Here is a 57,671-nt window from a genome sequence, read left to right on the forward strand (position 1 = left end):
GCCCATGGACGGTCGCGAGCGCGGGTCGGCGATGCTCCTCGCCCGCCGAGAGCGCGCCGAGCAGCCCGGCGGCGAGGGCGGCGGGCGGCAGCGGCAGCACGGCGGGCCAGCCCGCGAGCGCCAGTGGGAGCGGGGTCGTCCGGGACCGGGCCAGCAGCAGACAGAGCGCCAGTGACCCCAGCACCGCCGCCGCCATCACCAGCACCGCCGTCCTCACCCCGAACATCCGCAGCAGCTCGTACCGCAGGGGGCGCACGGGCCCGCGCACCAGCGGCCCCGGCCCCCGCGACCCCACCGAGGCACGCCCCCGGCGCACCGCCCCACCGACCCCTGGCCCCCGGCCCCGTCCACCTTCCGCCCGGCCGGTCCCGGTGCGGCCGGGGACGGCCCCCTCGGGCCCCAGGGGGTCGGGAGGCCCAGGGGAATCGGGAGCATCAGGGGGATCCGGGGAATCGGGGGGAAGCGGAGGCTCGGAGGCCTCGGACGGACCCGAGGACCCGGGCAGGGACGGCGGCCGGTCCTGCGGTACGGGCGGCACGGACGCGGGCGCCTCGGGCGGGGCGGGCTCCGGATCCGGCGCTTCGGGCGGGGCAGTGCCGCCCGGCCGTACGGTTGGCGCGGCTGGCGCGGGCGCTTCGGGGGGCGTGGTGTCCTCCGGCCGTACGGGCGGCGCGGGCGCGGCCTGCGGCGGGGCCGGAAGGGGTGCGGCCGCCCCGGTCTCGTCGGCGAGACGGTGCAGCAGGACCCGGTGCCGGAAGGCGGTCTCGCCGACCTCGGCACAGCTGCTGCCGTAGACGGAGAGCGCTCCGCCGGACTCGGCGACCGCCCGCACGGGCCGCCGCCGGGCGCGGGCCTCCCGGTGGAGCAGTTCGGCGAGCCGGGCGGCATGGGGGGTGCGGACCGCGACCCGGGGTCCCAGCCGGGTGCGGGCGAACGCTCCCGCCTCCTCGTCCGCGATCAGTCTGCCCGCCTCGACCACCAGGATCCGGTCGGCGAACCGGGCCGCCTCCCGTGCGTCGGCGGTGGTGCACAGCACCGTCCCGCCGCGGTCGGCATGGGCTCTCAGCAGCGTGTACCACCAGGCGCGCTCCTCGTGCGGAAGCCCGTCGGTCACCTCGTCGAGAACCAGGGTCACCGGGTCGGCGAGGAGGGCGCAGCCGAGGCCGAGCCGCCGGTCCGTGCCGAGGCCGAGGGAGTCCAGCCGCCGGTCGGCGTGGAGGGTCAGGCCCAGGGTGGCCAGGATCGCCTCGGCGCGGGCGGGCGGGGCGCCGACCGCCGCGCAGACCATGCGGAGCTGTCCCCGGACCGTCCGGGCGGGGTGGCCGGGGACATCGCCGAGGAGGGCGCCCACCTCGCGGGCGGGATGGCCGATCCGGTGGAGGGGTCTGCCCCGGAAGAGGGTGGTGCCCCGGCCCGGCTCCAGCCCGAGAAGCAGCCGCAGCGCGGTGGACTTGCCCGCTCCTCCGGCCCCCAGCAGGGTGGTGATCCGTCCCGGCCGGGCGTGGAAGGACAGATCACTGACGGTGGGCGGCAGGTCGCGCCGGGGGCGGCTGGACAGTCCGATGGCCTGGAGCATCGCTTTTCTCCCCGAAGCGCGGACGGGAGACCGCACGGCGGCGGGCGGGCGTCTGCACGATAACCCGATTTTCCGGATTTTTACCGTAAGGGCGCATGCCCCGGGTGTCACGCCATCGGATCCCGCTCCGGCCACCCCGGCGGAAAGGCCGGTGCAGGGCGGCCGGGGTGAGCCTCCGTCAGATCTCGGGGCGCAGCATCGGCGGGTTGAGCAGGGTCGCGCCACCGGCCCGGAAGAGCTGGGCGGGCCGTCCGCCCTGCCGGGTGGTGGTACCCCCGGAGGGCACCAGGAAGCCGGGTGTGCCGGTGACCTTGCGGTGGAAGTTGCGCGGATCCAGGGCGACGCCCCAGACCGCCTCGTAGACCCGGCGCAACTCGCCGACGGTGAACTCGGGCGGGCAGAAGGCGGTGGCCAGCGAGGAGTACTCGATCTTGGAACGGGCCCGCTCCACCCCGTCGGCCAGGATTCTCGCGTGGTCGAAGGCGAGCGGGGTGGAGAGATCGTCCTCGCGGGCGGATCCGTCGTCCCCGAACAGATCGCCGACGGTGGCCCAGCGGGCGCTGTTCGCGTCTCCGCCCGCCCGGGGTGCGGGCAGGTCGGGGGCGAGCACCAGATGGGCGACGCTGACGACCCGCATCCGGGGGTCGCGCTCGGGATCGCCATAGGTGGCCAGCTGTTCGAGGTGGGCTCCGCCCTCGGGCTGGGGCGCCGCGGGGTCATGGGCGCACAGCCCGGTCTCCTCGGCCAGCTCCCTGGCCGCCGCGTCGGCCAGGCTCTCATCGGCCCGGACGAAACCGCCGGGCAGTGCCCACCGGCCCTGGAAGGGCGGCTCACCCCGGCGGACGACCAGCGCGCAGAGCGCGTGCCGCCGCACGGTGAGCACGACCAGGTCGACGGTGACGGCGAAGGGCGGAAAGGCCGACGGGTCGTAGGGAGGCATGCGGTGATCATAGTCGTCTGCCTGACGATAAACAGTCCTTTCGCCATCCTCCCGCCCGCCGTCCACCCGGGCTGCGGGGACCGCGCCCGCTCACCGCGCCCGGGGGCGGTGGGCCCCTCACGGCCGGGGCCCGGGCCGGGCCGGGCGGCCCGCCGGTCCGCCGTCGTGGCCGTCGCCGTCGCGCCCGTCATCGGGACTCCCCGGAGGCCCCCGGGGCCGGGGCCCGGGACTCGCGCTCCGTCCGGAGCACCTGGCGCACCGCCTCCACGTCCAGTCCCGCGTTGCACGCCTGGTGCAGCAGCACGGCGAAGACATATCCCGGGTCGCGGCTCAGGGCCAGCCCCAGGGCGACCCGGGCGGCCGGCTGGTCGCCGGTGGACCAGGCGACCCAGCCCGCCAGGGTGAGGGGGGCCGCGGCGTGCTCGGCATAGGAGCCGACACAGCGGCGGGAGAGCGCCCGCCAGAGCCTGAGCGCCGGCTCCCCCTCCGGTCCCTCCATCCACTCGGCGGCCCGGTCCCTGGTCGTCCGGGACTGGAGGCCGAGGATCAGGGTGGCCGCCTCGTCCTGGGTGAGCAGGGCGTCGTCGGCGGCGTCGGCCCGGGCGGGGTCCGGGGACGGACGGGACGGACCCGACGCGGCGGCGAGCCGCGCCATCACACTCCGGGCCAGAGCCAGGGTCTCCTCACCCACCCGGGCACGCCCCTCCCCCGCCAGGATCCGGGGGATCAGCTCCGCCGCGGCGCGGTCCAGGGCGCGCTCCTGGGCCCGCGCCCCCGGCCCGGTCCAGGGCATCAGCCGCTCCTCCAGGGCACGTGGCGATCCGCTCACGGTGACTCCCGCATAGGCCGCCGCCGCGGCCATCACCGAGGTCCCGGCGACGGCCGACGGGCTCCCCTCCGGCGGGCAGCAGCGCGGGTCGGGACAGCAGTAGGACCAGAAGCGCCCGCCGGAGAGGCACAGTGACTCATAGACCGGAACGTCCAGCGCTCCGCAGGCGGTGCGCAGGGCGTGGGAGAGCGGGCGCAGCCGCTCCATCACCGCCCGGCCCGTCTCCCCGGCGCCGGGGTCCCGGCAGAGGAAGAGGGCGACCCCGTCGGGCTGGTGGCCCCGCTGTGCGCTGCCCTCGATCAGGCACCGGGCGAGCTGCCGGGCCACGGCGGGCCACTCGGCCGGCGCGCGGGGGATCCCCAGGCGGACCCGGCCGCCGAAGGCTCCCCGGCTGCCGTGGAGGGCGACCATGACAATCGAGTCGCTGGGGTGGTAGCCGAGGACATAGGGCAGGGCGTCGGCCAGCTCGGCCGGGCCGCGCAGCGTGACCCGGGGCCGGTCGGCCCCGCTGATGAGTCCGTGGTGGTTGTTCATGCCCCGACGGTCCCGCGTCACCGCCGGATCCCGCTGCCCCTGTGGATAACCACCGGGTGACGGAGTTGTCCACAGGTCACGGGCCCGCGTTCGCCCGATGTCGGTGGCATCGGGTTGCATGGAGCCATGAGCAACGCAGACCTCCCGGACCCGACCACGCCCATGGACCCCGCCCAGCCCGCGGCCCCGGCCGTGCCCGACGACCCGGCGGAGCTGCGGGCCGCGGCCGACGCCGTGCTCTCCCGCCTCGTCTCCTCCCCCGACGGCACGGCCCGGCTGCGCGAGGACCAGTGGCGGGCGATCGAGGCCCTGGTCGCCCACGGCCGCCGGGCCCTGGTCGTCCAGCGGACCGGCTGGGGCAAGTCGGCGGTCTACTTCGTCGCCACCTCCCTGCTGCGACGGCGCGGCAGCGGCCCCACCGTGATCGTCTCCCCCCTCCTCGCCCTCATGCGCAACCAGGTGGAGGCCGCCGCCCGCGCCGGTATCCACGCCCGCACGATCAACTCCGCCAATCCGGAGGAGTGGGAGACCATCCAGGCCGAGGTCGCCGCCGGATCCGTGGATGTGCTGCTGGTCAGCCCGGAGCGGCTGAACAACCCGGACTTCCGGGACCAGGTGCTGCCCGCGCTCGCCGCCGCCACCGGCCTGCTCGTGGTCGACGAGGCCCACTGTGTCTCGGACTGGGGCCATGACTTCCGCCCCGACTACCGCAGGCTGCGCACCATGCTGGCGGAGCTGCCGCCGGGGGTCCCGGTGCTGGCGACCACGGCGACGGCCAACGCCCGGGTGACGGCCGACGTCGCCGAGCAGCTGGGCACCGGCGCGGGCACGGACGCCCTGGTGCTGCGCGGCCCGCTCGACCGGGAGAGCCTGTCACTCGGCGTGATCCGGCTGCCCGACGCGGCCTCCCGGCTGGCCTGGCTCGCCGACCACCTGGACGAACTGCCCGGCTCGGGGATCATCTACACCCTCACCGTCGCCGCCGCCGAGGAGGTCGCCGCCCATCTGCGCCAGCGCGGCCACACCGTCGCCTCCTACACGGGCCGCACCGAGGACGCCGACCGCCGCCAGGCCGAGGAGGACCTGCTGGGGAACCGGGTCAAGGCCCTGGTGGCCACCTCAGCGCTGGGCATGGGCTTCGACAAGCCCGACCTCGGCTTCGTGGTGCACCTCGGCTGCCCCTCCTCCCCCATCGCCTACTACCAGCAGGTGGGCCGGGCCGGGCGCGGGGTGCGCCACGCCGAGGTGCTGCTCCTGCCCGGCCCCGAGGACGAGGCGATCTGGCGGTACTTCGCCTCGGTGGCCTTCCCCTCCGAGGAACTGGTGCGGCGCACCCTCGATGTGCTGGCCCGCGCGGAGCGGCCGCTCTCGCTGCCCGCGCTCGAACCCCAGGTGGAGCTGCGCCGCACCCGGCTGGAGACCATGCTCAAGGTGCTCGACGTGGATGGCGCGGTGCGCCGGGTCAAGGGCGGCTGGACCGCCACCGGCCGGCCCTGGGCGTACGACACGGAGCGCTATGCCCGGGTGGCCCACCAGCGGGAGGCCGAGCAGCAGGCCATGCGGGAGTACGTCCGGCTGACCGGCTGCCGGATGGAGTTCCTGCGGCGGCAGCTGGACGACGAATCGGCGGCCCCCTGCGGACGCTGCGACAACTGCGCGGGCGGCCGGTTCGCCGACACCGTCTCCGAGGCGTCCCTGGCCGCCGCCCGGGGTGAGCTGAGCCGGCCGGGCGTGGAGGTGGAGCCGCGCCGGATGTGGCCCACCGGGCTCGCGGCGGTGGGGGTCTCCCTCAAGGGCCGGATCCCGGAGTCCGAGCAGGCGTCCACCGGCCGCGCCCTGGGGCGGCTCTCCGACATCGGCTGGGGCAACCGCCTCCGTCCCCTGCTGGCCGAGCAGACCCCGGACGCCCCGGTCCCGGACGATGTGGTGGACGCCGTGGTCACCGTGCTCGCCGACTGGGCCAAGGGCCCCGGCGGCTGGGCCTCGGGAGAGCCCGGCTCCGCCGCCCGGCCGGTCGGTGTGGTCACCGTCGCCTCCCGCCGGCGGCCCCTGCTGACCGGCTCCCTGGGGGCGCGGATCGCGGAGGTCGGCCGGATGCCCCTGCTCGGTTCGGTGGAGTACGGTCCCGAGGCGCCCACCGGCCTGTCCCGGACCAACAGCGCCCAGCGGGTGCGGGCGTTGCACAGCGCGCTGACCGTTCCGGCGCCGCTGGCCGCGGCCCTCACCGAGGCGGGCGGGCCCGTGCTGCTCGTCGACGACAGCGCGGACACCGGCTGGACCCTGGCGGTGGCGGCCCGGCTGCTGCGCCGGGCGGGAGCGGAGGGGGTGTACCCGCTGGTGCTGGCGGTACAGGCGTGATCGGGCTCCGCACCGGCCCGCGGGGCTCCCCGGGAGCCCTGCGGCGGGTCCCGACGACACTCCCGCGAAGGGATATCCGCGTCATAACCACCGATTCCCGCCGCTGGCGTCAAATTGCTCGTTGCCGCACGCCGGTGGGACAGCAAGAATTGGAGTGCTCCCCTACATGGCCCGCAGGCGGCACGCCAGGGCTGTGTCGCGGTGCGCCCTCACCCGACCCTGCCCGCTCTGTGGGCGCGTATGCGAAGGGAGGACTGTGACCTTCGGATTCGCTTCGTCCGCAGCCTCGATGGGCAAAGCGGCCGGCTCCGCCGGGCGCCTCAGGACATTGGAGCCCGCCGAGTGGGCCGCCGCGGGGATACCCCTGCTGCGCAACCCCCGTGAAGTGGTCGGCGGGCTGCACGCCCGGCACCGGCCCCTGCCGACCACGGCGGTCGTCGCGGTGCTCGACCCGGAGGAGCGGCTGCTGGCGAGCGCCTCGTTCGCCCGGCGGTCGGCCCCCGCGGACGGCTGGGACTTCCGCAACGCGCTGCTGGCCCATCTCCGCCGGGTGATCCCCCACGATCTGCGCCGCCGCACCCCGGTGCGGACCGCGGTCCTGCTCTACTGCCGCGAGGGGGACGAGCGGTGGACCGAGGAGGACGGCGCCTGGATGTGGGGGCTGCGGGACGCCTGCACCCTGCACGGGCTGCGCTGTGGCGCGTACATCACCCTGACCCGGGGCGGCTGGCAGGTCCTCGGTGAGGGGCGGGGCGGACGGCGCCCCAACCTCACCTCGGAACCGGGTGATCTGGCCGAGGTGACCGCCGCGGTCGAGCCCCGGGAGCTACGTACCGCCAGCGGCGCCGCCGAGGCCCTGCGCCGCACCGCCGCCCGCTGACGGCACCCGGCCGCCGGAGGGGCCGTCGGGGACCCTGGCAGACCCTTGCAGGGCTTGGCAGGGATGTGCGTCATGCGTGCCGTCCCCGCCCGCGACAGCGGTCGTACCGGGCGGCAGGGGGACGGAACGGGAGGGGCGCGCGGCCAGGGCCGGGCGACGGCGGACGCGCCGGAGCGGGCCCGCTCCGCGCGCCGATGCGGTCACGGGGCCGGATCCGGTCGGGCCGGATCCGAACCGGCGCCCCTCAGGGCCGCCCTCCACGGCTCCCACCGGCACCACCGGCCCGGCACTGCAGCCCCGGGCCACGGCCCGGTCGGCATGGCGGCCGTCGTACGGACCCCTGGCCCTGCCACCCCGTACAGAAGACATGTACAGAAGACGCGTACCGAAGGCCCGGACAACCGGCCCGTACGGTCGGACCGCCCGGTGGGCGGCGGACCACAGGGGGTCCCGACCCGGCCCGTCCCCGCGCGGTGGGCGCGGATTCCCGGGCGGGAGCGGCGATGGCACGGGCGGCGGAGAAGCCCCCGTACCGCCGGGCGTCCGTGGTCCCCCACGGTCCGGATCCGGCGGTACGGACCGTACGGAACGGCTCAGGCGGTGACGCCGAGCGCGGTGTTGATCCGCTGCGGGTCACCGCAGACGATCAGCAGCGCACCGGCCTTGGCGAGGGCCGAGGGCAGCGTACGGGCGGCGGACTCGTCGTCGCCGCCGTTGAGGGCCACCACGACCACCGGCCGGGAGGCGGCCCGGTCCAGCGCGGCGGCGTCGGCGTAGAACACGTCGTCGCGGGCGTCGTGCTGGGCCCAGTAGGCGGCCTCGCCGAAGGACAGCTCGTGCGTGGCCCACGGGTGCTGCTCGCCCGTGGTCAGCACCAGCACCTCGGCGGGTGCGCGACCGTTGTCGAGCAGCAGGTCCACCGCCTCCTCGGCGGCGTCGAGCGCGCCGTCCTCGGGAGCGGGGATCAGCTGGATCTGCGGCTGGGCAGGATCCGCGGACACGGCCGGCGCCGGGGCGGCGGGGGTGTGGGTACGCGGGGGCGCGGGCCTGGCCTGGCCGTGACCCGGGTTTCCGGGACGCGGGGAGGCCATGGAACGCGGACCGGGAACAGGGCGGGGGGTCGGCGCGGGTCGGCCGGGTGCGGCCGGAGCGACGCGGGGACCCTGGGCGCTCTCGTGAATCTGAGGCTCCTCGGGACTGAGAGGCATGAGTGGATGTCTATCAAATGCCGGTTCGAACGGCATAGGCGGGTGGGCGCCTTTGGTACACGGCGCTGCTCGGAGAGCGTGGTCAGAAGTCGAAGCCGAGCTGGCCCCCGCTCTCCAGTGCCACAGCTCCGGCGGACAGGGGGACCCGTACCTTCTTCAGGTGCCGCCACCGGGGCAGGGAGTCAAGATACGCCCAGGACAACCGGTGGTAGGGGGTGGGGCCCCGCACCTCCAGGGCGGCCTTGTGGACGGGCGAGGGATAGCCCGCGTTGTCGGCGAAGGCGAAGTCGGAGAATTCCGGCGGGAGTTCGGCCATGAGCGCGTCCCGGTGAACCTTCGCGATCACGGAGGCGGCGGCCACCGCGACACAGGACTGGTCCCCCTTGATGACCGTGCGCACGGTCCAGGGGGCGCCGAGGTAGTCGTGCTTGCCGTCGAGGATGACGGCGTCCGGGCGGGTCGGCAGGGCCTCCAGCGCCCGGGAGGCGGCGAGCCGCAGCGCGGCGGTCATGCCCAGTTCGTCGATCTCCTCGGGAGAGGCATGCCCGAGCGCGTGCGCGTTGACCCACCGCTCCAGCTCGGCGGCGAGCGCGTTCCGGCGCTTGGGGGTGAGCAACTTGGAGTCGGTGAGGCCCTCGGGCGGGCGGCGCAGTCCGGTGATCGCGGCGCACACCGTGACGGGACCGGCCCACGCGCCGCGGCCGACTTCGTCGACTCCGGCGACGATCCTGGCACCGGTGCGGGCCCGGATCGAGCGCTCGACTGTATGGGTGGGTGGTTCATAGGGCATGGCGCCAGCAAGGGTACGCCGCCCGCCCCCCTGGGGGGCAACCGGATTCCCCCCACTTTTTGCCGCCGTCACCCGTGGGCGGCCGGGGTCCGCTTCCGTGCCCCCGGCGGCACCGGCCCTGGAAGCTCGGGGTCCGGATCGTCCGGGCCGGTCACCGGCGCGTGCCGACCCCTCCGTACCGTCGCCGGACGCTGTGCCGGAACGAGACGGCTCTTCGCTTCCGCACACCCGAGCGGGGTATCCCACGGGCGGCTGCCCCGGGGTCGGGTCCGGGGACCCGCACCACCGAAGTGACCTGCGATGAGGGCGGGAAGAAACCATCCACCGGCGCACAAGGGGTGGCCCGGACCGGGCCGAACGGATCATGTCTGTGCGACAGCAAAGACCGGGATCCGATGGCCCGGCCCCGGCGGCGCGGACGGCCGGACCCCTGGCCGGGGACGTTCCCCCGAGGTCAGGACCGGGGGCCGGGGAGCCAGCCCGGCAGATCCTCGGTGGCCGCGAGCCAGTCGGCGGGCGGCGACCCCGCCGCGCTCGCGGCGACCACTCCGCAGGCGATGGCACAGGTGGTGTCGACATCGCCGCCGACCTGCGCGGTCGTCCAGAAGACCCGCTCGAAGGCATCGAGCCCGCGCGCCGCGGACCAGAGCGCGAAGGGCACCGTGTCATGGGCGCTCGTCCGCCGGCCGCTGCCGAGGACGGCGGCGACGGTCGCCGGGTCGTCGTAGTCGAGCATGTCCCGGGCCCGGCGCAGTCCGGCCGTCACCGCACTGCGGGGGATCAGCGCGATCACCCCGTCCAGCAACTCCCCCGGCTCCGGCGGCCCCGAGGGCCGGGCGGCGATGGAGGCCGCGGCGGCCACCGCCATCGCTCCGACCACGGCCTCACGGTGCTGATGGGTGGTGTACGAGGAGATCTCGGCCTGGTGGGTGGCCTGCTCGGGGTCGTCCGCGTACCAGGCGCCGAGCGGCGCTATCCGCATGGCGGACCCATTGCCCCAGGACCCCTGGCCGTTGAAGAGGGCGGCGGCGAGTTCTCGCCAGTCCCCGCCCTCCCTGACCAGCCGGAGCATCCGGTTGACCGCGGGGCCGTATCCCCGGTCGAAGTCATGGTGGTCGGCGAAGGAACGGGCCAGCGCGTCCTGGTCCACCCGGCCGTGGCCGGCCAGGACGGCAAGGACCGAACAGGCCATTTCCGTGTCGTCGGTCCACTGCCATGGCCCCGGCGGCAGCGCGCGGTCCATCAGCAGGGGGTAGTTCGCGGGTACGAAGAACTGCGAGCCCAGGGCGTCACCCACGGAGAGCCCGCGCAGGGCGGCCAGAGCGCGCGCGAAGCGTTCCCCGTCCGAGAGACGGCGGTCCCCACCCGAAGCGGCAGGACCGGAACTCCCGGGACGTCCGGAAGCACCGGAACGCGCGGAAGGGCCGGCGCGGCCGGAGACAGCGGCAGCGGCCCGGGAGCGGGAGGAGGGGAGGGAGGAATCGGAGGTACGGCGGGAGGCGTCAGAGGGTTCCGGAGCAGCGGAACGCGAAGAATCCGAGGTCATCTCCCGGCCACTCTATCCGGTCGCCCCGTACGGTTCGGGGGTACGCCACCGGGCGAACGGACGGTCCAGGGTGTAGCGGCCGTCGTCGCCGAGGGTCAGCACCCGCAGTTCGCCGTTGCCCGGGTTGGAGAGCGACTCGAACTCGGCGACCGTCCAGTGGAACCAGCGCATGCAGAACAGGCGCATGGTCAGGCCATGGGTCACCAGCAGCACATTCGGCGGATGGTCGGACGACTCGAAGCTGCGGTGCAGGCTCTCCAGGAAGGCGCCGACCCGGTCGTACACATCGGCCCCCGACTCGCCCTGCGCGAAACGGTAGAAGAAGTGTCCATAGGCGTCGCGGTACGCCTTCTGGAGCTGGACGTCGTCACGGTCCTGCCAGTTCCCCCAGTCCTGCTCGCGCAGTCGGGGCTCCTCGCGCACCCGGACCAGACCGGGGTCGAGATCGAAGGCGCGGAAGGTCTGGTGGGTGCGCCGGTAGGGCGAGACATAGACGCTGACCTGCTCCCGGCCGAACAGCTCGCGCAGCCGCGCCCCGGTCGCCGCGGCCTGGGCCTGTCCCCGGCCGGTCAGCCGCAGGGCGTGGTCCGGCTCGCGCTCGTACACCGTGTCATCGGCGTTCCCCTCCGACTCTCCGTGCCGGACGAGAACGATGCGTCGCGGTCTTCCCATGCCCCGACCCTAGATCGGGGTGGTGGAGCCCGGCCGGTCGGGTCGGGTCCATCCGGCGTATCCACCGACAGCCCACCGGCGGCACACCGGTGTATCCACCAGAAGCCCACCGGCGGGCGCACCGGCGGGCGGGGACGGATCAGACGGTCCAGGAGGGTTCCAGCAGGACCACATCGCCGGTGAGCCGGGCGATGTCCGCCTCCGTCTGGGTCCGCAGCAGCAGCCGCTCCACCCGCTCCCTGCGGTACTTGCCGTGCTCGGCCTCGGAGTGCCACATGGACATGACCAGGAACTCATTCCCCGGGGCCGCGCCGAAGAGTCCGCGCACCATCCCGGGCGAGCCCGCCATGGCCGGGTTCCAGACCTTCTCCTGCATCAGCGTGTAGTGCTCGACGCGCTCCTCGTGCACCGTGGAGTGCGCCACCCGTACCACATCCGCGCCGGTGAAGCGGGGCTCAAAACCGGTCTTCACATCGAAGCGGTGGTCGAAGAGCCTGACCTGGGCATCGCGGTACGTCCCCGCCTGTCCCGAGGCGAGCCGGTCGTGCGAGCGGGCCATGAAGGAGTCGTAGAACGCCCTGCTCTCCCAGAAGGCGAAGACATGGGCGACATGGGGGCGTGTCCGGCTCCACCCTCCGCCCTGTCCCCGGAATCCCGGCTCACCCAGCAGCCCCGCCCACTTCCGCTGTCCCCGTTCGAACCCACGACGGTCCACGACGGTGCAGCGAATCCACTTGACCAGCACGGCGCCATCGTAAGGCCCGCCTCCCGGAGCATGTGACCCCGTCTCAGGGCCGATTCCGCCGGGGCGCACCCGGGAGACCCCTACCGGAAGCGGAGCCACCGGGACAGGTGTGCACCCGCCAACTCCTCGCGGTGGACGGCGCCGACCGGCTACGGTCGTCGGACCGAGATGCTCCGGGGAGAGGTTCCGGTGGTCACACGGAAGGGGAGTCTGGTGAGCAGCCTGAGCAAGGGGGTCGGCACGGTCGAGGTGGGTCTGAGGTGGGACCCGAGCCCGATGGGCACGGCACCGCATGATCTCGACATCGTCGCGGCCACCTACCGGGCGGACGCCCCGGACGGGGATCCGGCCTATGTCGTGCACTTCGACAGCCGGTCGCCGGACGGGACGATCACGCTGACCCGGGACAGCAGGACCGGGCAGGGGTTCGGCTTCGACGAGGTGCTGAAGCTGGAGCTGACCCGGCTCGCACCGGTCCACGGACGGGTCGTGGTCGGGGTGGTGGTCCAGCAGAAGCATGGCCGCCGAACCTTTGGGGAGGTGGCGAAGACGCAGGTCAGGGTGGCTGAGGGCATCACCGAGCTGTGGAAGGACGATCTCGCGGCGGTGGCGGGGTCCACGGCGGCGGTGGTCGCGGAGTTCGTCCGGACCGGTCCCGCGGTGTGGGAGTACCGGCCGGCGCTCCGGGGCGAGGAGGCCGATCCGCAGGGCTTTCTCGCCCTGATGGGCCGCGTCACGGAATGACCGGCTCCGCGGACTGACCGGCGTCACGGAGTGACCGACGTCCGTCAGGGAACAACCGGCTCCGCGGACTGACCGACTCCGGGGATCGTCCCGCCGGAGGTGACCGGCGGGACGATCCCCGGAGGTGAACGGTGCGCACCGCGGGGGCCGGTCTTGGACCGGCCCCCACAGGGTCAGCTACAGCCGCTGGTGGAGCCGCAGCCCTCGCAGATGTAGCAGGAACCCGCGCGCTGCATCTTGGTGCCGCAGGAGAAGCAGAGCGGCGCGTCCGCGCTGATGCCCAGCTGCATCTCGACCAGCTCGGCCGAGTTCTGCGGCGCGGCGGCCGGGGCCGGCAGGACCGCGACCGGCTCCTGCTGCCTCGGCGCGGACTGCGCGAGGCCCTCGACGTCCAGCTCGTCCTCGGCCGGCTCGTAGGAGCCGGTGTCCAGGTGGCGCTGACGCTCCTCGGCGGAGTGGATGCCGAGCGCCGAACGGGTCTCGAAGGGCAGGAAGTCCAGCGCCAGACGGCGGAAGATGTAGTCGACGATCGACTGCGCCATCCGCACGTCCGGGTCGTCCGTCATACCGGCCGGCTCGAAGCGCATGTTGGTGAACTTGGCGACATAGGTCTCCAGCGGCACACCGTACTGAAGGCCCACCGAGACGGCGATGGAGAAGGCGTCCATCATGCCCGCGAGGGTCGAGCCCTGCTTGGACATCTTCAGGAAGACCTCGCCCAGACCGTCGTCGGGGTACGAGTTGGCGGTCATGTAGCCCTCGGCGCCACCCACCGTGAAGGAGGTGGTGATCCCCGGGCGGCCCTTCGGGAGGCGCTTGCGGACCGGGCGGTACTCGACGACCTTCTCGACGGCCTCGCGGATCGTCGCCTCGGTCTTGGCGGTGACCTCGACCTTCTCCTGCTCCTTCTTCTTGGCGGAGAGCGGCTGGCCGACCTTGCAGTTGTCGCGGTAGATCGCGAGCGCCTTGACGCCCATCTTCCACGCCTCGAAGTAGATCTCCTCGACCTCCTCGACGGTCGCCGTCTCCGGCATGTTGACCGTCTTGGAGAGCGCGCCGGAGATCCACGGCTGGATCGCGGCCATCATCCGGACATGGCCCATGGCGGAGATGGAGCGCTCGCCCATGGCGCAGTCGAAGATCTCGTAGTGCTCGGTCTTGAGCCCGGGGGCGTCGACCACATTGCCGTGCTCGGCGATGTGCTCCACGACGGCCTCGATCTGCTCGGCCTGGTAGCCGAGGCGGCGCAGCGCCTGGGGCACGGTGCCATTGACGATCTGCATCGAGCCGCCGCCGACCAGCTTCTTGAACTTGACCAGGGCGAGGTCGGGCTCCAGGCCGGTGGTGTCGCAGGACATCGCCAGACCGATGGTGCCGGTGGGGGCGATGACCGACGCCTGGGCGTTGCGGAAACCGTTCCTCTCGCCCAGGCCGAGCACGTCCTGCCAGGCCTCGGTGGCGGCGGCCCAGATCGGGGTGTCCAGGTCGTCCGTGCGGACGGCCACCGCGTTGGCGTCGGCGTGCTGACGCATCACCCGCTGGTGGGCGTCGGCGTTGCGGGCGTAGCCGTCGTACGGGCCGACCACGGCCGCCAGCTCGGCGGAGCGGCGGTACGAGGCGCCGGTCATCAGGGAGGTGATGGCACCGGCCAGCGCCCGGCCGCCGTCGCTGTCGTAGGCGTGGCCGGTGGCCATCAGCAGCGCGCCGAGGTTGGCGTAGCCGATGCCCAGCTGGCGGAAGGCGCGGGTGTTCTCACCGATCTTCTGGGTGGGGAAGTCGGCGAAGCAGATGGAGATGTCCATCGCCGTGATGACCAGCTCGACGACCTTGGAGAAGCGCTCGATGTCGAACGACTGGTTGCCCTCGCCGTCGTCCTTGAGGAACTTCATCAGGTTCAGCGAGGCGAGGTTGCAGGACGTGTTGTCCAGGTGCATGTACTCGCTGCACGGGTTCGAGCCGTTGATCCGGCCGGACTCGGGGCAGGTGTGCCAGTTGTTGATGGTGTCGTCGTACTGGATGCCCGGGTCGGCGCAGGCCCAGGCGGCCTCGGCCATCTTGCGGAAGAGCGACTTGGCGTCGACCTCCTCGATGACCTCGCCGCTCATCCGGGAGCGCAGTCCGAAGGTGGAGCCCGCCTCGACGGCACGCATGAACTCGTCGTTCACCCGGACCGAGTTATTGGCGTTCTGGTACTGGACGGACGTGATGTCGTCGCCGCCCAGGTCCATGTCGAAGCCCGCGTCACGCAGCGCGCGGATCTTCTCCTCCTCCTTCACCTTGGTCTCGATGAAGGCCTCGATATCGGGGTGGTCGACATCGAGAATGACCATCTTGGCGGCGCGGCGGGTGGCTCCACCGGACTTGATCGTCCCGGCGGAGGCATCGGCTCCGCGCATAAAGGAAACGGGTCCGGAGGCATTGCCGCCGGAGGAGAGCAGTTCCTTGGAGGAACGGATCCGGGAAAGGTTCAGACCGGCGCCGGAACCTCCCTTGAAGATCATGCCCTCTTCCTTGTACCAGTCGAGAATCGACTCCATGGAGTCGTCGACGGAGAGGATGAAGCAGGCGGAGACCTGCTGCGGCTGCGGCGTGCCGACGTTGAACCACACCGGCGAGTTGAAGCTGAAGATCTGGTGGAGCAGGGCGTAGGCCAGCTCGTGCTCAAAGATCTCGGCGTCGGCGGGCGAGGCGAAGTACTTGTAGTCCTCACCGGCCTTCCGGTACGTCTTCACGATCCGGTCGATGAGCTGCTTCAGACCGGTCTCGCGCTGGGGAGTGCCGACTGCCCCGCGGAAGTACTTGCTGGTGACGATGTTGACCGCGTTGACCGACCAGAAGTCGGGAAACTCGACGCCACGCTGCTCGAAATTGATCGAGCCGTCGCGCCAATTGGTCATGACGACGTCACGACGCTCCCAGACCACCTCGTCGTACGGGTGCACGCCGGGGGTGGTGTGGATGCGTTCGATGCGCAGACCCTTGCTGGCCTTGGCTCCCTTGGTGCGGGACCCTCGTGCCGGGCCGCTCGTCGTCTCGGTCATGCCGCCTCCCATATGTGGGCAAAAACGCCCTTGAGTGCCCAGATCTTCCCAGGGCACTGTCGGTGTGTGGTGTCACGGGCGCCCCAGCACCCCTGACAAGTCCTGTCGCCGCCCGGCGTCGCGCGCGGGGCGGACGGGCCCGTCCTAGGGGCCCTGGTCTTCCGGTCCCGGATCCTTGTCCGGGCGCGGCTCAGCCGCCGGAGCCGGCGGGGGCGGGGACCGCGGTGGGTCCGCCCGCTCCGTCCGCCCCGGCGGGCCTGCGGTGGACCCGCAGCTCCGCGATGGCCGCCTCGAAGTCCTCCAGCGTGTCGAACGCCCGGTAGACGGAGGCGAAGCGCAGATAGGCGACGAGGTCGAGTTCCTGGAGCGGTCCGAGTATGGCCAGACCCACGTCATGGGTGGTCAGCTCGGCGCTGCCGGTGGCCCGCACCGCCTCCTCGACCCGCTGGCCGAGCTGGGCGAGGGCATCCTCGGTGACCGGCCGCCCCTGGCATGCCTTGCGCACCCCGGAGATGACCTTGATCCGACTGAACGGCTCGGTCACCCCGCTGCGCTTGATCACCATCAGCGAGGCGGTCTCCACCGTCGTGAAGCGGCGGGAGCAGTCGGGGCACTGCCGACGGCGCCGGATCGACGTTCCGTCATCGGTGGTACGGCTGTCGACGACCCGGCTGTCGGGGTGCCTACAGAAGGGGCAGTGCACGGATCCGAACCCTCCTTCACGGCACGACTGATGCGCCTCACCGAGGCCATGGAGCCCCTCGAAGCAGCCCCCAGCATAGGCGATGGCGGGAGCCCTTCAGGACCCGGGACCACAACCACTGGGCTGCACCCACAATCCAACCACTAGATGTGGGGTTTGGTGGCGCTCCGGACACAAGAGCGTGTCGGATGAGCGGGGACGATCGCACAGGGCGTACGGGCGGTGACGCCACGACACGGCCGCACCCTGCGCACGGGGTGGCCGCGGGGTCGCGGAGAGCCACCCCCGGCGGTCCGGTCCGGCCGCCGGATCCGTCGGCGGTCACCCGGGGCGCTCACCCGCGCGGAACACAGGCGTGCGAGCGCGGGACGGTGGGCCCGGCCGGCCAGGAGCCGGACTACGGTTCCACCGCCGGGCCGGCCACGGATTCGGGTGCCGACCGCTGAACCGACCCACTGAACCCGACGCGCGGAATCGGACCACGGAATCGGACCGGAGGGTCTGACCACTGAGTCCGACCGCAGGGTCCGACCAACAGGTCCGGGCCGCGGGTTCCGGCTGCGGGATCGGCCAGGAGAGTAGGGGAATGCCCCGGCACGGCCTTTACCGACCCGGCATCCCGGGATTCCCGGACCCCGGATGCAAAACTGAAGAGGTCCGCCGGTCCGGCACAGCGGGGAACGTTACCGTAAGGACTCACACCACCGCACAACGACCGGCGGGTCGGCCACCGCGCCCCGGACAGGGCCCCACGGGAAGCGGAGCCGTGACGGAAGCAGAACGGAACAAGAAACCCGCCCAATACACCTAATCGCATGGCCGCGTAAGGCAATCCTCGATTTTTCACTCGAACGTGTGTTTGGCGCAACCTTTCGAAACCAACTACCGTTGTCCAGCTAGGGAGACCAATCGAGAGGGGCCGACGTGACCACCACCGCCGACAGTGCCACCATCACTGCCCAGGACCGCGCCCAGAACCGATTCGAGCCGGTGCATGCCATGACCGAAGCAGCCACAGGCCCCGAGGGGGCGGACCCCTCCCGCGCCGCGCGCTCCCTGCCCGGACGGCCCCCCGGTATCAGGGCCGACAGCTCGGGCCTCACCGACCGCCAGCGGCGCGTCATCGAAGTCATCCGTGACTCCGTGCAGCGCCGGGGATACCCTCCGTCGATGCGTGAGATCGGCCAGGCCGTCGGCCTCTCCAGCACCTCCTCCGTCGCCCATCAGCTGATGGCCCTGGAGCGCAAGGGCTTCCTGAGGCGCGACCCCCACCGGCCCCGCGCCTATGAGGTCCGGGGCTCCGACCAGCCCAGCACCCAGCCCACCGACACCACCGGGAAGCCCGCCGCCTCCTATGTGCCCCTCGTCGGCCGGATCGCGGCAGGCGGACCCATCCTCGCCGAGGAGTCGGTCGAGGATGTCTTCCCCCTCCCCCGCCAGCTCGTCGGCGACGGTGAGCTGTTCGTCCTGAAGGTCGTCGGCGACTCCATGATCGAGGCCGCCATCTGTGACGGCGACTGGGTCACCGTGCGCCGCCAGCCCGTCGCGGAAAACGGTGACATCGTCGCCGCCATGCTCGACGGCGAAGCCACCGTCAAGCGCTTCAAGCGGGAGAACGGCCATGTGTGGCTCCTCCCCCACAATGCGTCCTACCAGCCGATCCCCGGCGACGAGGCCACCATCCTCGGCAAGGTCGTGGCGGTGCTCCGCCGGGTCTGACCACCGCCGCCCCCAGACCGGGCCCCGGGACCCCACTGCGCCGGTTCCGGGGTCCCGCCCTGTCCCCGACAACCAGGGACCGGTACCCGCTGTCAGGCCCCGTCCGCCCGCGCCTTCGCGTCGATCGCCGCCAGCGAGCGCCGCACCTGATTGCGGTCCGTCGTGTACCAGAAGTCCGGCAGCGAGGCCTTGAGGAAGCTGCCGTAGCGGGCCGTCGCCAGCCGGGGGTCCAGCACCGCCACCACCCCCCGGTCGCCCGTCGCCCGTACCAGCCTCCCCGCGCCCTGCGCCATCAGCAGCGCGGCATGGGTCGCCGCGACCGCCATGAAGCCATTGCCCCCGGCCTCCTCCACCGCCTTCTGCCGGGCGCTCATCAGCGGATCGTCCGGCCGGGGGAAGGGGATACGGTCCATGACCACCAGCTGACAGCTCGGCCCGGGAACATCCACGCCCTGCCAGAGCGAGAGCGTGCCGAAGAGACAGGTCGCCGGATCCGCCGCGAACGTCTTGATCAGCTCGCCCAGCGTCTCCTCGCCCTGGAGCAGGATCGGCCGCTCCAGCCGGCCCCTCAGCTCCTCCGCCGCCGCCTGGGCCGCGCGCATCGAGGAGAACAGCCCCAGGGTGCGCCCCCCGGCCGCCTCCACCAGCTCCGCCAGCTCGTCCATCATGTCGCCCCGGGAGCCCTCCCGGCCCGGGGTCGCCAGATGCCGGGCGACATAGAGGATCCCCTGCTTCGGATAGTCGAAGGGGGAGCCCACATCCAGCCCCTTCCACGGCGGGGCGTCATCGGCGACCGTCCCCTCCGGGGAGAGCCCCAGGGACGCCCCCACTCCGTTGAAGTCACCGCCGAGCTTCAGGGTGGCCGAGGTCAGCACCACCGAACGATCCGCGAACAGCTTCTCCCGCAGCAGCCCCGAGACCGTCATCGGCGCGACCCTCAGGGAGGCGCCGAACCGGTCGTGGCGCTCGTACCAGACCACGTCGTACTCGGAGCCCTGAAGGATGCGCTCCGCCACATCGTGCACATTCTCCACCGAGGCCAGCGCCTGCTTGCGGACCGCGTCCTCGTCCTGCACCGAGGAGTCACGGGTCGAGCCCAGGGCCGAGATCACCGTCCGTGAGGCGTCCCGCAGCGAGGCGAGCGCATACCCCAGATCCTCCGGAAGCTCCTCCAGCCGGCCCGGGAGCGCCAGCTCCATCAGCCGCTCAAAGGTCTCCGCCGCCGTCTGGAGGGCGTCCGCCACCTTCTCGTCCACCAGCTTCGCGGACCGCCGCACCGCGCGGTTCACCTGGCCGGGGGTCAGCTCCCCAGTGGCCGCGCCGGTCACCCGGGAGACCAGCTCATGGGCCTCGTCGATCACCAGGACCTCATGCGGCGGGAGCACCGGCGCGCCCTCGATGGCGTCGATCGCCAGCAGGGCGTGATTGGTCACCACCACATCCGCCAGCTTGGCCCGCTCCCGGGCCTGCTCGGCGAAGCACTCCTGGCCGTACGCGCACTTGCTCGCGCCCAGGCACTCCCGGGAGGTGACCGAGACCTGTGACCAGGCCCGGTCGGAGACGCCCGGGGTCAGCGCGTCCCGGTCGCCCGTCTCCGTCTCGTCCGCCCAGTCCCGCATCCGCAGCAGGTCCTGCCCCAGCCTGCTGGTCGGCGCCGCCGCCTCGAACTGGTCGAACAGCCCCTCGTCCTCGTCCTGCGGCATCCCCTCGTGGAGCCGGTGCAGACAGAGGTAGTTCGACCTCCCCTTGAGCATGGCGAACTCGGGGCGGCGGCGCAGCAGCGGATGCAGGGCGTCGACCGTCCGGGGAAGATCACGCTCGACCAGCTGGCGCTGGAGGGCGAGGGTCGCGGTGGCGATCACGACCGGCTCGCCATGGGCCACCGAGGGCACCAGATAGCCGAGCGACTTACCGGTGCCGGTACCGGCCTGGACCAGGAGGTGGGACCCGTCGTCGACGGCCTCGGCGACGGCCTCGGCCATGGCGAGCTGACCGGGCCGCTCCACACCGCCGACGGCGGAGACAGCGGCGTGGAGGAGTTCGGGGAGGGATGGCTTCGTCATAGGCCGACCACCCTAATCCGTTGGTAGGACAGTGCGGGGCGAGTGCGGGGTTCGTTACGGGCTGTTCGAACGGCCGGTCCATGACACCGACGGCCACCGACGGTCACCGGCGCATACCGAGGGATACCGCCGGATACCGATGGCCTCCCGGGCATCCCGCCGCCCCGCGCGCCCGGCCCCGTACCGCCGCCCGCGTGCCCTGCCCCGTACCCCGCGCGCGCAGCCCCGTACCGCCCGGATCACAGCACATGGCGCAGCGCCCGATCACGGATCATGAGCGCGGCCCGTTTCCCCGGCAGCTCGCACTCGGCGCTGAAGCGGAAGCCCGCGCTGAGGAAGGCCGACACGGAGGGGGTGTTGCGGAGGTCCGGTTCGGCGATCACCCGGGAGCACCGCGGACGATGGTCGAACACCAGGTCGGAGACGGCCCGCAGCAGGGCGGAGCCGACGCCCCGGCCCCGGTGCGGCACGCCTCCGATCAGGACATGGACCCCGGTGTCATGGGGCCGGGCCGGATAGTGCCGGGCCAGGGGATCGAGGTCGGCGCGGTAGATCTCGAAGTAGCTCATCGGGACGGTGTCGAGCACCCCGAGACAGGGCACGCTCCGCCCGTCGCCGTGCACCCGGGACCGCAGATGGGCGTCGGTGACGGAGTCCGGTCCGGCCAGCTCCCAGAAGGCGGCCACGGCCGGGTCGTTCATCCAGTGGCTGATCAGTGCGAGATCGCGGTCGATCCGGACGGGGACCAGCCGCAGATCGCCCACCCGGGTGGGGGTGCTGCCCCAGGCGGCGATCCCGTCCAGCAGCCCGCCGGGGCCGGGGTCGGGCCCGTCGGCACCCACCGTGCGGAGGGTCTCGAAGGGCGTCTCCTGGGGGAAGAACCGGCGGATGTCCTCGGAGAGCGGCAGCTCCAGGGTGTCGACGGCGCCGGGGTCCGCCGGGGTCGCCCAGGGTTCGCCCGCCGTGGCGGGGCCCGGGTCGCCGCCCGCTTCGGTGGAAGGCACGGTGGCGCTCTCCTCTCGTCCAGCGATGCATACAGCGGTTCGTACGGGGATTCCTACGGCGATACGTGATGCGTCGTGCATGTGGTGCACGTGGTGCGTGCTGCGTGCTGCGTCAGCGGTGCAACGGGTTGGCGACGGTGACATAGACGGACTGGGTCTCGACCGGGCCGGTCAGCTCGTCGAGGCCGCGCAGCCGGGTGAGCAGATTGGCCTTGGTCCGCAGGGTGGGGCAGTCCAGCAGCAGGCCGGGCAGAGGGGAGCCCAGGGCGGCGGCCGAGGCCAGAAAGGTGCGGCAGCCGGCGAGGAGCACCCGTTCGTCGGCGAGCCGCTGCGCCCCGAGGGCCCCGATCAGACCGAGGACGTTGTTGACGCCGAGGTAGTAGGCGAAGCGTTCGTCGGCGACGGCGTCGGGGACGAAGGTGTCGCTGTGGGAGCCGATGCCGGGCAGCCGCCGCTCCAGGCGTTCGCGGTACGAGGCACGGAAGTAGTACCCCTGGTTGTCGCGGTAGTGGCCACCGGCGGGCCAGCCGTCGGGGTCCAGCCGGACCAGGGTGTTCTGCTGATGGGCCTCCAGGGCGACCCCGGCGGTGGCGTCCAGCCACAGGACGGGGAGCACCACCTGGTCGAGGTAGCGCAGAAACCACTCGGTGGCGACGGCTCCGACCGGCCGCCCGGTGCGCCGGGCCAGCCGGGCGACGGTCTCCGCGAGCCGGGAGCGCAGGGTGCCACGGCCGGGCCAGGGCCTCGGGGCGGTGAGTCCGGCGACACAGACCACGTCGTCGTCGGGGCCGAAGGGGTTGTGGCGGAGGACGACATCGAGTCCGGGTACGGGCTCCCGCGCGCCCGCCCCCGTACCGCCGTAGCTGCCGGATCCCACACCGGCCACACGGTCCACGCCGTCCACCGAGCCCGAGGAATCCACGGCGAGCCAGGCGGGGTCGCGGACGACGCCGAAGCCGGGGTGGGCCGCGCGCCAGCGTTCCGCGAGTCCGGTGCGGAGCAGCCGGTGCACCTCGACGCCCCGGTGGAGTTCCTTGCGGAGGTGCTCCCGGCGGGAGTTGGTGAGGGAGAGGGCGAGGGAGAGCTTGAGCATGGCGGGGGCGCCGGGCCGGTAGACGGTCCGCACGGATGAGGTGGGGTGCCAGCGGTCGCCCCAGGGGCCGAGGTCCCGCAGCAGTCCGGCGTCGAGGAGGGCGGCGACGGCGGGGCGGCGGCGCACCTCCGCCGCCTGCCAGGGGTGGAGCGGCAGGGCGACGGTGTCCTGGGGCAACGGGAGGCCCGGGGCGAGGCGCGCGGTCAGCCGCTCGGCGGGCAGCGGGCGGCCCCGCTCGGTCCAGGCGGAGTCGGTGGCGAGGACGGAGCGGTGGACGGCCATCCAGTGGAGGGGGAAGGAGCCGTGCAGTTCGGGCGCGTAGACGGGGTGCTCGGAGTCGGAGAGGCCGGGCCGGCTCTTGGGGGTGGGGTGCAGGGGGTGGCCGAGGACCAGGGCCTGTTCCGCTGCCAGGAAGGGATCGGTCTCCGGCGGCGCGGGGTGCGCGCGGTGGTGGGCGAGACCGTCGGCGGTCCGGCGGACGGAGTCGGCGACCCGGCCCACCAGCTCCGTGTGGTGCGCGGTGTCCGTCTCCCGGGCGAGCAGCGCGGCGACGGTGACGGCGTCCACCGGGGGTGCCCGGTGCCCGGCGCCCTCCAGCCGGGGCGGGTCGAGCCGGTGGGTGCCCGTGGGTGACCAGGAGCGGACGGGGACGAGCAGTGCGGTGCCGCTGGCCGGGAGGGGGATGCGCAGGGTGGCTCCGCCGGGCTCGGGCAGATCGTGCTCCCGTGCCCAGCAGCGCAGCAGATTCCCGACGGTGGCGGCGTCGGCGGCCCGGTGGGGGTCGGGGTCGTCGAGCGGGTCCGGGCCGGCCGGTGGGGTGTCCCGCGCGGCGGGTGCGGTACGGGGGGACGCGTCCGCGCCGTCGGCGGGCCGGGGGCCGGGGTGCTGCCGGGGCACCGTGCGGGGGTCGTCCGGTGCCCCGCCGGTGGGGAGGGTGGCGCCCGTGGATGCGAGGGGGGCGCCCATGGCTCCGACGGGGGCAGGGGCAGGGGCGGGTCCGAGGGGGGCGGGGGTGGCGTTCACGGGGAACTCCTTGGGTGGGCCGGTTCGGAGGACGGGCGCGGTGCGCGGGCGGTACGCGGCGGCCGTCGGGCTCCCGTACCGCCACGACCACCACGGCCCTCGGGCGAACCGCCGAACACGAACCGCTGAACACCCGTGGGCCCCCGTCCGTATCCCCGTGTGTACCAACGACGCCGCGGGCCGGGGATCACGGTCGGAGCCGGGATCCCCGCGGCGGAAGGAACCGTGGACCTGCCGCGTGCCGTCCCCAACGGCACCGGCATAGTGGGAGGCCGCGCTCCGGCGAGGGGCCGTCCGGCGGTGAGCGCCGACGGTACCGGCCGGTTCTCCCGGAGCCCTCCCGGCAGTGCGCGGACACCGAGGTCCGCCGGCACGGTTTCACCGGCACCGAATGACGAAGTCCCAGGGGGATTCACGACATGCGACCCATCCGCTCCGCCATGGCGGCGGTATCCATAGCCGCCGCGCTCGCCCTGACCGCGACCGGCTGCGGTACGAGCGAGAACAGCGCGGGCGACACCTCGGACGCGGCGTCCGAGGAGAATCTGCTGGACCGGATCAAGATTCCGAAGGAGCTGGAGGAGCGGCTCAAGGAGCACGGTATCGATCTGGCCAAGTGGCGCGACGGCGCGTGGCGCGACTTCGACAAGGACAAGTGGCTCCGCGAGGCCCAGGACTTCGTCAACCCGATCATCGAGGATCTGTGGAACCCGGACCGGATGCGGGAGGCCGAGACCCCGCCGGACCGCCCGGTCGGCCAGGGCATCACGGAGGACGGGGCCGTCAGCGACCCGGAGCCGCGGCCGGTGACGCCCCGGCCGGTGTCCGCCCCTTACCGCAGCGGTGTGCCGGAGGCCGGGAAGGTCTTCTTCGACGGCCCCGAGGGGTCGATGGTCTGCTCGGCGACGGTGGTCGAGGACCCCGCCAACCCGGGGAAGTCCAATCTGGTGTGGACCGCCGGACACTGCGTCCATGCCGGCAAGGACGGCGGCTGGTACCGCAACATCGCCTTCGTCCCCTCGTACAACGACGCCGCCCGGCCCGCCGGTGAGCTGGACGGCGCGCCCAAGGACGAGGTCGCCCCGCACGGGGTGTGGTGGGGCGACTGGGCGAAGACCTCCGAGCAGTGGATCGGCGAGGGCGCCAAGACCGGTGGGCGCGGTGCCCCCTTCGACTTCGCGGTCATCCATGTCACCCCGGAGAAGGGCGGATCGGGGAAGTCGCTGGAGGAGACGGTCGGTTCGGCGCTGCCGGTGGAGTTCGACGCCCCGTCCGCGCGGGAGCTGACCGAGGTGACGGCGACCGGCTATCCGGCGGCGGCGCCCTTCGACGGCGAGCGGATGTTCCAGTGCGCCGATGACCCGGGGCGGTTCTCGGTACGGACCGACCAGCCCACGATGTACCGCATCGGCTGCACCATGACCGGCGGCGCCTCGGGCGGCGGCTGGGTGGCGGAGGGCCGCGACGGCCGGCCCGCGCTGGTCTCCAACACCTCCATCGGACCGGTGCCGGCCCGATGGCTCGCCGGGCCCCGGCTCGGCTCCGAGGCGAAGGCGGTCTTCGACGCCGTCAGTGAGAAGTTCGCCGGCCGATAGACCCGTTCCGGATCCGACCAGGATCCGACCCGGCGGCCGGCTCCGACCGAACCCGGAGAGGGATCGTTCATGCGTTCGATACGTTCGTGGCCGGCCGCCACGGTGCTCACCCTGGCCCTGGCACTCACCGTGACCGGCTGCGGCGGGGACGGTACGGACGGGGAGGGCGGCACCAGGGCCGCCGGGCTCCCCGCCGAGGTGGCCGACCGGCTGCGGGAGCACGGGCTGGACCCGGGCGCCTGGCTGGACGGCGCGTGGCGCGACTTCGACAAGGACAGCTGGCTCCGCGAGGCCCAGGACTTCGTCAACCCGGTGATCCGGGATCTCTGGGGTCCCGAGCGGATGACCTCCGCCCAACCTCCGGAGGTCGCCCGCGCGCCGGGCGATGCCACCGGGGACGAGGGGGTCTCCGACCCGGAGCCCCGCCCGGTCCGGGCGGTCGAGGAGAACCGGCCCTACCAGCGGAACGCGGCACCCGTGGGCAAGGTCTTCTTCGACGGCCCCGAGGGAGCCATGGTCTGCTCGGCGACGGTGGTCGAGGACCCCGCCAACCCGGGGAAGTCCAATCTGGTGTGGACCGCCGGACACTGCGTCCACGCCGGCAAGGACGGCGGCTGGTACCGCAACATCGCCTTCGTCCCCGCCTTCAACGATCAGGGCCGTCCGCCGGAGCAGCTGGCGGCGGCCCCGGCGGCGGAGGTCGCCCCGTACGGCGTGTACTGGGCGGACTGGGTCTCCACCTCCCAGGAGTGGATCACCCAGGGCGGTCCGACGGGCGGTGCGGGCGCCCCCTACGACTACGCGGTCATGCGGGTCAAGCCCCGGGAGGGGGCGCGCTCGCTGGAGGAGAGCGTGGGCACCGCCCTGGACATCGACTTCGCCGCGCCGCCGTCCCGGGAGATCGGTTCGCTGGGCGCCTGGGGCTATCCGGCCGCCGCGCCCTTCAATGGCGCGATCATGCACAAGTGCCTCGACCGCCCCGGGCGGCTCTCGCTGCTGCCGGGCACCCCGACCATGCACCGCATCGGGTGCACGATGACCGGGGGCTCCTCCGGCGGCGGCTGGTTCACCGCCCGTGCCGACGGTACGACGGTCCTGGTCTCCAACACCTCGATCGGCCCGGTGAACGGCGGCTGGCTGGCCGGACCCCGGCTGGACGAGGGGGCGCAGCGGCTCTATCGGGAGATGAGCCGCCGCGCCACACCCTGACCCCGGGCCTCGGGCCTCGGGCCTCGGGGCAGCCCTGCACCCATGACAAGAGGCGCCCGCACCGTCATCCGGTGCGGGCGCCTCTCATGGCTCATATGTCCCGCCGACCCCGCCCGACTCAGGGACCGGAGCGGGGGCCGATGGATCGATCAGCCGGCCACCGGCACATACGGCGCCAGCGCCGCCGCCAGCTCCTCATGGACCCTGGCCTTGAGCAGGGTGCCGTCGGCGCCGTGCTCCTCCGAGACCACCTCGCCCTCGGAGTGCACCCGGGCGACCAGGCCACCCTGGGTGTACGGCACCAGCGCCTCGATCTCGACCGAGGGCCGGGGCAGCTCGTCATCGATGATCCGCAGCAGCTCGGCGATGCCCTCGCCGGTCCGCGCGGAGACCGCGATGGCGTGCCGCTCGGTCCGCAGCAGCCGCTGGAGGACCAGCGGGTCCGCCGCGTCCGCCTTGTTGATCACCACGATCTCGGGGACATCGATCGCGCCGACGTCGCGGATCACCTCACGGACGGCGGCCAGCTGCTCCTCCGGGACGGGGTGCGATCCGTCCACCACATGCAGGATCAGGTCGGAGTCGCCGACCTCCTCCATGGTGGAGCGGAACGCCTCCACCAGATGGTGGGGCAGATGCCGGACAAAGCCGACGGTGTCCGCCAGGGTGTAGAGCCGCCCGCCCGGGGTCTCGGCCCGGCGCACGGTGGGGTCCAGGGTGGCGAACAGCGAGTTCTCCACCAGGACTCCGGCGCCGGTGAGGCGGTTGAGCAGCGAGGACTTGCCGGCGTTGGTGTATCCGGCGATGGCCACCGAGGGCACCTTGTGCCTGCGGCGCTCCTGCCGCTTGATCTCGCGGCCGGTCTTCATCTCCGCGATCTCCCGGCGCATCTTCGCCATCTTCTCGCGGATCCGCCGGCGGTCCGTCTCGATCTTGGTCTCACCGGGGCCTCGGGTGGCCATGCCGCCACCGCCGCCGCCACCCATCTGCCGGGAGAGCGACTGACCCCAGCCGCGCAGCCTCGGCAGCATGTACTGCATCTGCGCGAGCGCCACCTGCGCCTTGCCCTCGCGGGACTTGGCGTGCTGGGCGAAGATGTCGAGGATCAGGGCGGTCCGGTCGACCACCTTGACCTTGACGACATCCTCCAGATGGATCAGCTGGCCGGGGCTCAGCTCACCGTCGCAGACGACCGTGTCGGCGCCGGACTCCAGCACGATGTCCCTCAGCTCCTGCGCCTTGCCGGAACCGATATAGGTGGCCGGGTCCGGCTTGTCGCGGCGCTGGATGACACCGTCGAGCACCATGGCGCCCGCGGTCTCGGCCAGGGCCGCCAGCTCGGCGAGGGAGTTCTCCGAGTCCTGCACGGTCCCCGAGGTCCAGACACCGACCAGCACGACGCGCTCCAGGCGCAGCTGGCGGTACTCGACCTCGGTGACGTCCTCAAGCTCGGTGGAGAGGCCGGCGACCCGTCGCAGCGCGGCGCGCTCGGCGCGGTCGAACTGCTCGCCGTCCCGCTCGCCGTCGATCTCGTGGCTCCAGGCGACGTCCTCTTCCATCAGGGCATCGGCCCGAAGGCTCTCGGTGCGGGCGCGCTCGAAGCTCTGCTCGTCCTGGGAAGGGGAAGAAGAGGAGGTCATTGGATCCTTACGTCGATGGGTTCGCTTCGGTGTCCGGTCGCGCCGGAGGGGGTCCGGAGCGGCCTGTATCGGTCACAACGCGTGAGGGGGCCGGATGATTCCCGTACGGCGACCGTGCGGGAGGCGGCCCCGGTGGCGTCGCCGACCCGTCGATGTTCCCATGGGGCGGCCCGGCCCGTCATCCCGGTTTCCGGAGGGATCCGGGGCCGGTGAGCGGGCCCGTCCGCCCGGCGGGGCCGGAGGCCGTGGTGTCGGGGCCGGAGGCCGTGGTGTCGCCCTCGGTCACGGGCGTGAGGGCGGCCCACTCCGGGTGGCCGGGCATCGGCGGGGTGCGTTCCCCGTACAGCCAGCCCTGGAAGAACCCGGACAGATCCCGCCCGGCGGTCTCGGAGGCGAGCCGGACGAACTCGTCCGTGCCCGCCGTGGCGTCCCGGTACCGGCTCACCCAGGCGCGCTCCAGCCGCTCGAACGCCTCCGTGCCGATCGTCTGCCGCAGCGCGTACAGCACCAGCGCGCTGCCGTCGTACACCACCGGACGGAAGAGGCTGATCTTCTGGCCGGGGCGCGGGGGTGCGGGGGCGGCGGGCGGCCCTCCGTCGGCCCGCCACTGGTCGGAGTGGCGGTACGCCTCGCGCAGCCGCTCCTCGATGGTGTGCCCGGACTTCTCCTCCGCGTACAGGGCCTCGTACCAGGTGGCATGGCCCTCGTTCAGCCACAGGTCGGACCAGCGGCGCGGGGTGACACTGTCGCCGAACCACTGGTGGGCCAGCTCATGGACCATGATCGCGTCGACGTACCACGCGGGGAAGGGGCTGTTGACGAAGAGCCGCCGCTCGAAGAGCGACAGGGTCTGGGTCTCCAGTTCGTAGCCGGTGCTGGCGTCGGCGACCAGCACCCCGTAGTTCTCGAAGGGGTAGGCGCCGACCTTCTCCTCCATCCAGGTGATCTGGGCGGGGGTCTTCGCCAGCCAGGGCTCCAGGGCGGTGGCGTCCTTGGCGGGCACCACATCGCGGACGGGGAGCCCGCCGGGGCCCTCCCGGGTGGGGACGACCGAGGTGCCGATGGCGACCTGGGCCAGCTCGGTGGCCATGGGGTGCCGGGTGCGGTACGCCCAAGTGGTGGTGGCGCCGTCGGTCCGCTTGCCGATCCGGACCCCGTTGGCGACGGCGGTCAGCTCGCTGGGGGCGGTGACCCGGACGGTGAAGTACGCCTTGTCGGCGGGGTGGTCGTTGGAGGGGAAGACCCGGTGGGCCACATCGGCCTGATTGGCCATCACCAGTCCGTCGCGGGTACGGACCCAGCCGCCGTCCCGGCCCCGGGGATCGCTGGTGTGGGTGACGGTGATGTGGAGGCGGGAGCCGGCCTCCAGCGGCAGCACCGGCTGGACGACCAGGTCCTCGTCGGCGGAGCCGAAATCGGCGGGCAGCCCGTTCACCTCCACCGAGGCGACCGTGCCGTGGGCGAAGTCGAGATTGACGCGCTCCAGCCGCTCGGTCGCCCTCGCCTCGATCCGGGTGACCGCGTCCAGCGGGGTGGTGTTGGCGCCGTGGTACGTGAAGGAGAGGTCATAGGAGAGGACGTCGTACCCGGGGTTGCCGAGGTGCGGGAAGAGCGGGTCGCCGATGCCGAGGGCGACGGGTGACGGCGGCGGCAGCACGGCGGCCACCAGGGCCGCCGAGGCTCCGGCCAGCAGCAGCGCGCGCAGCCGCCGCCGGATGCGGGACGGCCGGGGCCGCCGGGGGGCGACGGGCGGGGAATCGGGCAGCATGCACTACGGCTACCAGGGCGCGTGGACCGTACGGGCGGCAACGCGCGACCGACCACCCGAACGAGATCAGCCGGTGGCCGCCGGATGCTGACTGCGGCTCACGTCGTACACGCCGGGGACCTGGCGCATGGCCCGCATCAGGGCGGGGAGTCCGGCGGCGTCGGGCAGGGCGAGGGTGTAGGTGTGGCGTACCCGCTGCTCGCTCGGCGGTTCGACGGTGGCGGAGACGATGGCGGCGCCCTCCACGGCGATGACCTCGGTGAGGTCGGCGAGGAGATGGGGGCGGCCGAAGGATTCGGCGACCAGGGTGACCCGGCAGCCCGCCGCCTCGCCCCAGCGGGCGGGGATCGGCTCCCGGTCCAGGGTCGCCATCCGGGCGACGGCCGAGCACTCGGCGCGGTGGACGGTGACCACTCCGCCGCGGACCGCGAACCCGATGACCGGGTCGGGGGGTACGGGGGTACAGCACCCGGCGAGCCGTACCGTCGCGTCGGGGAGGTCGACCACGGCACCGGCGACGGCGGGCCGGTCGGCCTCGGTGGTGACGGGGGCGGAGCGGGGCGGCGCGGTCGCCGGGTCCTCCGCGCCGTAGGGGTGGGCCGCCAGCCAGGTGGTGATGGCGATCCGCGCGGCGGGGGTACGGGCGTGCTCCAGCCAGTCCGGCGAGGGCCCCCAGGCGGCGTCGTGCACCTCGGCCGGGGCCGGTGCGCCGGAGGTGTCCTGGGCGAAGAGGAGGTGGACGGCGTCACCGTCGTGGAGCACGGTGCTCAGGGTCGCCAGCCGGCCGTTGACCCGGGCGCCGATACAGGCGTGGGCGCCCTCGCCGTGCTGGGCGTAGGCGGCGTCGACACAGCTCGCCCCGGCGGGCAGGCCGAGGACCCGGCCGTCGGCGCCGAAGACGGTGATCTCCCGGTCCTGGGCGAGGTCGGCGCGGAGCGAGCTCCAGAAGGCGTCGGAGTCGGGGGTGGACTGCTGCCACTCCAGCAGCCGGGAGAGCCAGCCGGGGCGGGTCGGGTCGGCGCGCTCCCCGTCGGCGGGCTCCCCGTCGGAGGGTTCGGCGCTCTCCTGGGGTACGGAGGGGTTGCCGAGGGCGATCACCCCGGCCTCGGCGACCGTGTGCATCCGGTGGGTGCGGATGAGGACTTCGGCGACGGAGCCCTCGGGACCGGCGACGGCGGTGTGCAGCGACTGGTACAGATTGAACTTGGGGGCGGCGATGAAGTCCTTGAACTCGGAGATCACCGGGGTGAAGCAGGTGTGCAGCTCGCCGAGGACGCCGTAGCAGTCGGCGTCCTCGCCGACCAGGACGAGGAGCCGTCCGAAGTCGGTGCCGCGCAGTTCGCCGCGTTTGATGCTGACCCGGTGGACGGAGACGAAGTGGCGCGGCCGGATGAGGACTTCGGCGGTGATCCCGGCGTCCCGCAGCACGCCGCGCACCCGCTCGGCGATGGCGTCGAGGGCCGCGCCCGCCGAGGAGTTCTCCGCGATCAGGGCGCGGGTCCGCTCGTACTCGGCGGGGTGCAGGATCGCGAAGACCAGATCCTCCAGCTCGGTCTTGATCGCCTGGACGCCCAGCCGTTCGGCGAGCGGGATCAGCACATCGCGGGTGACCCGGGCGATCCGGGCCTGTTTCTCGGGACGCATCACCCCGAGGGTGCGCATGTTGTGCAGCCGGTCGGCGAGTTTGATCGACATCACCCGGACGTCGTTGCCGGTGGCGACGAGCATCTTGCGGAAGGTCTCGGGCTCGGCGGCGGCGCCGTAGTCGACCTTCTCCAGCTTGGTGACCCCGTCGACCAGATAGGCGACCTCGGGGCCGAACTCCCGGGTGACCTGATCGAGGGTCACCTCGGTGTCCTCGACGGTGTCATGGAGGAGTGATGCCGTCAGGGTGGTGGTCTCGGCGCCGAGTTCGGCCAGGATCAGGGTGACGGCGAGCGGATGGGTGATGTACGGCTCGCCGCTCTTGCGGAACTGGCCCCGGTGGGACGATTCCGCGAGGAGGTAGGCCGTGCGCAGGGTGGTGAGATCCGCGTCGGGGTGGTGGGCCCGATGGGCGTCGGCCATGTGCCCGATGGCGTCCGGCAGCCGGCCCCGGCCGGGCGTGCCGAGCAGTGCGGCACGCCCCAGCCTGCGGAGGTCGATGCGGGGACGGCCGCGTCTGCGGCTGTGGGCACCAGGGTTAGCGGCCTCTGCACTCATGGGGGCACCTCCGGGCGGCAATCGACCGGCGAGGCGAAAGGCAGGTGTGCCCTCCGGGCCGGTCCTTGATGCTATCGAGCCCACCACGTGGAGCAGTCCGCCTCTCGCCGAGCGTGAAACGGATCACCCATTCGAGCGAAGCTCTATCGTGCAGCGTTTTGGGATGGTGCGAACAGGTCCGGTGAGATATGTCCCTCGGCGACGATCACGGCCGGTCCGGTCATCTCGACCTCGCCGTCGGGGCGCTCGGTGATCACCAGACGTCCGCCGGGGAGGTCGACGGTGTAGGTGACGGGGGTGCCGGTGACCGCCGGGTCCACTCCGTCCCGGCGGGCGGTGGCGACGGCCACCGCGCAGGCGCCCGTACCGCAGGAGCGGGTCTCGCCGGAGCCGCGCTCATGGACCCGGAGGGCGACATGGCGCTCGCCCCGGTCGGCGACGAACTCCACGTTCACCCCGTCGGGATAGACGGCGGACGGGGCCCAGGCGGGCTCGGTGTACAGGTCACCGGCGTGGTCGAGGTCGTCCACGAAGGCGACCGCGTGCGGATTGCCCATGTTCACATGGGTGGTGGGCCACTGACGGCCGCCGACGGAGACGGTGACGGTCTCCTCGGGGAGGGCGGCGCGGCCCATGAGGACGGTGATGTCGCCCTCGTCGGCGCCGGGAAGACCCGGGGCACCGGGAGCGCCCGGGGCTCCTGCGGCGGGAGCCTTGGCGATGTGGACCCGCTTGACGCCGCCCCGGGTGGCCACGGCCAGATCCCCGGCGCCGGTGTGTCCCGCGTACTGGAGGTAGCGGGCGAAGACCCGGACGCCATTGCCGCACATCTCGGCGACGGAGCCGTCGGCGTTGCGGTAGTCCATGAACCACTCGGCGCGGTCGGCCAGGGCGCGGGCCTCGGGGTGGGCCTCGGACCGGACCACATGGAGCACCCCGTCGGCGCCGATGCCGGCCCGGCGGTCGCAGAGCCGGGCGACGGTCTCCGGGGTCAGGTCGAGCGCGTTCGCCGGGTCGGGGACGATCACGAAGTCGTTCTCGGTGCCGTGGCCCTTGAGGAAGGGGACGGGAGAGGCTGGGGAGGGCTGCGCGGCCGGTGGGATGCTCACGTCGTCCATGGTACGAGCGGCGTACGGGGACGGGCGCGTTGTCCACAGGCCCGGGGCGGACCGGGCGCCGGGCCCGGCACCGGGGCCGGGTTCCGGGGGCGACCTCCGGGACAGAGCACCCGGACAGGGCTCAGCGGAGCCGGGCCACCCGCCAGACGGCGAGCCCGACGACCACCGCGACCACCACCGCGTACAGCAGGAGGACCCGCCAGTCGGGCCGCTCCCCCGAGCCGCGCGGGGGCAGACCGGGCCAGGTGTGGCCGACCCTGCGGGCGGCCATGACGCCCCACCCCGCCGCGCAGCAGCCGATCAGCAGGCCGAGCATGGCGATCACGGGGCCGCCCCCGCCGGTGCCGAAGGCGAGCGGGAAGCCGAACATCAGGGAGCCGGTCACCGCCAGCATCACGATGGGGGCGAGCTGCCAGACCCGGAGCCGGCGGGCGGGCCGCAGCTCGACCTCGACCTCGCCGGAGATCACACCGGGATCATCGGGCGCGTCGGGCCCGTCCGGGCTGAGCCCGGGTGCGGGGCTCAGCGCGTCCCGCCGCTGCTGGTCGGTGTCGTGAGGGCCGGCCTCCATCGCCACGTGCCCTCCCCACTAGGACTCCACAGTCGATCGTCGCTCGATGATGGCACGGTCCGGGGCGCCCCCATGACGGGCGGGACGTCCCGATGCCATCACGTGATCAGGCTGTAACCGCCCGTTCGATGATTCAGGCGGCGACGGCCCCTTCGATCAACGCCAGGGCCCGTGCGGGAAGTTCCCCGCGGTCGGCCTCGGCACCACTGAGCCAATGCACCCGGGGGTCCCTTCTGAACCATGAATCCTGACGGCGCGCGAAGCGTTTGGTGGCGCGCACGGTCTCCTCGCGCGCCTGCTGTTCGGAGTACTCGCCCGCCAGTGAACGAAGAATCTGCTGGTAGCCCAGGGCGCGTGACGCCGTGAGCCCCTCGCGCAACCCCTGCGCCTCCAGGGTCCGTACCTCGTCGACGAGGCCGTCGCTCCACATCCGGTCCACCCGCAGCGCGATGCGCTCGTCCAGTTCGGGGCGGGCCACGTCGACACCGATCTGCACGGTGTCGTAGACGCTCTCGTGACCGGGCAGATTGGCGGTGAAGGGCTTGCCGGTGATCTCGATCACTTCGAGGGCGCGGACGATCCGGCGGCCGTTGCCGGGGAGGATCGCGTGCGCGGCCCCCGGGTCGGCGTCGGCCAGCCGGGAGTGCAGCACGCCGGGGCCCAGCTCCGCCAGCTCGGCCTCCAGACGGGCCCGGATCACCGGGTCGGTGCCGGGGAACTCCAGCGCGTCGACCGCGCCGCGCACATAGAGCCCGGAGCCGCCGACGAGGACGGGGACCCGGCCGGCGGCGAGCAGCCGGTCGATCTCGGCGCGCGCGAGCCGCTGGTACTCGGCGACGCTCGCGGCCTCGGTGATGTCCCAGATGTCCAGCAGATGGTGCGGGACGCCACCGCGCTCGGCCGTCGTCAGTTTGGCGGTGCCGATGTCCATCCCCCGGTACAGCTGCATGGAGTCGGCGTTGACGACCTCCCCGCCCAGCTGCCGGGCGAGGAAGACGCCCAGGTCGGACTTTCCGGCGGCGGTGGGGCCGACGACGGCGATGACCCGCGGTGCGGGAGCGGTGCTTCTCACCGCCCCAGTCTCGCAAATCCGGCGGGATACCCCGAACGAGCGAGGTGACGCCACGGCGGAGGGGTCGTTGCCTGTTGCGAGGTTCCGAACGCCGGTTTTCCGGCCGGTGTGCCCCCAGCGCGGTGACGAGACGCTGCGGGTGGCCGCGTGACGCGGCGCGGCGGCCTCTCGGACGAGTACGCTATGGAGTAGATATGGGTGTTTTTGCACGCTTGTTCGGTCGGTCCAAGGGCGATGCCCCGGAACCGGCGGCACCGGCCGCCGAGAAGACCACCGATAGCCTGGAGGTGGAGCCCGCAGCCGGTACCACCAGCGAGACCGAGGCGCCGAAGGACGGGGCCGCCGTGAAGGCGGCCGGACCGGCGGAGGAAGCCGCCACCGAGGCCGTGAAGGCCGAGGGGGCGGAGACCGCCGCCGAAGGTGTGGAGATCCCGCGCCAGCAGTCGTCCGGGGACGCGGCGGACCGTGAGGCCGGTGAGGGCGCCCGCCAGTAGTCCCACGACGAAAGGTGCCCCATGGGTCTCATGGACACACTGAAGGCCAAGCTCGCCCCGGCCAAGGAGAAGGTCTCCGACCTGGCACAGCAGCACGGGGGCAAGATCGAGCAGGGCTTGGACAAGGCCGCTCACGCGGTGGACGCCCGTACCAAGGGCAAGTACAGCGACAGGATCCAGACGGGCACGGGCAAGGCCAAGGAGGCCCTGGACCGCATCGCGCACAAGGACGACGGCGGTACCCCGCCGCCGCCCGCGCCTCCCGCCTCCTGAGGCGCCTTTCAGCGGATCGGCCGGACGGCCGCGGAGCCCTCGCTCCGCGGCCCGCCGCCGGCTGGCCGCCGGGGGGGGGGGGGGGGGTTACGCCCACCCGGGGGGGGGGGGGCACGAGGGGGTGGGGCCTGATTTCCGGGTCGGGGGGGCCCGCCGGCGCCGCCCCGGCGCGGGGCCCGTCCGCCGTCTGCCCTCCGGGAGGGCTGGGGCTCGTACCGCCCTCCCGGGGGTGCGGGACCACGACGGGGAGCGCCCTCGGGAGGGGACCGGACTCGGGCACCGGGGCAGCCGCCGGTGCCCGAGGACAGCCACGGAACACGGCCCACTCGGCCGCGATGGATCCCCCGGAGTGCCGGCGCCCGGCGGATGCCCCGGGTGTACGGGTACGCCCCGGGTGCCTCGCGGAGCGGGTGGCCCGACGCTCAGGGCGGTGGCTGCTCGCCGAGGGCACAGGCGGCGGAGCCGCCCCCGCGGTCACGGGAGCGGCCGGGCACGCCCTCGTACAGCAACCCCCTCCAGGCGGACGGCCGTGCGCCCCGGCGTACCCGTACACCCCCGGTGCCTCGCAAGGGCGTACAGCGGGGGGCTCAGGGGCCCGTGGGCGGCTCCGGGGGCCGGGAGGGTCAGGTCCAGGTGGCGACGAGGTAGCCGACGCCGTACGGGGCGTCCTCGTGGAGCAGCCGTCCCGCCTTGCCCGTGTCCTCCGCCGCGCCCGCCAGGACCTGCCAGGGGGCCCGTCCCGCCGCCTGGAGCTGCCGCGCCAGGGCGGGGTCGAGCGACTTCAGCGCGTCGATGTCGGCGGCGCCCAGCGCCCGTGCGGCGTCCGCGTCGAAGCCCTCGGCGCGCGCGTCGAGATAGCCGGGGGCCTTGAGGGTGCGGCAGGCGCTGCCGTCGCCCATCGCGAGGACGGCGACCCTCGGGGCACGCGCCCCGGCCCGCCGGCCCAGCTCCAGGGCCGCGTCCGGCGCCAGCTCCGCCGTGACGCCGAGGCCCTCCACCGGGCAGGCGTCCCAGCGCGCCCGGCCGAGCAGCCAGGCGCCGACGGCCAGGGAGTACGGAAGCTCCCGCTCCGGCTGCCGGTCGGCCGGTCCGGCCCCGAGGCGTACCGCGAGATCCACGCCGAAACCCCGGAACGAACCGGGGGTACCGGCGGGGTACACCCCGTCCGCCCCGGGCTCCACGGGTCCCACCACGATCAGCAGATCGGGCCGGGCGGCGGCCAGCACCCCCACGGCGTCGGCGCACGCCTCCCGGGCCGCGTCCAGTTCGGGCGCGGCACCTGCGGCGACCTCGGGCACGAGCAGCGGCGGACAGGGGCAGACGGCGGCGGCGACAAGCATGATCGGCAGCCTAACCCGTCCCACCGGAACCCGGACAAGGGCTCAGGCGGGACCCGGGAGGGAGCCGCCGGACGCGGTCAGCCCAGCCCGCAGGCGGGCGCCGCGGCCACCGGAAGCGGCTCCGGCACGCCGATCTTGGGCAGCCCGAGCAGCACCCCGGCGGGCTTGGGCGCCGCCCCGTCCCGGCGCTTCTGCCAGGCGTCGCCCGACCGGGTGCGCCGCACGCCCGTCACCGGCCCCTCGGCCAGGAGGTGGTGCGGAGCCGCGTAGGTGATCTCCACGGTGACCACATCGCCGGGGCGCACCTCCTCGTCCGGCTTGGTGAAGTGGACCAGGCGGTTGTCCGGGGCGCGCCCGGACAGCCGGTGGGTGGTGCCGTCCTTGCGGCCCTCGCCCTCGGCGACCATGACGTCCAGGGTCCGGCCGACCTGCTTCTTGTTCTCGGACCAGGAGATCTCCTCCTGGAGGGCGACCAGCCGCTCGTAACGCGCCTGGACGACCGCCTTGGGGATCTGCCCCTCCATGGTCGCGGCGGGGGTGCCGGGACGCTTGGAGTACTGGAAGGTGAAGGCGTTGGCGAACCGGGCCTCGCGGACCGTGTGCAGCGTCTGCTCGAAGTCCTCCTCGGTCTCGCCGGGGAAGCCCACGATGATGTCGGTGGAGATCGCCGCGTGCGGGATCGCCTCACGCACCTTGTGGATGATCCCCAGGAACCGGTCCTGCCGGTAGGAACGGCGCATCGCCCGGAGCACCGTGTCCGAACCGGACTGAAGGGGCATATGGAGCTGCGGCATCACATTCGGCGTCTCGGCCATGGCGGCGATCACGTCATCGGTGAAGTCACGGGGGTGCGGGGAGGTGAACCGGACCCGCTCCAGCCCCTCGATCCGCCCGCAGGCGCGCAGCAGCTTGCTGAACGCCTCCCGGTCGCCGATGTCGGAGCCGTACGCGTTGACGTTCTGCCCGAGCAGGGTGATCTCGGAGACGCCCTCGCCGACCAGCGCCTCGATCTCCGCGAGGATGTCGCCGGGCCGCCGGTCCTTCTCCTTGCCCCGCAGCGCGGGCACGATACAGAAGGTGCAGGTGTTGTTGCAGCCGACGGAGATCGACACCCAGGCGGCATAGGCGGACTCACGGCGCGTGGGCAGCGTGGAGGGGAAGGCCTCCAGCGACTCCGCGATCTCGACCTGGGCCTCCTCCTGCACCCGGGCGCGCTCCAGCAGGACCGGCAGCTTGCCGATGTTGTGCGTACCGAAGACGACATCCACCCAGGGGGCGCGGTCGACGATGGTGTCGCGGTCCTTCTGGGCCAGACAGCCGCCGACGGCGATCTGCATACCGGGGCGCCGGGTCTTCATCGGGGCGAGCCGGCCAAGATTGCCGTACAGCTTGTTGTCGGCGTTCTCCCGGACGGCGCAGGTGTTGAAGACGACGACATCGGCGTCGCCGTCGGCGTCCTTGGGGGCGCGGACGTAGCCCGCGTCCTCCAGGAGTCCGGACAGCCGCTCGGAGTCATGGACGTTCATCTGACACCCATAGGTGCGGATCTCATAACTGCGCTGAACGTCCACTGCCTGGCTCCGGTCACTGCTGGTCATGGGACAAGGGTAGGCGGTGGCGGGGACAGCTCCCGCACATCCACCCGGGAGCGGACCACCGAAACGCCTCCGACCTGCGGGAACAGCAGGCGGGCGGGTGCTCTCCCGTACGGTCGCCGTCCGTGCGCGCACGGAGACCCGGCCCCGGTCTGGTCAGCGACCGCGCCCGCCTGGCAGGATCACCCGCATGTTCCAGGCCATGTCCCGAATCGGCCGCCGCCGGGCCGCGCGGGCGGCCGCCGCACTCCTCGTGGTCTCCGGTCTGCTGCTGTGGTGGCTGCTCCCCCTGGAGGAGCCCGGCCCGCGCGGCGCGGTCACCTTCAGCACCGGACTGCCCAGCGGTGTGTACGAGCGGTACGGCTCGCTGCTCAAGGCGGAGCTGGGCCGTGACCTGCCCGAGGTCAGGGTGACCCTCAGGGACAGCGCCGGGTCGAAGGAGAACATCGCCCGGGTCGCGAACGGCGGCGCGCACTTCACCATCGCCACCGCCGACGCCGTCGCCAAGTACCAGCAGGACGGCGGACCGCAGGCGGACCGGCTGCGCGGCTGCGCCCGGCTCTACGACGACTACATCCAGCTGGTGGTGCCCGGGGACTCGCGGGTCAAGGAGATCGGGGACCTGCGCGGTCTCACCGTGGGCATAGGCCAGGAGCGCTCCGGGGTCCGGCTGGTCACCGAGCGGCTGCTGGAGGCCGCCGGGATCAACCCGGCGAAGGACATCACCGCCGTCCCCGAGGGCATCGACACGGTCCCCCGGCTGCTGGAGCAGGGGCGGATGGACGCCTTCTTCTGGTCCGGCGGACTGCCGACCACGGCGATCACGGATCTGTCCCGGCGGACACCCATCCGGCTGGTCCCGCTCCGCCCGAAACTGGTGGACACGATCCACGCCACCACCGGCCCCACCGGTCACTACCGTCAGGCCGTGGTGCCGACGGACGCGTACGACCACGACGGGAACGACGCACCCGTACCCACCATGGCGGTGGCGAATCTGCTGGTGACCACCGATCGCATGGAGAAGGACCTGGTGGAGGGGTTCACCCGGACGGTGATCAGAAGCCGGGACCGTATCGGCGACAAGGTCCACGCCGCCCAGCGGGTGGATCTGCGGACGGCGATCTACACCGACCCGCTGGAGCTGCACCGGGGTGCCCAGCGGTACTACATCTCGGAGAAGCCCTGACCACTCCCCCGGGAGGATCCGGCGCCCGGCTCCCCCGGGAGGATCGAACAGCCGGCTCCCCCGGGAGGACCGGACGGCCGGGAAAGGTGCTCAGCAGGCGGTCCGGGGCACGCTGACCGTCACCTTGAGCCCCCGCGGCGGGTGATGGTCGTACGCGATGGTGCCCCCGCCCGCCGACAGCAGCGCGCGGGAGATCGACAGCCCCAGCCCCGACCCCTTGACGTTCTGATGGCGCCCGCTGCGCCAGAAGCGGTCACCGACCCGGGACAGCTCCTCGTCGGTCAGCCCCGGCCCCCGGTCGGCGACCACCACGGTGCAGACCCGGCCCCGGGCGCCCACGGACACGGTGACCTCCTCGCCGCCGGGGGTGAACTTCAGCGCGTTGTCGATCACCGCGTCCAGGGCGCTGGAGAGACCGATCGGGTCGCACCAGGCGCTGACCGCCGTGTTCGGCCCGGTCAGCCGTACCCCCTTGGCGTCGGCGACCGGACGCCAGGAGGCGACCCGTTCGGCGGCCAGCTCCCCGATGTCGATCAGTTCGAGCGTCGCCGACGCGTGCTCGGCGAGCGCCAGATCGAGCAGGTCGTCGAGGACCTGGGTGAGACGCTTGCCCTCGGTACGGACGGACGCGATCTCCTCGTTGTCCTCGGGGAGTTCGAGCGCCAGCAGCTCGATGCGGAGCAGCAGCGCGGCGAGGGGATTGCGCAGCTGGTGGGAGGCGTCCGCGACAAAGGCCCGCTGCTGCTCCAGCACCTGTTCGACGTTGTCGGCCATCTCGTTGAAGGAGCGGGCGAGCCGGCGCAGTTCCGGCGGGCCGCCGGCCGCGGCGACCCGGGAGTTGAGCCGACCGGTCGCGATGTCGTGGGTGGCCGCGTCGAGGACGCGGACCGGGAGCAGCACCCAGCCGGTGAGCCGGACGGCGGCGCCCACGGCGAGCAGCATCGCCGCCGCCTCCCCGGCGGCTATCAGCAGCCAGCCCTCCAGGATCCGGGAGCGCAGCCCGTCGGTGGGCGAGTCGGTGAGGACGACGGCGACGACATCCCCGTCCCGGACCACGGGCGAGGCGACGATCAGGCGTTTGCCGCGCTGCCAGGGCCACACCTGCGGGGGGTCCTGGCTGCGCCGTCCGGAGAGCGCCTCGTCGAAGGCCCTGCCGTGCTCGCCGGGGACGCCGCTCACCCACCGCTCGTGCGGGCGGGGGAGGGACCAGCCCTCGGGTGAGCGGGCCATGACGCTCCGGTCCCGGCGGAAGACACCGGCCTTGATGCCATAGGTGGACCAGTAGCGGTTGAGCTGGAGCTGGAGCACGGACTGCCGCTCCTCGGACTCGCCGGACTCCCCCGACGCGCCGACGAACTGGGCGATGGCCGCGAAACGGACGGTGTCGTCGATCCGGTCCACGACGACGCGCTGCTGCTGGGCCGCGGCGAGGCTCGCGGCGAGCGGGAGACCGAGGGCCAGCAGAACGCCCGCGAGCAGGACGATGAGCAGGGGGAGGAGCCGGGTGCGCACGGGATCCGATCAGTCGGTCGGCGCGACGAGCCGGTAGCCGACGCCCCGGACGGTCTCGATCAGCGTGGGCATGCGCAGCTTGGACCGGAGGGAGGCCACATGGACCTCCAGGGTGCGGCCGGTCCCCTCCCAGTTGGTGCGCCAGACCTCGCTGATGATCTGCTCCCGGCGGAAGACGACCCCGGGGCGCTGGGCGAGGAGAGCGAGGAGGTCGAACTCCTTGCGGGTGAGCTGGACTTCGGTGCCGTCGACGCTGACCCGGCGGGTGGGCAGTTCGACGGTCATGGCGCCCAGGCGCAGGGCGTCGTCGGAGGCGCCGGTCCCGTCGTCGCCGCCGGTGCCCCGCCGGCTCACGGCGTGGATACGGGCCAGCAGCTCACCGGTGTCGTACGGCTTGACCACGTAGTCGTCGGCGCCGAGGTTGAGGCCGTGGATCCGGGAGCGTACGTCGGAGCGGGCGGTGACCATGATCACCGGGGTGGTGGTGAGCTTCCGCAGCCGTCCGCAGACCTGGTAGCCGTCCTGGTCGGGGAGGCCGAGGTCGAGCAGGATCACCCCGAACGGGGGCAGTCCGGGGTAGGTGGCGGGGAGCACCGCGCGCAGCGCCTCCTCGCCGTTACGGGCGTGCACCACCTGGAAGCCGTGCCGGGCCAGGATCGCCGACAGGGCGGCGGCGACATGGTCGTCGTCCTCGACGAGCAGCAGTCTCATGGCCCCCTCGGTTCTTCTGTCTCGGTCGTCAGCCGCGCGGTTCGTCAGCTGTCTCGGTGGTCGGTCGTTTCGGTCACCGGCCGGCCCGGTGGCGGTCGGTGCCGGGTGGGCGTCCGGCGCGGGACCGGCAGGTGTCCCGCGCCCGGTCCCATGGTGGCGGGGCCGGGCCCCCGGTGTTCCCACCGGGGCCGTCGTGCGGTGTGCGGCGGTCCGCGGATGCCGCACTCCTGTGTGCTGCCCGCCCAGGGGCTCGTCACACGCACAGGGCATCAAGGCTGATTCCCGGCCAGTGCGTCAAGAGGATGTCACCCGACGGGGGGCTTCCGTTATCCACCCGGTACGCCATTCGTCACCCTCATCACGCATAGTGCGCATCCGAAGCCATATCGTTATGCTCAATTTCCGCTCAGATGTAATGACGCTCGTCGGACCCCCTCACTACTGTCCTCCCAACCGAGGAGGACGGAGCAAGAAGCCGATGAGCCAAGTAGCCAAGACCAAGGGGCACGGTGACGCGACCCCGGCAGCGGGCGACCTGGTCGTGCTGAGCGGGGTGAACAAACACTTCGGCGCGCTGCATGTGCTCCAGGACATCGACCTGACCATCGCCCGGGGTGAGGTCGTGGTCGTCATCGGACCCTCCGGGTCCGGTAAGTCCACCCTGTGCCGCACCATCAACCGGCTGGAGACCATCGACTCGGGGGACATCTCGATCGACGGCAAACCCCTCCCCCAGGAGGGCAAGGAGCTGGCCCGGCTCCGCGCCGATGTCGGCATGGTCTTCCAGTCGTTCAACCTCTTCGCGCACAAGACGGTGCTGGAGAACGTGATGCTGGGCCAGATCAAGGTCCGGCGCAAGGAGAAGCCCCTCGCCGAGCAGCAGGCACGCAAGCTGCTCGACCGGGTCGGCGTCGGTTCCCAGTGCGACAAGTACCCGGCCCAGCTCTCCGGCGGTCAGCAGCAACGCGTGGCCATCGCCCGTGCGTTGGCCATGGATCCCAAGGTCATCCTGTTCGACGAGCCCACCTCCGCGCTCGACCCGGAGATGATCAACGAGGTCCTGGAGGTCATGCAGCAGCTCGCCCGGGACGGGATGACGATGGTGGTCGTCACCCATGAGATGGGCTTCGCCCGCTCCGCCGCCAACCGGGTGGTCTTCATGGCCGACGGCAGGATCGTCGAAGAGGCCACGCCCGAGGAGTTCTTCAACAACCCGCGCAGTGACCGGGCGAAGGACTTCCTGTCGAAGATCCTGCACCACTGACGACCGACCCCATCACGACACGAGGGATGTTCTCCATGAAGCTCCGCAAGGCATCGCTGGCCATCGCCACCGGTCTGGCCCTCTCGCTGACCCTCACCGCCTGTGGCGGCGACTCCGGCAGCGACGACAAGAAGATCACCATCGGCATCAAGTTCGACCAGCCCGGCATCGGCCTGAAGACCACCGACGGCAAATACACCGGCTTCGATATCGATGTGGCCACCTATGTCGCCAAGGAACTCGGCTACGACGCCAAGGACATCGAGTGGAAGCAGGCCCCCAGCGCCGACCGCGAGACCCTGATCCGCAACGGTGACGTCGACTTCGTCGTAGCCAGCTACACCATCAACGACAAGCGCAAGGCCGAGGTCGACTTCGCCGGCCCGTACTTCCTCGCGCACCAGGACCTGATGGTCCGCGCCGACGACAACTCCATCACCAAGGCCACCGACCTCAACAGCAAGAAGCTGTGCTCGGTCACCGGCTCCACCCCGGCGCAGAACGTCAAGGACAACCTGGCCCCCGACGCCGACCTCAAGACGTACGGCGGCTACTCCGAGTGCCTGACCGGCCTGGAGAACAAGGCCGTCGACGCCCTGACCACGGACGACGCCGTCCTCGCGGGCTACGCCACGCAGAAGGAGCACACCGGCAAGTTCAAGCTCCTCGGCCTGAAGCTCAGCAACGAGCCCTACGGCATCGGCCTGAAGAAGGGCGACAAGGAGCTTCGGGACAAGATCAACAAGGCCCTGGAGAAGATGAAGAAGGACAACTCCTGGGACGAGTTCGTCAAGAAGAACTTCGGCTCCTCGAACTACAAGAACGAGCCCGCGCCGGAGATCACCGAGACCAGCTGAGGCCAGCGGTGACGTGCCGCCGGCCCCGGCCGGCGGCACGCGCCACGATCCAACCAGGAGAGATCGCGGGTCATCGTGTTCGACTTCCTTGATTCTGGGCAGTACGACCTGCTCGGCGCGTTCTGGGTGACGACCCAGCTCGCCATCTACTCGGCCATCGGCTCCCTCGTCTGGGGAACCGTGCTGGCCGGCATGCGGGTCGGCCCCGTGCCCCTGATGCGGGCCTTCGGCACCGGCTATGTCAATGTCATGCGGAACACCCCGCTGACCGTCGTGATCGTCGCCTGCTCCCTCGCCCTCAACCAGACCCTGGGCTTCACCCTCGGCGCCGAACGCTCCGAGGACATCGGCTTCCGGATGGCGGTCCTCGGACTCGCCGCCTACACCGGCACCTTCGTCTGTGAAGCGCTGCGCTCCGGCATCAACACCGTCCCCGTAGGCCAGGCGGAGGCGGCCCGGGCACTCGGGCTGAGCTTCTTCCAGGTGCTGACCCTCATAGTCCTGCCGCAGGCGTTCCGCTCGGTGGTCGCCCCGCTGGCGAACGTCCTGATCGCCCTCACCAAGAACACCACGGTGGCCGCGGCGATCGGAGTCGCCGAGGCGGCCCTGCTGATGCGAGAAATGATCGAGAACGAAGCCGACGCGCTCCTCGCCGTCTTCGCCGTCTTCGCCTTCGGTTTCGTCGTCCTCACCCTGCCGACCGGTCTGCTGCTCGGCTGGGTCTCCAAGCGTGTGGCGGTGAAGCGATGACCTCCGTGCTCTACGACGCCCCCGGCCCCCGGGCCAAGCGGCGCAATATCCTCTACACCGTGGTCTTCCTCGTCGTGGCCACTGGGGCGGCCTGGTGGGTCCTGGACGTCATGGCCGACAAGGAGCAGCTCACCTCGGAGAAGTGGAGCCCGTTCGTCCAGGACTCCCAGGTCTGGACCACCTTCCTTCTCCCCGGGCTCTGGGAGACGCTGAAGGCCGCCGCGATCTCCGTCCTCATCGCCCTGCCGCTCGGCGCCGTCCTCGGTATCGGCCGGCTCTCCGACCACGCCTGGATCCGGGTGCCCGTCGGTGCCGTGGTCGAGTTCTTCCGGGCCCTGCCGGTGCTGCTGCTGATGGTCTTCGCCTACCAGGCGTTTGTGCAGTTCACCGACCTGGAGTCGGATATCCGGCCGATGTACGCCGTCATCACCGGCCTGGTCCTCTACAACGCCTCCGTGATCGCCGAGATCGTCCGGGCGGGCATCCTCTCGCTGCCGCAGGGACAGACGGACGCCGCCAAGGCGATCGGGATGCGCAAGAGCCAGACCATGGCCCATGTCCTGCTGCCACAGGCGGTCACCGCGATGCTCCCCGCGCTGGTCAGCCAGCTCGTGGTCATCGTGAAGGACACCGCGCTCGGCGGCGCGATGCTCGGCTTCAACGAGCTGCTCTACCAGTTCCGCCCCATCACGGCCAACTACGGGGCCAACACCATCGCGGCGCTCACCGTGATCGCGTTGATCTTCATCCTGGTGAACTTCGCCCTCACCTCCTTCGCGAGCTGGATCGAAGGCCGGATACGCCGGGGGAAGAAGAGCACGGGCGCCGTCGTCGACCTCAAGACCGTCGACGCGGGCGCGGCCGCCGGGACCTGATCCGGCGGTCCCCTCAGACCAGGGAGGGGCGGTGGCGCGGCGGCGCCACCGCCCCTCCCTGACCATGTCCCGGCCCGGGACACGACCGGGCCTCCTCGGCCATGACCCCGCCTCCGGTACGACCCCGGCCCACCGCTCCGCGCGCCCCCGTACCACCGGCGGCATCCCCCGGGAACCCGTGCCCCGGCCCCACGGGCGCCCGCACGCCATGCCACCCACCCGTCACTTGACGCAGGCACCCCCAGTCGGTTGCATACGTTCTGTGATCACACACCGGGCTACCACCACGGCTTCCGGCCTGCCCCCCGCACCCCTGCGAGGCCGGGGGGTCCCGTCGTGGACCCGGTGATCGTCGTCGGCGCCGGCCCGGTGGGGCTCGCCCTCGCCCTCGCCCTCGCCCAGCAGGGCGTTCCCACGGTCGTCCTGGACGAGACCGACGGCCGCGAGGAGCCCCGCCCCGCCCGTACGGTCGTCCTGCGCCATGACACCGCGCGGATGGCCGCCCGGCTCGGCTGTACGACGCTCCGTGACGAAGGCATCCGCTGGACCGCCTGGCGCACACTCCGGCGCAAACAGCCCGTACGACGGCTGGAGCTGACGGACCCGCCGACCGACGCGGCGGCACCGGCCCTGGACGCGACCGCTGTCCCGGCTCCGCTGCACATCCCCCAGCACGCCCTGGCACACGGACTGCGCGCGGCCGTCGCGAAGCGACATCTCATCAAGCTGGTCACCGGGAGCCATGTCGACTCGCTGGAGCAGGACGGCGCCGGGGTCACCGTGCACACCCGCGGCCCCGGGGCCACCTGGTGGCGCGGCAGCCATGTGGTGGGCTGCGACGGCTCCCGCTCCACCGTCCGCAAGCTGCTCGGCATCCGCTTCCCCGGCCGTACGGCGGTGGAACGGTACGCGGTCGCCACCCTCCGCGCCGAACTGCCCTGGCCCGGCGAGGCGGTACTGCACCGCAGACCGCCCTGGCGCTCCGGCGGCGAGGAGATCACCGCCCGGCCGCTGCCCGGCGGGCTCTGGCGGCTCGACTGGCTGCTGCCGCCCCAGGGCGAACTGGTCACCCCCGACACCCTGGTCGCCCGGATCCGGGACACCCTCGCCGGATGGTGCGGCGAGACACCCCCGTACGACCTGATCGACACCGGCGTGCACACCGCCCACCACCGGCTCGCCCGGAGCTGGCGGGTGGGACGCGCCTTTCTCGCGGGGGACGCCGCCCATCTGCTGGGCGCGCTCGGCACCCAGGCCCTCGACGAAGGGCTGCGGGACGCCGAGAACCTGGCGTGGAAACTGGCGTACGACTGGCACCAAGGAGCCTCCGAACCCCTTCTGGACAGCTATCAGTCCGAGCGCCGCACGGCCCTCGCGGCCCGGCTGCGCGCCGCCGACCAGGGCCTCACGGCCCGGCAGGGCGGGGTGCGCAGCCGTCTCCCGGGCGCGGGGCGCGGCCAGGACACCCTGCTGACCGATGGCCATCTGGGGCTCGGTCAGCTCGGCGCCGCGCCGGTGCACGCCTACTCCCCCCTGGGACCGGAGTGCGCCCCGGCCCAGGTCGTCCTCGATACGCCGCTGGGCGCGCAGATCACCGATGTACGGGTGACCGCGCCCGACGGCACCACCGCCCGGCTGCGGGACCGGCTGGGGCGCGGCCGACTGCTGGTGCTCCTGGTGGCACCGGGCACCGGGGTGTGGGACCAGCGGCACTGGCAGAGCGCCGGGCTGATGCCACGACTGGCGGAGGCGGTGGGCGGGCTCCCGTTCCGCGCCGAACTCCTGGTGACCGAGGGGTACCCGGGCGCAGCGGCCCATACTGTGCTGCTGGTCAGGCCCGATGGGCATCTGATCGGCTCATTCGCGGGGGTACGGCCCGAGGAGCTGTACGCAGCGGCCGACGCGGCCCGGGGCGGCGAGCCCTCCACGGCCCCCAGCGACCGTACCGCGGACATCAATTGACCGCTCATCGGCAGCCCGGTCATACTCACGCTATGACCGGCACCGATGTGCGCCTGTGGCGGAGGGTCCATATGGACCTCCTCCGCTATGCGGGCGGCGTGTGTCGTCCCTCCTGCTGAATTCGCCTCCTTCTCCTCCGCGCCCCGGCACGCTGTGCCCCCGCGCGTCCTTCGCGAACTCCAGGACGGTTCCCATGTCCCAGGCGCCATCTCGCCCTGCCCGGAACACTGCTCTGCTCCCACCTCCCCTTTCCGGACGGCCCGAATCTCCCGTTCCGTCCGGGCCCTCCGGTTCCTCCGGGCCTTCTGACGCCTCCGGCGTTTCCGGCACGCAGCCCGCCGGGGCCCCGCTGTCATCCGGCACCGTCCCGGCCCCGGAGCGGGCCGCGTGGGCGGTCACCTCGGCCGAGCTGCTGGACTTCGTCCGGCGCGCCGCCGCCGACGAGGAACTCATCGCCTCCCTCCCCCTCTCCCCCGACGAACGCACCTGGGTACGGCTGGAGGGGCCGGGCGGCAGCGAGGCATGGCTCATCGGCTGGCCGCCCGGGACGGGGACGGGCTGGCACGACCACGCCGAGTCACTGGGCGCCTTCGCCACCGCCGCCGGTGAGCTGACGGAGCGCTCCCTCGCGGTGCGGCTCCCCTCCAGCGGCTGGGTCTCCCTGGAACTGCACGAGGGGGTGGACCGGGAGCGCCGCCTCACCCCGGGTCAGGGCCGGGCCTTCGGCACCCACCATGTGCACGAGGTGCTGAACGAATCCACCACCGGGCACGCCGTCTCGGTGCACGCCTACTATCCGCCGCTGCCGCTGATCCGGCGGTTCAGCCGGAACGGCGCGGTGCTCCGGCTGGAGCAGGTGGAGCTTCCGGAGGACTGGCGATGACCGAGGAGAACACCCCCGGGCCGACCCCGGAGGCCGGGGAAGCCGGGAAGCCGATCGGTGTGGACGAATTGTTGGAGCGGGTACGCGAGGGACTGGACCGGGTGGGCCCGGAGCGGGCCTTCCGCGAGGCGGCGGAGGGCGCGCTGCTGGTGGACACCCGCTATGCGGCGCTGCGGGACCGGGACGGTCTGATCCCCGGCGCCCTGGTCGTGGAGCGCAATGAACTGGAGTGGCGGCTGGATCCCCAGGGCAGCCACCGCGCACCGGAGGCGGTCGGTCATGATCTGCGGGTCGTGGTCATCTGCAATGAGGGTTACGCCTCCTCCCTGGCAGCGGAGTCCCTGCGCCGGCTGGGACTGCACCGGGCGACGGATCTGATCGGCGGTTTTCAGGCATGGCGGGCGGCAGGACTGCCGGTGGAGACGGGGCCGCCGGTGGACGGCTGAGCCCCCCGGCCCTGGGCCGCCCGGGACCTCGGAGGCACCGGAGGCACCCGAGGGACCCGAGGCACCGGAATTCTCGGCAGCCTCAGAAGTCCTCGCCCAGGCCCTCCAGCTCCTCGCCCTCCTCCTCCAGCGCCTGGCGCACCACCCGCAGGGCCAGCCCCTCCCCGTACCCCTTGCGGGCCAGCATCCCGGCCAGGCGGCGTATCCGGCGGTCGCGGTCGAGGCCCCGGGTGGACCGGAGCTTGCGGGCGACCAGCTCCCGGGCGGTCTCCTCCTCCCGCTCGGGGTCGAGCCGGCCGACCGCGCTGTCGATCACGGCCGCGTCCACCCCCTTGGTCCGCAGCTCCCGGGCGAGCGCCCGGCGGGCGAGGCCCCGGCCGTGATGGCGGGACTCCACCCAGGCCCCGGCGAAGGCGGCGTCGTCGATGAGCCCGACGTCCTCGAAGCGGGCGAGCACCTCCTCGGCCACCTCGTCCGGGATCTCCCGCCGCCGGAGCGCGTCCGCGAGCTGATGGCGGGTCCTCGGGGTGCCGGTGAGCAGGCGCAGACAGATCGCCCGCGCCCGCTCGGCCGGGTCCCGGGGCAGCGACTCCCGCTCGGCCCTCGACGAGCCGGAGCCGCCGCCCGGTCCTTCCGATCGCCTCTCGGATGACAGAGACACGATCGGCTAGCTCTTGGCCGCCGACTTGGCCGCCCGGGACTTGGCGGCCGGGGCGGTCGCCGCCGCCTTGGCCTGCTCATCGGCGGGCACGGCAGCCGAGGCGTCCGGACCCGGCTCGGCACTCGGGGTCTCCGGCCTGACCCCGACGCCCAGCTTGTCCTTGATCTTCTTCTCGATCTCATCGGCGAGACCGGGGTTGTCCTTCAGGAAGTTACGGGCGTTCTCCTTGCCCTGGCCCAGCTGGTCGCCCTCGTAGGTGTACCAGGCACCGGCCTTGCGGACGAAGCCGTGCTCCACGCCCATGTCGATCAGGCCGCCCTCACGGCTGATGCCGTGGCCGTAGAGGATGTCGAACTCGGCCTGCTTGAAGGGCGGCGCGACCTTGTTCTTCACCACCTTGCAGCGGGTGCGGTTGCCCACGGCGTCGGTGCCGTCCTTCAGGGTCTCGATCCGGCGGATGTCGATCCGGACCGAGGCGTAGAACTTGAGCGCGCGGCCACCGGTCGTGGTCTCCGGCGAGCCGAACATCACACCGATCTTCTCGCGGAGCTGGTTGATGAAGATCGCGGTGGTCTTGGACTGGTTCAGCGCGCTGGTGATCTTCCGCAGGGCCTGGCTCATCAGCCGGGCCTGGAGACCCACGTGGGAGTCGCCCATCTCGCCCTCGATCTCCGCACGCGGCACCAGCGCGGCGACGGAGTCGATCACGATGAGGTCGAGCGCCCCGGAGCGGACGAGCATGTCGACGATCTCCAGCGCCTGCTCGCCGTTGTCCGGCTGCGACAGGATCAGATTGTCGATGTCGACGCCGAGCTTCTTGGCGTACTCGGGGTCGAGGGCGTGCTCGGCGTCCACGAAGGCGACCTGGCCGCCCGCCTTCTGCGCGTTGGCCACGGCGTGCAGGGTCAGGGTCGTCTTGCCGGAGGACTCCGGGCCGTAGATCTCCACCACCCTGCCGCGCGGCAGACCGCCGACGCCGAGGGCGACGTCGAGCGCGGTCGAGCCGGTGGGGATCACTTCGATCGGCTCGTTCGGCCGCTCGCCCAGGCGCATCACCGCGCCCTTGCCGAATTGCCGTTCAATCTGTGCGAGCGCGGCGTCGAGCGCCTTCTCGCGGTCGGTTCCTGCCATGGGTTCCACCCGATTTGCTTGTGTCGATCGCTTCACGTCAAAGACGCTAACCCCTGCCACTGACAATGGGCCCGCCGTCCCTGCCGGCCTGTGGAAAACCCCGGCCACACCTGGGCCGGACCACCCCATGAGAATGGATGTTCGATTTTCGTGTCAAGCGACCCACCGGCGTGCCGCCCGGGTCGCGGGCGGGGCCTCGCCCACACGTCTGAGTACGACAGCGGATACGGGAGGGGAGGCCGGGTCCGTACCGTCCCGGACATGGAGAACAGCAGCCCCGCCGACCCCTCCGCCGACCCCTCCGTCACACCAGCAGCCCCGTCCGCAGCCCCGTCCGGCCCCTCCGTCGCTCCAGCGAAGCCCGCCACCGTGCCCATGAAGCCGTCCACCGGGCCCGCAGAGCCCGCCGCAGGCCCCGGAGGGCACACGGCGGGGCCGGAGGGGCCCGCAGGCCCGGAGCGGCGGCCCCACGGACCGGACGGACCGGACAGACCTGATGGATCGGACGGACCGGACGGGTCCTCAGCCGGCGCCGACACCGCCCTGCGGATGTTCCTCGCCGGAGCCGTGCTCCTCGCCGGTCTGGCCGTCTTCCTGATCGGCCCCCTGCTCGCCGTCGCCTGCGGCTCCTGCCAGGACGGCGTGCGGTCGGTGCGCCTTGAGGGCGTCCTGCTGGCGATCCGGGACTTCGCGGTGCCGATCACCGTGATCACCACCCTGATCGGCGTCTTCGCGGCCCGGCACGGCGGCCGGGCGGGCTGTGCCGGGCTCGGCGCCCTCGGTCTGCTGCTGGCCGCGATGGTCCTCGTCGCCCGGGTCTGAGACCGGCCCCGCGACCGCCCGGCCACCGAGGCCCGTCCCGCCCGGCCGGGGGGGGACCGCCCGGCATGCGGAAGCCCCCGCCCACGGCTGTCGTGGACGGGGGCTCCCCGGCCCATGAGCGGTCCGGCGTATGTGTGGATCAGGCGGGATCGGCGGGATCGGCGGCCCGGGACCGGCCGGGGCCTCCCCGTACGAGCACCGCGCGTCCCTTGCCGAGCGTCTCCCGGGCCCGCCCCAGCAGACGGCCGCGCCCGCGCCGCCGGTGCCCGTGGACCCTCGGGTCGTCGGTCACGTCGTAGCGCCGCACATAGGCCCCCAGGAACGCCTGGAGCGTCGCGACCGCCGGAATCGCGATCAGCGCGCCGACCGCGCCCATCAGCGCCGTACCCGCGATGACCGAGCCGAAGGCCACGGCCGGGTGGATGTCGACCGTCCGCGCGGTGAGCTTGGGCTGGAGGACATAGTTCTCGAACTGCTGGTAGATCACCACGAAGCCGAGCACCCACAGGGCGTACCAGGGATCCACGGTGAAGGCGATCAGCATCGGCAGCGCGCCCGCCAGATAGGTGCCGATCGTCGGGATGAACTGCGAGACGAGCCCCACCCAGACGGCCAGCGCCGGGGCGTAGGGCACCCCCAGGGACTCCAGCAGGATGTAGTGGGCCACACCGGAGATCAGCGCCATCAGACCGCGCGAGTAGATGTATCCGCCGGTCTTGTCGACCGCGATCTCCCATGCCCGCAGCACCTCGGCCTGCTTGGCCGGGGGCAGGACGGAGCAGATCGTCCGCCGCAGCCGGGGCCCGTCGGCGGCGAAGTAGAACGAGAAGAGGAATATCGTCAGCACCCGGAAGAGGCCGCCGAGGACGGTGGCCGAGACATCGAGCACCCCGGTGGCGCTGTCCTCGACATAGTTCTTGAGCCAGTCCGAGCGCAACACGCTGTCCTGGACCTCGACCCGGGACAGCTCCGTCTGGAACGTCTGGTTGATCCAGCTGATCACCGAGTCCAGATACTTGGGGAACTCCTCGACCATGGTCACGATCTGGTCGGCGAGCATGGAGCCGAGCATGACCACGAAGCCGACGGACCCGGCCAGGATCCCGAAGAAGACCAGGAAGGTGGCGATCCCCCGGCGCACGCCCCGGGCGGCCATCCGACCGACGGCGGGCTCGATCGCCAGGGCGATGAAGAACGCGATCAGGATGTTGATCAGCAGCCCGATGAGCTGGTGGAAGGCCCAGCTGCCGAGCTGGAAACAGGCGTAGAGGGCGAGCGCGAGCAGCATCGCGCGCGGCAGCCAGCGGGGCATGCGCACGGGCCCGCCGGGGTGGGGCGGGGCCGGGGGCGGCGGGGTGTGCGGGGGCGCTGCCCCCTCGGCCCGGGAGGCCTCCCCGGGTGCTTCCCCGGTGCCCGGGGTGCCGCCCTGGGCGGGCACACCGGCCCTGTCGGTTCTGTCCGGGCCGTCCCGGTCGTCTGTGTCGGTCTTCGGAGCCACGGGGCCAGTCTCGCCCACCATCGGCCTGGCCGGAAAACCGCCCTTGTCGGCCGAAGAGCACCGGGAGGCGTGGAAGCGCGTCAGGGGTGGTGGGCGGACCGGGGCCGGGCGGGGCGGGCAGGCCGGGGCGGCCTCTGCGGACCGGGCCGGCGGCCACCGGCGCACCCGGGGTGGCGGGATCCCGTACCCCGGGGCACGGGATCCGGTGGCGCGGGGCCGGTCACCGCTTGTCGGCGGGGACCCCCACGGCGGTGCAGACCGCCCGCCAGACGTCCCTGGTCTCCCAGCCCGCGTCGAGCGCCTCGTGCACCGTCCGGCCCCCCAGTTCGGCCATCACATGATCACGGGCGAAGGAATCCGCGTACGAGGGTCCGAAGTGATCCGCCATCCGTTCCCAGAAAATCGTCAACCGCATGACTTCAGTATCGCGCCCCCGGGTAGCGGTACCGCCGGTTCCGTATGCCGGGAGCACTTTCCGCCCTACGGTCGGGGCATGGCTGGAACCGGAGCAGACCCCGTACCGTCCTCCTCGTCGCCGCTCTCCCGTGCCGAGCGGTTCGTCTGGCTCACCGCACGGGTACTGGAACAGCGGCGTTTCGCCTATCACTTCCTGGGCGGGGACGCGGACGCCGTCGAGGTCGCCCTGAACGCCTACCTCCGGAACGACGGCGGCTACGGCCACGCCCTCGAACCGGATCTGCGGGGTCCGGTGAGTCAGCCGCTGCACACCGCTCACGCGCTGCGCGTCCTGGACTCCATCGGCCGGTGCAGCGGGCTGCGCATGGAGCGCATGTGCCGCTACTTCACCGAGGTGTCCACCCGGGAGGGCGCGCTCCCCGCCGTCCACCCGGCGCAGCACGGATATCCGGCCGCCCCCTTCGTCCCGGTCCTGGACGATCCGCCGGGCTCGCTGCTGTCGACGGGGCCGGTGGTCGGCCTGCTCCACCGCAACCAGGTCTGGCACGCCTGGCTCTTCCGGGCGACCGACTTCTGCTGGGCGGCGGTGGAGGCGCTGACCGACTCCCATCCCTACGAGATCGAGGCGGCGGTGGCCTTTCTGGACGGGGTGCCCGACCGGGTGCGCGCCGAGGTCGCGGCGGACCGGCTGGGCCGGCTGGTACGGGAGCGGGGTCTCGCCGTGCTCGATCCGGACCGTATCGGGGAGTACCGGGTCTCCGAGGGGTACGCCCCGGGCGAGCACCACTTCCCGTACGACTACGCCCGTACTCCCCGGTCGCTGGCCCGGCGCTGGTTCACCGAGGAGGAGATCGAGCGTTCCCTGGACCGTCTGGAGGCGGCGCAGCGGGAGGACGGCGGCTGGCCGGTCACCTGGCGGCAGTGGGCTCCGGGTACGGCGCTGGAGGCGCGGCCGATCGTCACCATCGAGGCGCTGCGGACCCTGCGGGCGTACGGGCGGGTGGTCGGCTGAGCCCGCGGTGTACCCGCCGCACCGAAGCGTGCCGGGGCGCGCGGTACGGGTCCGCGCGCCGGGGTGGATCAGCCGCCGAGTGCCCGTACCCCCGCGGTGACGGCGACCGCCGCGGCGACCACGACCAGGAAGGGGGCGCGCAGCACCAGGGCGAGCGCCGCCGCACCGAGCCCGGCCGCGCGGGCGTCCAGGACCAGGGTGCTGCCGGCGCCGAAGGTCTGCTGCGCGGTGAGCGCCGCCAGCAGGGCGACCGGGAGCAGCGCGGCCAGCCGCTGGACCAGGGGGCGTTCCAGGACGCCCGCCGGGACCAGCAGTCCGGCGAGTTTGACGAGGTAGCAGCCGACGGCGGTGGCGGCTATCGCGATCCAGAGGCTCAACGGTCCTCCTCCTTGACTGTCTCCGCTGTCTTCACCGTCTCCACGGTCTCCACCGGGGCAGGGGTGGTCCCGGGGGCGCGGGGGGCACGGCCCTTGAGCCAGAGCACGGCGGGGGCGGCGAGCGCGGCCACCAGGACGGGGACCCCGGCGGGCAGCAGGGGCAGGGCGCCGAGCACGAGGAGGACGGCGAGTGCGGCCACCGCGCGCTCGCTCGCGGTGCGCAGCATGGGCGCGAGCAGGGCGAGGAAGACGGCGGGGCCCGCCGCGTCCAGTCCCCAGGCCCGGGTGTCCCCGAGGGCCTCGGCGCCCGCGGCACCGGCCAGGGTGGTCAGGTTCCAGAGGATGTAGAGGGTGGCCCCGGTCACGGTGAAGCCGAGGCGGGCGGCCCGCCGGGAGGGCTGGGCGAGGGCGACGGCCGCGGTCTCGTCGATCACCCAGTGGGCGGCGAGCGGCCGGAGGAAGCGGGGCAGGGCGAGCAGCTGGGAGAGGCGCAGCCCGTAGAACGCGTTGCGGACGCCGAGGAAGAACGCCCCGGCGGCGGCGGTGAAGGGGTTGCCTCCCGCCGCTACCGCTCCGACCAGGGCGAACTGCGATGCGCCGGTGAAGACCAGAAGGCTCAGCACACAGGTCTGGAGCAGGGTGAAACCGGAGCCCGCCGCCGTCACCCCGAAGGCGAATCCGGAGAGCCCGACGGCGACGCCGACCCCGAGGGAGTCCCGGATCACGGCCCGGTCGGGCCTGTCGGCCCCGGATCCGGTCCCCGCCCCGGGTGCGGTCTCCGCTCCGGTGCCGTTCCCCGCCCCGGTGGGGGTACGGGTTTCCGGTCCGGCGTGTCCGGGCAGGGGTGCCGCCTCCGCGCCGACCGGCGGGGGGCTCTCTGGGTAGGTCGTCTGTTCCGCCACGGCCGGGACGTTACGGGCGGTCGCGCTCCCCGGTCTTGTACGTTCTTGCGCCGCCGCCCGCCGGGCCGGGCGCCCGGTGACGGGGGCTCCCGGTGTCAGGTCCCCGTACCCCCGGCGCGTTCCCTGCGGTACGCGCCGGGGGGCACCCCCACGATCCGGGTGAAGTGACGGTTGAGATGCGGCTGGTCGGTGAAGCCCACGGCCACCGCCGTCTCGGCCGGGGTGCTGCCGCCCTCCAGCAGCCGGCGGGCCCGGCGGACCCGGGCGTCGGTGAGCCAGGTGTGCGGAGGCATGCCGTACGCCGTCCGGAACGCGCGCAGCAGCGCGAAGGGGCTGGTGCCCACCTCCCGTGCCAGCCGCTCCAGGGACGGCGGGTCGGCCATGCGCTCCTCCAGCAGGGTCCGGGCGAGAGCGGCGGCACGGCCCGCGGCGGCGTCCCGGGGAGGGGGTGTACGGGCGGGCAGCCGGCCGCCGTACTGGCTGAGCAGCCGGGCGATCACCACCCGGAGCAGGCTGTCCGCGGCGAGCGCGTTGCCCGCCTCGGCGGCCCGGTGCACCCCGCGGATCTGCTCGGCGACCGCCGGGTCGTGGACCACCGTCTCCCGGAAGCCGGGCGTGCCGCGCACGGCGCCGACCTCGTCCGCTATCGCGGAGACCAGCTCGGCGGAGGGATAGAGGGTGGCATAGGTCCAGCCTCCGGGGGTGCCCGCGCGGGCGGTGTGCGCCACCTCGGGGTTGATCATGACGACACTGCCCGGATGGGCCCGGACCACGCCCCCGGGCAGGCCCACCTCCTCGATCCCGCCGCTGATCGCGCCGAGGGTGAAGCCCTCATGGCTGTGCCGCCGGAAGGTGTGCCGGATGTAGTGGGCGCTCAGCAGATCGAGACCCGGCAGCTCCTCGTACCGCCAGTGTCTCGCCCACTCGCCGCGCCCAGCACGCTCCGGATGCCCCATACAGCCATTGTGCGGCTCTCCGGAGGACCCCGCTGACCTGCACCGGAACCACTCCGGCGGAGACCGCGGGCGGACGGGAGAGCCGGGTGACGGCCGGATGTCAGTGGCGGGGTGCACGATGGGGGACATGGCCAGGACTGCGCTCGACTCCTTCTCCCCCGCGACCCGGAGCTGGTTCACGGGAGCCTTCAGCGCGCCCACCGCCGCGCAGGAGGGCGCCTGGCGGGCGATCGGCGAGGGGTCGGACGTCCTGGTGGTGGCGCCCACCGGATCGGGCAAGACCCTGGCCGCCTTTCTCGCCGCGCTGGACCGGCTGGCGTCCATTCCCCAGCCCGCCGACACCAAGGCCCGCTGCCGGGTCCTCTATGTCTCCCCGCTGAAGGCGCTCGCCGTCGATGTGGAGCGCAATCTCCGCAGCCCGCTGACGGGTATCCGGCAGGAGGCCGTCCGGCTGGGGCTGCCCGAGCCCGACATCAGGGTCGGCATCCGCTCCGGCGACACCCCCGCCGCCGAGCGCAGATCGCTCGCCACCCGGCCGCCGGACATCCTGATCACCACCCCCGAATCGCTCTTCCTCATGCTCACCTCCTCGGCCCGGTCCGCGCTGACCGGCGTCGAGACCGTGATCCTGGACGAGGTGCACGCCGTCGCCGGGACCAAGCGCGGCGCCCATCTCGCCGTCTCCCTGGAGCGGCTGGACGAACTGCTGCCCCGCCCCGCCCGCCGCATCGGCCTCTCCGCCACCGTCCGCCCGGTGGACGAGGTCGCCCGCTTCCTCGCCCCCCGGGGCCGCACCGAGATCGTGCAGCCACCGTCCACCAAGGAGTTCGATCTGTCGGTGGTGGTCCCGGTCGAGGACCTGGGCGAGCTGGGCGGCGCCGCCCCGCCACCGTCCGGCCCCGCCGACCCCGCCGCCACCGGGGACCGCCCCTCCATCTGGCCCCATGTCGAGGAGCGGATCGCCGACCTCGTCCAGGCCCACCGCTCCACCATCGTCTTCGCCAACTCCCGGCGGCTCGCCGAGCGGCTCTGCAACCGCCTCAACGAGATCGCGTACGAGCGGGCCACCGGCACCACCCTCGAAAACCCCGGCCCGCGCCC

At 72.8% G+C, this 57,671-nt stretch carries 48 protein-coding genes and 1 pseudogene (2 of these 49 cut by a window edge); 19 read left to right on the forward strand and 30 right to left on the reverse strand.

What is annotated here, in order from left to right; genetic code table 11:
- The 3 genes from ABT354_RS20795 to ABT354_RS20805 all read right to left on the reverse strand — a co-directional run.
- Nucleotides 1-1,576: the 5' portion of an ATP-binding cassette domain-containing protein gene (locus tag ABT354_RS20795; protein WP_351495851.1), read on the reverse strand. The gene continues 512 nt to the left of window position 1, outside the view; 1,576 of the gene's 2,088 nt are visible here — the first part of the coding sequence; it begins with the start codon at nt 1,574-1,576; its stop codon lies beyond the left edge, outside the window.
- A 178-nt stretch (nt 1,577-1,754) separates the two neighbouring features.
- On the reverse strand, nt 1,755-2,516 hold the full coding sequence (locus tag ABT354_RS20800) for an NUDIX hydrolase (protein ID WP_351495854.1): 762 nt from the start codon (nt 2,514-2,516) through the stop codon (nt 1,755-1,757).
- A gap of 187 nt (nt 2,517-2,703) precedes the next feature.
- Nucleotides 2,704-3,879: a DUF4192 domain-containing protein gene (locus tag ABT354_RS20805; RefSeq protein ID WP_351495856.1), complete on the reverse strand. Its 1,176-nt coding sequence runs from the start codon at nt 3,877-3,879 to the stop codon at nt 2,704-2,706.
- Nucleotides 3,880-4,041: 162 nt separating this feature from the next.
- Here ABT354_RS20805 and ABT354_RS20810 point away from each other — a divergent pair, with 162 nt between their 5' ends.
- Together ABT354_RS20810 and ABT354_RS20815 are read left to right on the forward strand one after the other, a co-directional pair.
- Nucleotides 4,042-6,237 (forward strand): RecQ family ATP-dependent DNA helicase, encoded by a 2,196-nt coding sequence (locus ABT354_RS20810; RefSeq protein ID WP_351495979.1) that lies wholly within the window; start codon nt 4,042-4,044, stop codon nt 6,235-6,237.
- A 256-nt stretch (nt 6,238-6,493) separates the two neighbouring features.
- A complete protein-coding gene (locus tag ABT354_RS20815) occupies nt 6,494-7,117 on the forward strand; it encodes a hypothetical protein (RefSeq protein ID WP_351495858.1) in 624 nt (207 codons plus the stop codon).
- A gap of 593 nt (nt 7,118-7,710) precedes the next feature.
- Here ABT354_RS20815 and ABT354_RS20820 read toward each other — a convergent pair.
- From ABT354_RS20820 to ABT354_RS20840, 5 genes and pseudogenes are all read right to left on the reverse strand, one after another.
- A complete protein-coding gene (locus ABT354_RS20820) occupies nt 7,711-8,325 on the reverse strand; it encodes a hypothetical protein (protein WP_351495860.1) in 615 nt (204 codons plus the stop codon).
- A gap of 82 nt (nt 8,326-8,407) precedes the next feature.
- Nucleotides 8,408-9,115 carry a ribonuclease HII gene (rnhB, locus tag ABT354_RS20825; RefSeq protein WP_351495862.1) on the reverse strand — a complete coding sequence of 236 codons (708 nt, stop codon included), beginning with the start codon at nt 9,113-9,115 and terminating at the stop codon, nt 8,408-8,410.
- Nucleotides 9,116-9,569: 454 nt separating this feature from the next.
- Nucleotides 9,570-10,451: pseudogene (locus tag ABT354_RS20830) on the reverse strand (ADP-ribosylglycohydrolase family protein); the annotation flags it as partial.
- Between the two features lie 222 nt (nt 10,452-10,673).
- Nucleotides 10,674-11,333, reverse strand: a complete 660-nt coding sequence (locus ABT354_RS20835) for a histidine phosphatase family protein (RefSeq protein ID WP_351495864.1) — start codon at nt 11,331-11,333, stop codon at nt 10,674-10,676.
- 139 nt (nt 11,334-11,472) lie between these two features.
- Nucleotides 11,473-12,078 (reverse strand): YdbC family protein, encoded by a 606-nt coding sequence (locus tag ABT354_RS20840; RefSeq protein WP_351495867.1) that lies wholly within the window; start codon nt 12,076-12,078, stop codon nt 11,473-11,475.
- A gap of 213 nt (nt 12,079-12,291) precedes the next feature.
- Between ABT354_RS20840 and ABT354_RS20845 the strand changes: the two genes are divergently transcribed.
- On the forward strand, nt 12,292-12,822 hold the full coding sequence (locus tag ABT354_RS20845) for a TerD family protein (protein WP_351495869.1): 531 nt from the start codon (nt 12,292-12,294) through the stop codon (nt 12,820-12,822).
- A 173-nt stretch (nt 12,823-12,995) separates the two neighbouring features.
- On the opposite strand, the gene ABT354_RS20850 is transcribed toward ABT354_RS20845, so the two are convergent.
- Nucleotides 12,996-15,863, reverse strand: coding sequence for a vitamin B12-dependent ribonucleotide reductase (locus ABT354_RS20850; protein ID WP_351495871.1), 2,868 nt, complete (start codon nt 15,861-15,863; stop codon nt 12,996-12,998).
- 190 nt (nt 15,864-16,053) lie between these two features.
- On the reverse strand, nt 16,054-16,566 hold the full coding sequence (gene nrdR, locus ABT354_RS20855) for a transcriptional regulator NrdR (protein ID WP_351495872.1): 513 nt from the start codon (nt 16,564-16,566) through the stop codon (nt 16,054-16,056).
- Nucleotides 16,567-17,490: 924 nt separating this feature from the next.
- Between nrdR and lexA the strand changes: the two genes are divergently transcribed.
- Nucleotides 17,491-18,285: a transcriptional repressor LexA gene (lexA, locus tag ABT354_RS20860; protein ID WP_351495874.1), complete on the forward strand. Its 795-nt coding sequence runs from the start codon at nt 17,491-17,493 to the stop codon at nt 18,283-18,285.
- A gap of 92 nt (nt 18,286-18,377) precedes the next feature.
- Here lexA and ABT354_RS20865 read toward each other — a convergent pair whose 3' ends face one another.
- The 3 genes from ABT354_RS20865 to ABT354_RS20875 form a co-directional block, all read right to left on the reverse strand.
- Nucleotides 18,378-20,348 (reverse strand): ATP-dependent DNA helicase, encoded by a 1,971-nt coding sequence (locus ABT354_RS20865; RefSeq protein WP_351495876.1) that lies wholly within the window; start codon nt 20,346-20,348, stop codon nt 18,378-18,380.
- 239 nt (nt 20,349-20,587) lie between these two features.
- Entirely contained in the window at nt 20,588-21,352 is a 765-nt protein-coding gene (locus ABT354_RS20870; protein ID WP_351495878.1) for a GNAT family N-acetyltransferase, read from the reverse strand.
- 112 nt (nt 21,353-21,464) lie between these two features.
- On the reverse strand, nt 21,465-23,468 hold the full coding sequence (locus ABT354_RS20875; protein WP_351495880.1) for an IucA/IucC family protein: 2,004 nt from the start codon (nt 23,466-23,468) through the stop codon (nt 21,465-21,467).
- Between the two features lie 419 nt (nt 23,469-23,887).
- Between ABT354_RS20875 and ABT354_RS20880 the strand changes: the two genes are divergently transcribed.
- Together ABT354_RS20880 and ABT354_RS20885 are read left to right on the forward strand one after the other, a co-directional pair.
- Nucleotides 23,888-25,063 carry a trypsin-like serine peptidase gene (locus tag ABT354_RS20880; RefSeq protein ID WP_351495882.1) on the forward strand — a complete coding sequence of 392 codons (1,176 nt, stop codon included), beginning with the start codon at nt 23,888-23,890 and terminating at the stop codon, nt 25,061-25,063.
- Between the two features lie 69 nt (nt 25,064-25,132).
- Nucleotides 25,133-26,272: a trypsin-like serine peptidase gene (locus ABT354_RS20885; RefSeq protein ID WP_351495884.1), complete on the forward strand. Its 1,140-nt coding sequence runs from the start codon at nt 25,133-25,135 to the stop codon at nt 26,270-26,272.
- A 149-nt stretch (nt 26,273-26,421) separates the two neighbouring features.
- Here ABT354_RS20885 and hflX read toward each other — a convergent pair whose 3' ends face one another.
- From hflX to miaA, 6 genes are all read right to left on the reverse strand, one after another.
- Entirely contained in the window at nt 26,422-27,912 is a 1,491-nt protein-coding gene (gene hflX, locus ABT354_RS20890; protein WP_351495886.1) for a GTPase HflX, read from the reverse strand.
- Between the two features lie 178 nt (nt 27,913-28,090).
- Nucleotides 28,091-29,680, reverse strand: coding sequence for a M1 family metallopeptidase (locus ABT354_RS20895; RefSeq protein ID WP_351495888.1), 1,590 nt, complete (start codon nt 29,678-29,680; stop codon nt 28,091-28,093).
- Between the two features lie 66 nt (nt 29,681-29,746).
- Nucleotides 29,747-31,882 carry a RelA/SpoT family protein gene (locus ABT354_RS20900; RefSeq protein WP_351495890.1) on the reverse strand — a complete coding sequence of 712 codons (2,136 nt, stop codon included), beginning with the start codon at nt 31,880-31,882 and terminating at the stop codon, nt 29,747-29,749.
- A 143-nt stretch (nt 31,883-32,025) separates the two neighbouring features.
- Nucleotides 32,026-33,000 (reverse strand): diaminopimelate epimerase, encoded by a 975-nt coding sequence (dapF, locus tag ABT354_RS20905; RefSeq protein ID WP_351495893.1) that lies wholly within the window; start codon nt 32,998-33,000, stop codon nt 32,026-32,028.
- Between the two features lie 121 nt (nt 33,001-33,121).
- Complete coding sequence (locus ABT354_RS20910; RefSeq protein ID WP_351495983.1) at nt 33,122-33,571, reverse strand: hypothetical protein; 450 nt, start codon at nt 33,569-33,571, stop codon at nt 33,122-33,124.
- Between the two features lie 133 nt (nt 33,572-33,704).
- A complete protein-coding gene (gene miaA, locus ABT354_RS20915) occupies nt 33,705-34,643 on the reverse strand; it encodes a tRNA (adenosine(37)-N6)-dimethylallyltransferase MiaA (protein WP_351495895.1) in 939 nt (312 codons plus the stop codon).
- Nucleotides 34,644-34,837: 194 nt separating this feature from the next.
- On the opposite strand from miaA, the gene ABT354_RS20920 reads away from it, so the two are divergent.
- A complete protein-coding gene (locus ABT354_RS20920; RefSeq protein ID WP_351495897.1) occupies nt 34,838-35,137 on the forward strand; it encodes a hypothetical protein in 300 nt (99 codons plus the stop codon).
- 21 nt (nt 35,138-35,158) lie between these two features.
- On the forward strand, nt 35,159-35,410 hold the full coding sequence (locus ABT354_RS20925) for an antitoxin (RefSeq protein WP_351495899.1): 252 nt from the start codon (nt 35,159-35,161) through the stop codon (nt 35,408-35,410).
- A 623-nt stretch (nt 35,411-36,033) separates the two neighbouring features.
- Here the strand turns inward: ABT354_RS20925 and ABT354_RS20930 are convergent.
- The gene (locus ABT354_RS20930; RefSeq protein WP_351495901.1) at nt 36,034-36,750 is read right to left on the reverse strand and encodes a class III extradiol dioxygenase subunit B-like domain-containing protein; all 717 of its coding nucleotides are present in this window, start codon (nt 36,748-36,750) and stop codon (nt 36,034-36,036) included.
- A gap of 77 nt (nt 36,751-36,827) precedes the next feature.
- The gene (gene miaB / locus ABT354_RS20935) at nt 36,828-38,348 is read right to left on the reverse strand and encodes a tRNA (N6-isopentenyl adenosine(37)-C2)-methylthiotransferase MiaB (RefSeq protein ID WP_351495903.1); all 1,521 of its coding nucleotides are present in this window, start codon (nt 38,346-38,348) and stop codon (nt 36,828-36,830) included.
- A gap of 187 nt (nt 38,349-38,535) precedes the next feature.
- Between miaB and ABT354_RS20940 the strand changes: the two genes are divergently transcribed.
- Nucleotides 38,536-39,534, forward strand: a complete 999-nt coding sequence (locus ABT354_RS20940; RefSeq protein ID WP_351495906.1) for a TAXI family TRAP transporter solute-binding subunit — start codon at nt 38,536-38,538, stop codon at nt 39,532-39,534.
- 90 nt (nt 39,535-39,624) lie between these two features.
- On the opposite strand, the gene ABT354_RS20945 is transcribed toward ABT354_RS20940, so the two are convergent.
- On the reverse strand, nt 39,625-41,046 hold the full coding sequence (locus ABT354_RS20945; protein ID WP_351495908.1) for a sensor histidine kinase: 1,422 nt from the start codon (nt 41,044-41,046) through the stop codon (nt 39,625-39,627).
- Nucleotides 41,047-41,055: 9 nt separating this feature from the next.
- A complete protein-coding gene (locus ABT354_RS20950; RefSeq protein WP_351495910.1) occupies nt 41,056-41,757 on the reverse strand; it encodes a response regulator transcription factor in 702 nt (233 codons plus the stop codon).
- A gap of 478 nt (nt 41,758-42,235) precedes the next feature.
- On the opposite strand from ABT354_RS20950, the gene ABT354_RS20955 reads away from it, so the two are divergent.
- The 7 genes from ABT354_RS20955 (at nt 42,236) to ABT354_RS20985 (ending at nt 48,794) form a co-directional block, all read left to right on the forward strand.
- Nucleotides 42,236-43,021, forward strand: coding sequence for an amino acid ABC transporter ATP-binding protein (locus ABT354_RS20955; protein ID WP_351495912.1), 786 nt, complete (start codon nt 42,236-42,238; stop codon nt 43,019-43,021).
- 35 nt (nt 43,022-43,056) lie between these two features.
- The gene (locus ABT354_RS20960; protein ID WP_351495914.1) at nt 43,057-43,878 is read left to right on the forward strand and encodes a glutamate ABC transporter substrate-binding protein; all 822 of its coding nucleotides are present in this window, start codon (nt 43,057-43,059) and stop codon (nt 43,876-43,878) included.
- A gap of 75 nt (nt 43,879-43,953) precedes the next feature.
- Nucleotides 43,954-44,628: an amino acid ABC transporter permease gene (locus ABT354_RS20965; protein WP_351495916.1), complete on the forward strand. Its 675-nt coding sequence runs from the start codon at nt 43,954-43,956 to the stop codon at nt 44,626-44,628.
- The gene (locus ABT354_RS20970; RefSeq protein WP_351495918.1) at nt 44,625-45,503 is read left to right on the forward strand and encodes an amino acid ABC transporter permease; all 879 of its coding nucleotides are present in this window, start codon (nt 44,625-44,627) and stop codon (nt 45,501-45,503) included. Before ABT354_RS20965 ends, ABT354_RS20970 begins: the two co-directional genes overlap by 4 nt.
- A 336-nt stretch (nt 45,504-45,839) precedes the next feature.
- Nucleotides 45,840-47,465, forward strand: coding sequence for an FAD-dependent monooxygenase (locus ABT354_RS20975; protein WP_351495921.1), 1,626 nt, complete (start codon nt 45,840-45,842; stop codon nt 47,463-47,465).
- A gap of 349 nt (nt 47,466-47,814) precedes the next feature.
- Complete coding sequence (locus ABT354_RS20980; protein ID WP_502983459.1) at nt 47,815-48,348, forward strand: cupin domain-containing protein; 534 nt, start codon at nt 47,815-47,817, stop codon at nt 48,346-48,348.
- On the forward strand, nt 48,345-48,794 hold the full coding sequence (locus ABT354_RS20985) for a rhodanese-like domain-containing protein (protein WP_351495925.1): 450 nt from the start codon (nt 48,345-48,347) through the stop codon (nt 48,792-48,794). Before ABT354_RS20980 ends, ABT354_RS20985 begins: the two co-directional genes overlap by 4 nt.
- Nucleotides 48,795-48,876: 82 nt before the next feature.
- On the opposite strand, the gene recX is transcribed toward ABT354_RS20985, so the two are convergent.
- A complete protein-coding gene (recX, locus tag ABT354_RS20990; protein ID WP_502983456.1) occupies nt 48,877-49,455 on the reverse strand; it encodes a recombination regulator RecX in 579 nt (192 codons plus the stop codon).
- Nucleotides 49,456-49,461: 6 nt separating this feature from the next.
- The gene (gene recA, locus ABT354_RS20995) at nt 49,462-50,586 is read right to left on the reverse strand and encodes a recombinase RecA (protein WP_351495927.1); all 1,125 of its coding nucleotides are present in this window, start codon (nt 50,584-50,586) and stop codon (nt 49,462-49,464) included.
- A gap of 261 nt (nt 50,587-50,847) precedes the next feature.
- Here recA and ABT354_RS21000 point away from each other — a divergent pair, with 261 nt between their 5' ends.
- The gene (locus ABT354_RS21000; protein WP_351495930.1) at nt 50,848-51,408 is read left to right on the forward strand and encodes a hypothetical protein; all 561 of its coding nucleotides are present in this window, start codon (nt 50,848-50,850) and stop codon (nt 51,406-51,408) included.
- A gap of 139 nt (nt 51,409-51,547) precedes the next feature.
- Here the strand turns inward: ABT354_RS21000 and ABT354_RS21005 are convergent, their stop codons facing one another.
- Nucleotides 51,548-52,720 carry an AI-2E family transporter gene (locus tag ABT354_RS21005; protein ID WP_351495987.1) on the reverse strand — a complete coding sequence of 391 codons (1,173 nt, stop codon included), beginning with the start codon at nt 52,718-52,720 and terminating at the stop codon, nt 51,548-51,550.
- Nucleotides 52,721-53,126: 406 nt separating this feature from the next.
- Nucleotides 53,127-53,321, reverse strand: coding sequence for a DUF3046 domain-containing protein (locus tag ABT354_RS21010; protein WP_351495932.1), 195 nt, complete (start codon nt 53,319-53,321; stop codon nt 53,127-53,129).
- Nucleotides 53,322-53,399: 78 nt separating this feature from the next.
- On the opposite strand from ABT354_RS21010, the gene ABT354_RS21015 reads away from it, so the two are divergent.
- Nucleotides 53,400-54,335 (forward strand): hypothetical protein, encoded by a 936-nt coding sequence (locus ABT354_RS21015; RefSeq protein WP_351495934.1) that lies wholly within the window; start codon nt 53,400-53,402, stop codon nt 54,333-54,335.
- A gap of 68 nt (nt 54,336-54,403) precedes the next feature.
- Here ABT354_RS21015 and ABT354_RS21020 read toward each other — a convergent pair whose 3' ends face one another.
- From ABT354_RS21020 to ABT354_RS21030, 3 genes are all read right to left on the reverse strand, one after another.
- Nucleotides 54,404-54,712 carry an AzlD domain-containing protein gene (locus ABT354_RS21020; RefSeq protein ID WP_351495936.1) on the reverse strand — a complete coding sequence of 103 codons (309 nt, stop codon included), beginning with the start codon at nt 54,710-54,712 and terminating at the stop codon, nt 54,404-54,406.
- On the reverse strand, nt 54,709-55,614 hold the full coding sequence (locus tag ABT354_RS21025) for an AzlC family ABC transporter permease (protein ID WP_502983457.1): 906 nt from the start codon (nt 55,612-55,614) through the stop codon (nt 54,709-54,711). The genes ABT354_RS21020 and ABT354_RS21025 overlap by 4 nt, the downstream gene beginning before the upstream one ends.
- A 95-nt stretch (nt 55,615-55,709) precedes the next feature.
- A complete protein-coding gene (locus ABT354_RS21030) occupies nt 55,710-56,570 on the reverse strand; it encodes an AraC family transcriptional regulator (RefSeq protein ID WP_351495938.1) in 861 nt (286 codons plus the stop codon).
- A 127-nt stretch (nt 56,571-56,697) separates the two neighbouring features.
- Between ABT354_RS21030 and ABT354_RS21035 the strand changes: the two genes are divergently transcribed.
- Nucleotides 56,698-57,671: the 5' portion of an ATP-dependent helicase gene (locus ABT354_RS21035; protein ID WP_351495940.1), read on the forward strand. 3,664 nt of this gene lie beyond the right edge of the window; 974 of the gene's 4,638 nt are visible here — the first part of the coding sequence; its start codon is at nt 56,698-56,700; the stop codon falls past the right edge of the window.

This window comes from Streptomyces sp. NPDC000594, assembly GCF_040299965.1.
Lineage (GTDB): Bacteria > Actinomycetota > Actinomycetes > Streptomycetales > Streptomycetaceae > Streptomyces.

Bases quoted from the DNA above. Each gene is read 5' to 3' on its own strand.
- ABT354_RS21005 (WP_351495987.1), bottom strand. From the start codon at position 52,720: ATGCCCCGCTGGCTGCCGCGCGCGATGCTGCTCGCGCTCGCCCTCTAC.
- ABT354_RS20895 (WP_351495888.1), bottom strand. From the start codon at position 29,680: ATGCTGCCCGATTCCCCGCCCGTCGCCCCCCGGCGGCCCCGGCCGTCC.
- ABT354_RS20810 (WP_351495979.1), top strand. From the start codon at position 4,042: ATGGACCCCGCCCAGCCCGCGGCCCCGGCCGTGCCCGACGACCCGGCG.
- ABT354_RS21030 (WP_351495938.1), bottom strand. From the start codon at position 56,570: ATGGGGCATCCGGAGCGTGCTGGGCGCGGCGAGTGGGCGAGACACTGG.
- ABT354_RS20910 (WP_351495983.1), bottom strand. From the start codon at position 33,571: ATGGAGGCCGGCCCTCACGACACCGACCAGCAGCGGCGGGACGCGCTG.
- ABT354_RS20835 (WP_351495864.1), bottom strand. From the start codon at position 11,333: ATGGGAAGACCGCGACGCATCGTTCTCGTCCGGCACGGAGAGTCGGAG.
- ABT354_RS21010 (WP_351495932.1), bottom strand. From the start codon at position 53,321: ATGCGGTTGACGATTTTCTGGGAACGGATGGCGGATCACTTCGGACCC.
- ABT354_RS20865 (WP_351495876.1), bottom strand. From the start codon at position 20,348: ATGACGAAGCCATCCCTCCCCGAACTCCTCCACGCCGCTGTCTCCGCC.
- ABT354_RS20880 (WP_351495882.1), top strand. From the start codon at position 23,888: ATGCGACCCATCCGCTCCGCCATGGCGGCGGTATCCATAGCCGCCGCG.
- ABT354_RS20940 (WP_351495906.1), top strand. From the start codon at position 38,536: ATGTTCCAGGCCATGTCCCGAATCGGCCGCCGCCGGGCCGCGCGGGCG.
- ABT354_RS20985 (WP_351495925.1), top strand. From the start codon at position 48,345: ATGACCGAGGAGAACACCCCCGGGCCGACCCCGGAGGCCGGGGAAGCC.
- ABT354_RS20920 (WP_351495897.1), top strand. From the start codon at position 34,838: ATGGGTGTTTTTGCACGCTTGTTCGGTCGGTCCAAGGGCGATGCCCCG.
- ABT354_RS20955 (WP_351495912.1), top strand. From the start codon at position 42,236: ATGAGCCAAGTAGCCAAGACCAAGGGGCACGGTGACGCGACCCCGGCA.
- recA (WP_351495927.1), bottom strand. From the start codon at position 50,586: ATGGCAGGAACCGACCGCGAGAAGGCGCTCGACGCCGCGCTCGCACAG.
- ABT354_RS21015 (WP_351495934.1), top strand. From the start codon at position 53,400: ATGGCTGGAACCGGAGCAGACCCCGTACCGTCCTCCTCGTCGCCGCTC.
- ABT354_RS20800 (WP_351495854.1), bottom strand. From the start codon at position 2,516: ATGCCTCCCTACGACCCGTCGGCCTTTCCGCCCTTCGCCGTCACCGTC.
- ABT354_RS20960 (WP_351495914.1), top strand. From the start codon at position 43,057: ATGAAGCTCCGCAAGGCATCGCTGGCCATCGCCACCGGTCTGGCCCTC.
- ABT354_RS20820 (WP_351495860.1), bottom strand. From the start codon at position 8,325: ATGCCTCTCAGTCCCGAGGAGCCTCAGATTCACGAGAGCGCCCAGGGT.
- ABT354_RS20850 (WP_351495871.1), bottom strand. From the start codon at position 15,863: ATGACCGAGACGACGAGCGGCCCGGCACGAGGGTCCCGCACCAAGGGA.
- dapF (WP_351495893.1), bottom strand. From the start codon at position 33,000: ATGGACGACGTGAGCATCCCACCGGCCGCGCAGCCCTCCCCAGCCTCT.
- ABT354_RS20970 (WP_351495918.1), top strand. From the start codon at position 44,625: ATGACCTCCGTGCTCTACGACGCCCCCGGCCCCCGGGCCAAGCGGCGC.
- ABT354_RS20925 (WP_351495899.1), top strand. From the start codon at position 35,159: ATGGGTCTCATGGACACACTGAAGGCCAAGCTCGCCCCGGCCAAGGAG.
- ABT354_RS21000 (WP_351495930.1), top strand. From the start codon at position 50,848: ATGGAGAACAGCAGCCCCGCCGACCCCTCCGCCGACCCCTCCGTCACA.
- ABT354_RS20885 (WP_351495884.1), top strand. From the start codon at position 25,133: ATGCGTTCGATACGTTCGTGGCCGGCCGCCACGGTGCTCACCCTGGCC.
- ABT354_RS20805 (WP_351495856.1), bottom strand. From the start codon at position 3,879: ATGAACAACCACCACGGACTCATCAGCGGGGCCGACCGGCCCCGGGTC.
- rnhB (WP_351495862.1), bottom strand. From the start codon at position 9,115: ATGCCCTATGAACCACCCACCCATACAGTCGAGCGCTCGATCCGGGCC.
- ABT354_RS20930 (WP_351495901.1), bottom strand. From the start codon at position 36,750: ATGCTTGTCGCCGCCGCCGTCTGCCCCTGTCCGCCGCTGCTCGTGCCC.
- ABT354_RS20950 (WP_351495910.1), bottom strand. From the start codon at position 41,757: ATGAGACTGCTGCTCGTCGAGGACGACGACCATGTCGCCGCCGCCCTG.
- ABT354_RS20900 (WP_351495890.1), bottom strand. From the start codon at position 31,882: ATGAGTGCAGAGGCCGCTAACCCTGGTGCCCACAGCCGCAGACGCGGC.
- hflX (WP_351495886.1), bottom strand. From the start codon at position 27,912: ATGACCTCCTCTTCTTCCCCTTCCCAGGACGAGCAGAGCTTCGAGCGC.
- miaB (WP_351495903.1), bottom strand. From the start codon at position 38,348: ATGACCAGCAGTGACCGGAGCCAGGCAGTGGACGTTCAGCGCAGTTAT.